Source organism: Bradyrhizobium sp. UFLA05-89 (genome assembly GCF_059803475.1).
The window spans coordinates 1-47,633 of record NZ_JBANBA010000071.1; the positions used below are offsets into that span (position 1 = coordinate 1).

Below are 47,633 nucleotides of genomic sequence, written 5' to 3' on the forward strand. Positions count from 1 at the left end.
GTGCCTTGGCGCTTTTTGGACGCCGGTCAGTTGACCCTGCGGAGCCTCCTTCTTGCCGGCGTCCAAAAACCAGCACAGCTGCTGACTCATGCGCAGTTTATTATGTTACCGTTCGACATGAAGTCGCGTCGTCTCCCGATCGGATCCCCAAGAACCGAAAGACGTTCGCGTGCAGCCTTGCGGGTGGTGCTGAAAGGCGCGATGATATCGGACCGGGCGCAATCGATACTACCGGGGTGAATGTTCAACGACTGTCCTGCTTCGTCCTGCGGTTAAGCAAATGCTGGGAGGAGTCGATGGCGCACGTTGGCAAGCACGCGATCGTGGTGGGCGCGGGAATGGGTGGTCTTTTGGCCGCTCGCGCTTTGGCCGATCATTTCGACGAAGTGACCATACTTGAGCGTGATGCGCTTCCGGATTCCCCTGATCCTCGCAAGGGCGTACCGCAAGGGCGGCATACGCACGGATTGCTTGCCCGCGGGCGCGAGGTGCTTGAGCAGTCGTTTCCCGGCTTCACTGAGGGGCTAATTGCCCAGGGAGCGGTACCTGCAGACATGGTCAACGATGGCCTTTGGTTCAACTACGGCGACTATCTTCACCACGCCCCCAGCAAGATGGTCGCGCTCGGGGTAAGCCGACCGACGTTGGAAAGATTCGTGCGACGGCGGCTCGTTCAACTACCGAATATCCGGCTGCGGGAGCGACGTGACGTTGTGGAGCCGGTGTTTGATCGCCAGTCAGGCCGTGTGACTGGTGTCCGCGTCCGATCGAAAGATGGTTCGGATGACAGGGAAACGATAGAAGCCGATCTCGTGATTGATACCAGCGGTCGCGGCTCATCAAGCCCCACATGGCTGAGTGCGTTTGGTTTCGAAAAACCGCCAGAGGAGCAGGTCACTGTGAATCTTGGCTATGTCACTCGCTTCTATCGTCTCAAACCCGAACATATGGAGAATTATTTGCACGGCAGGAAGTTCGTTCTTATGGGAGCGTGTTTGCCTGATTTTCGCTTCGGTGCCCTTTTGCCACAGGAAGGCGAGCGTTGGACCGTGACATTAGGCGGTTACATGGGCGATCAGGTGCCAGCGGGTGATGCCGGTTTCCTTGAGTTTGCACGTAGCTTGCAAAAGCCGGAATTATTTAACGTGATCCAGAATGCAGAACCGCTCACCCCGCTTGCGCAATACAAGTTTGTTTCGAACTTGCGACGCCACTACGAGAAATTGGCTCGCTTTCCAGAAGGCTATCTGGTGTATGGCGACGCCTTGTGCAGCTTCGATCCAGCCTATGGTCAGGGAATGACGGTCGCCTGCCTGGAATCGCTGGCCTTGCGTGAGTGCTTGGCAAAAGGGACACAAGGACTTGCGCATCGATTCTTCCAGATGGCCGGTCGGTTTATTGAAGCTCCTTGGCAAATTGTCGTGGGCAGTGATTTGCAGAACCCCCACGTTGAGGGCAAGCGGACGGCGCAGGTGCGCTTCGTCAACTGGTACATAGCGAAGTTTTATCAAGCGGCGCATCGCGACGCGACACTGGCGACCAAGTTCTTGGAGGTGGCCAACCTTGCGCAACAGCCAACCGCATTGTTAAGCCCAGCGAATGCACTGAAAGTGTGGAATGGAAGCCGGGACATACAGCAACGCGACGTCGGTCGGGGCCACCAAGCCGCTTAGCCCCGATTGGCCTCAATTAGACACCTTATCCAGTCGTGCGCCAGCAGGTGAGATCGCGATGGGGCGTGCCATTTGGGCGCCGAATTTCTTCTAGCTCCTTAGATCACGCCCAACAGCCGCAGCGCCACGCCCGCCGCGCACGATCCCGCCAGCACCGTCAGCATGCCGAGCTTGAAGCGGAAGATCGCGGTCGCGGCCGCGATCGAGAGCACGAGCGCGGGGATGTCGACGCTTGCCAGCACCGGCATGTCGAAGGACAGCGGAAACGCGTGCACCGGGACGGTCTCGCGGAACAACGTATGCAGCGCGAACCAGATCGAGAGGTTGAGGATCACGCCGACGACGGCCGCGGTGATCGCGCTGAGCGCGCCGGCGAGGCCCTTGTTGCCGCGCAGGAGCTCGACATAGGGAGCCCCTAAGAAGATCCAGAGGAAGCAGGGCGTGAAGGTCACCCAGGTCGCGAGCAGCCCCCCGAGCGTGCCGGCGAGCATCGGCGACACCCCGCCCGGATCACGAAATGCGGCCATGAAGCCCACGAATTGCAGCACCATGATCAGGGGACCTGGCGTCGTCTCGGCCATGCCGAGACCATCAAGCATCTCGCGCGCGCTGAGCCAGTGGTAATGCTCCACTGCCTGCTGGGCGACATAGGCGAGCACCGCATAGGCGCCGCCGAAGGTGACCAGCGCCATCTTGGAGAAGAACAGCGCGATCTGGCTGAACACATTGGCCTCTCCGAAGGCTGCGAGCAGAGCGATCACCGGGACGAGCCAGAGCGCCAGCCACACCGCGCCGACGCGGATCGCGCGCGCCGTGTCAGGGCGGACATGATCGGGCACCGCTTCGCCGAGCATACTGTCGATCACGGCGGCATTGCTGCCATGGCCGTGCGCTGCGGGCGCGAATTCCGGGCGGCCGCTTTTGGCGCCGACGTAGCCGATCACGCCGGCGGCGATGATGATGAACGGGAAGGGGACGGCGAAGAAAAAGATCGCGACGAAGGCACCGGCCGCAAGCGCGATCATGACACGGTTCTTCAGCGCGCGCTTGCCGACGCGCACCACGGCCTCGACGACGATGGCGAGCACGGCGGCCTTCAGGCCGAAGAACAGCGCCTCGACGAAGCTGACATTGCCGAATGCGGCATAGACGTAGCTCAGGCCCATGATGGCGATGATGCCGGGCAGGATGAAGAGCCCGCCGGCCATCAACCCACCGGCCGTCCGGTGCATCAGCCAGCCGATGTAGGTCGCAAGCTGCTGCGCCTCCGGTCCCGGCAGCAGCATGCAATAGTTCAACGCATGCAGGAAACGTCCCTCGGAGATCCAGTTCTTCTCCTCGACCAGGATGCGGTGCATGACAGCGATCTGACCCGCGGGCCCACCGAAGCTCAGGCAGGCGACGCGGAGCCAGACGCGAAAGGCTTCGTTGAAGCTGATGCCGTGACCGGCATCAGCTTCTGCTTGGACATTACGCGTATCCATCATGCCTTCACTTTGTTGGTCGGCCAGTTGTGGGTCTCGTTGGTGGCGTCGCGGCACCAGCGGTAGAAGGCATCGTAGAGCAGCATGCCGGCCTCGAGCTGCTCGAGGTCGTCGTCATACATCCGCGACAGGCCGAGCGAGGCTGCGAGCAGGCCCGGCGCCTCCGGAGCAAGATCGGGCCGCGCGGTGTCGGCCCCACGCACCAGGGTCGCGAGCCGCTGCAAGGGCGGAGTCGACAGGCCGAACTCCTCGACCATGACGTCGAAGGTGCAGAGCTGTCCGCGGTGGCTCCAGAACACATTCTCGATGTCGAAGGGCGCGGCATTGAAGCGCTCGCCGACACCGACGACCTCGGATGGCGCCACGTACAGGAACACCGCATTGGGATCGACGAAGCGGCGGATCAGCCAGGGGCAGGCGATACGATCGACCTTCGGCCGCGCCCGCGTCACCCAGACGGTGCGGCCTCTGGCATCCCGCTTCGGCAGCTTGGTGGTGTCGACGAGCGGCAGCTTAGCCGCTTTCCAGCCCTCGAAACCGCCTTCGAGCGTTTCGGCCTGCACGCCGAGCTGCCGCAGCCAGGCCGCCGTGCCCTGCGCGAGCTTCTCGCCGCGCAGGCAGGAGACGATGACCGAGCGGCCGGCGAATTCGCCGCCCCATTCCGGAACCTTGTCGTGGCTGAGCTTGATGGAGCCGGGGATCAGCCGCCGGTCGGCGGCAAAATCCTCCTCCGTACGAACGTCGATCAAAGCAGGGGAATTGGCCGTGCCGATCAGCCGTGCCAGCTTGTCAGAAGATATCGTCGTGAATGTAGACATGATGCGTCCTCGTAAAGAGTGAACGGGACGCGATACTTGGGCATGTCGCCTCGTGGGGAGATCGCTCAAATCCCCATGAGCCGCATTACACCGAAACCGCGAATGACTGTCAATCGCGGGTTTGGCGGGTAATGAGCCTTACAATGAGCCTTAGAAAGTTCTGCTGCCGGGGCCTATATTCCCGGCAACGGATTCTTTCCCGGAGATATGTCCGATGCACTCACATTCCATCGAGCAATGGACGCATGAGCACGCGTTCCTCGGCGACAAGCATGACGAGAACGAGCGGCGCACCTGGTTCGTGGTGGCGCTGACGCTCATCATGATGGTCGGCGAGATCGTCGCCGGCTCGCTGTTCGGCTCGATGGCGTTGCTCGCCGACGGTTGGCACATGGGAACGCATGCGGCGGCGCTCGGGATCGCGGCGTTCGCCTATCGCTTCGCGCGCCAGCACCTCGGCAATGCGCATTTCACGTTCGGCACCGGCAAATTCGGCGATCTCGCCGCTTTTTCCAGCGCCATCATCCTGGGGCTGATCGCGGTCCAGATCGCCTATGAGAGCGTGCTGCGGCTGGTCTCGCCGGTGCCGATCGTCTATGGCGAGGCGATCGCGGTGGCCGTGCTCGGCCTCTGCGTCAATCTCGTCAGCGCCTTGCTGCTCCGCGACAGCCATGATCATCACCATCACGGCCACGATCATGGCCATGCACATGACGACGACCACGATCATGATCATCACCACCATCATCGCGACCATAATCTCCGCGCGGCCTACGTCCATGTGATGGCGGATGCGGCGACCTCGGTGCTGGCGATCGGCGCGCTCGTCGTCGCCATGTATTCTGGATGGGTCTGGGCCGATCCGGCCGTCGGCCTGATCGGCAGCGTGGTGATCGCGAGCTGGGCGTTCGGCCTGATCAAGGCCTCGGGTGCGGTGCTGCTCGACGTCCGGGCCGACGAGAAGCTGGAAAAGGTCATACGCGCCCGCATGGAGGTGGGCGAGGACCGCGTCACCGATCTGCATCTCTGGCAGGTCGGTCCCGGCCACCGCGCCGTGCTGGTCTCGCTCGTCTCCGACAAGCCCAAGCAGCCGGCCGTCTACAAGAAGCGGCTCGCGGGGCTGAAGGGGCTCAGCCATGTCACCGTCGAGGTGGAAACCTGCCCACATTGACGTGTTTGGGCCCGGGGGGAATTCCCTGGCGTCGCCGGGGTTTCGTCAGCGGTCACGGATGTGTCGCCGGCGCGCCGCTTCCGAAAAATAAGGAACCAGAATGATGCCCCGGATCAGTTTCGCGCTCGCCGCAATCGCGTTCGCCTTGCTTACCCAAACCGCCTCGGCCCAATCGGAAAAGCCGGGTGTCGAAAAACTCTACATCCTCAATTGCGGGGAGGGTGCCACCAGCGACGTGTCGCGCTGGACGCCGGGCATGAACGAGGGCAAGCCGATGGACTTCGTCGATAGCTGCTACCTGATCAAGCACAGCCGGGGCTGGTTCCTGTGGGATACCGGTGTCCCCGATGCGGTTGCATCGATGCCGAATGGCCTCGTTCCCTCCGACCCGAAGGCGACGGTCTGGCACCGGCCGAAGACGCTGGTCGCGCAACTCGAACAGCTTGGCCTCAAGCCGAGCGATATCAAATGGATGGCGGTGTCGCACACGCATCCCGACCACACCGGCAATGTCGAGATGTTTCCGCAGGCAGTCCTGCATGTTCAGAAGGCTGAATATGAGTGGCCCGGTCCCAACAATGAGCCGCGCTTCAAGCCGTCGCATCCCGTCGTGCTGCTCGACGGCGACAAGGACGTGTTCGGCGACGGCAGCCTGACCATTCTCGCAACGCCCGGCCACACGCCGGGACACCAGTCGCTGCTGGTGAAACTGCCGAAGACCGGCGCGGTGGTGCTGTCGGGCGATGCCGTGCACTTCAAAAGCAACTGGGACAACCGCGTGGTGCCCAGCATGAACGCCAGCAAGGACCAGACGGTCGCCTCGATGCAGAAGATCGCCGACGTGCTTGCCAAGGAGAAGGCGCAGCTCTGGATCAACCACGACAAGGCGCAGCGCGACAGCCTGAAGATGGCGCCGGAGTTTTACGACTGACGTCGCCCGGGCAGCGGAAGGGCTGCTGCCACGATGCTGTCAGCAGGGTGGTGCTAGGAGGATGCCCAACTGGCTTCGCGAAGGAGGCAGCCTTTGGGAGCAGGCTTGGGCGAATGGCCGGGCGTTGCGATCGCGCTTTTGTCCAGCAGCATCGGCGGCACCGCGGCGGCGATCACGCGCTATCTTGTCGGTGGTGCCGATCCGATCCTGCTGGCCATCCTGCGCTGGGGAATTGGGTTCGCCTGCCTGCTGCCGGTTGCGCTGTGGCTCGGCGCGCGGTGGCCGTCGCGGCGTGACCTGCCGGCGGTGCTACTGCTCGGCCTCAGCTTCTTCGGCCTGTTCTTCATCCTCTACAATATCGCGATCTCCTACACGACAGCGGCGCGGGCCAGCCTCGCGCTCGCGACGCTGCCGCTTCACACCATGGTGGTCGGCGCGCTGCTTGGCGTCGAGCGTCTGACGGTGCGCAAGGCGGTTGGCGTCGGCGTTGCCGTGCTCGGCGTCCTGGCCGCGCTCGCGACGGGCCTGGCGCAAAGCCCGCCCGGAGCCTGGCGCGGCGAACTGATCATGACTGCGGCAGTCTTCTGCATGGCCTTCTACAACGTGTGGTCCCGCCCGCTGATGCAGCGCTCGAGCACGCTCGGCTTCCTGACCGTCGGGATGGGGGCAGGGGCCATCGCGCTTGTACTGGTCGGCCTGGCGCGCGGCAGCTTTGCGGCGCTCGACCACTTCACGACTGCGCAATGGATCGCCGGCGTCTATCTCGGCATCGGCGGTGGAGCACTCGCTTTCATCCTCTGGGTGAGGGCGCTCGCGCTCGCCACGCCGACCCGTGTCGCCAACACGATGACGGTCAACCCGATCGCCGCGGCCGCGCTCGCGGCGCTCCTGATGGGCGAGCCGATCACACCCAATCTTCTGATTGGCCTCGTGGCGGTGTTCGCCGGCATCTGGATCGCGACCAGTGAGGCGAAGCCTGCCTGATCAGCTCTTGATCAGCTCTTGGGCAGCGTCACGGGTGGCGGTCCGCCCTCTGGCGCCTTCTTCGGCTTCAGGCTGCCCGCGTAGAACGACAGCAGGAACACCAGCACCACGGCGGCGAGATAGACGCCATAGGCCTGCGGCGGCGTGGTCGCCCATCGCGTGAGACGCTTGAATGTGCCTGATAGCTCGCTGTCGTTGGTCATGCCTTGCTTTTTGCGCGAAAGCAGCCGCGAAGGGAAGGGGCCTCAAGAAGGCCCGCGACGCTCCGGATGGATCAGGAACAGCGCCGCTAGCGCTGCGAGGCTCAGCGCCGACGACACGATCAGAACCTTGCTGCCCATGACGTCGATCAACAGGCCGAAGGCGAGGGGAGCGACGGCCTGCGCCATCCGTGCCGGCGCACCGATGATGCCGAGGCGGTAGCCGTAGTTCTTCGGTCCGTAGATCGACAGCGGCAGCGTTCCGCGTGCGATGGTGAGAACGCCGTTACCCGAGCCGTGGAGAATGGCAAAGGCGCTTGCACCGGCAGCGCCGAAGATGGCGATCACGGCGGCCCCGATCGGGTGGGTGATGCAGGCAAGCCGCGTCGACCACAGTGGATGAAAGCGGCTCAGAAAGCTCGCCTCGAGAACCCGCGCGCCGACCTGCGCCGGCCCGATCAGCGCGCCCGCTGCAATCGCCTCGACCGGCGTCGCGCCAGTGGCTTCGAGGATGCGCGGGAAATGCACCGCCATCGCACCGGTCACAGTCCAGGCCGCGGCAAAGACGAAGGCCAAAAGGATCATGGTGCGGTTGAGCGGGATATGCGGCTTGACGGCCGTCGTCGCCGCTTCCTTGGCGCCCTTGACCTTCGGCAGCATCAAGAGGTTGAGCGGCAGGCCGATCAGGATGTGGGCGGCTGCCCAGGCAAAGCAGGTGTCGCGCCATCCGATATGCGAAAGCCCGAGGGCCGTCAGCGGCCAGCCGACGGTCGAGGCAAATCCCGCCATCAGCGTGATGCCGGTGATCGAGCCGCGCGCCTCGGTGCCGTAGATGCGTCCGAGCGCGGCGAAGGCCGCATCGTAGAGCCCGAGCGCCATGCCGATGCCGAGCACGAGCCAGGCGATCGCCATCACCGGGACGGAGGTGGAGAAGCCGAGCAGCACGAGGCCGCCGGCAATCGTCAGGTTCGAGGCCGACAGGACCTGTCGTCCGCCGACGAGATCGATCTGCCGCCCGATGCGCGGGCCGAGCATGGCCGAAATCACCAGCGAGGCTGAGAAGGCGCCAAAGATCCAGTTGGAGGAGACGCCGAGATCGCGTCCGATCGGATCGGCGAGGATGGCCGGCAGGTAATAGCTCGAAGCCCAGGCCAGCGTCTGTGTGGTGCCGAGCGCCAGAATGATCGGAAGTTGTCGCTGGCTCATGCGCGAAATCATTGCCTGACTTTTGCATCCCTGGCGCGGGTGACGTCAACATCGGCCACGGCATATTCGATCTGCGGCATGCGGGACGCCGTGCGAGGCGAGGTCCGCCTTTCGTCCGTCACGAAGGTGCGGCTATAATGGCCCATGGAATTGATCCCCCGCCTTGCGCTGATCAACTGGCTGACCAGCCAGGGGCTCACCGGACTGCCCGAGATCGAGATGCTGCGCGGCTTCTGCGAGCGCTGCCGCGCGGAAGGGATCGCGCTGTCGCGGGGGCTCGTCGTCATCGACACGCTGCACCCGATCTATGAGGGGCGCGCCTTCCGCTGGAGCGATGGGCCGACCAACGAGAGCGACGTCTTCGAGTATGGATCGACGGCTGAGGGCGATCCAGCCAAGAACTGGCGCCGCTCGGTATTCTATCATCTGCTCGAGCACGGCGAGGACGAGATGCAGCTCGATCTCGCGGACGCCGCATCGCTCGACTTCTCGCAGATCGGCGAACTCGCGGAAAAAGGCCATCGGCATATCCTCGCCTTCGTGCATCGCTTCGGCGAGACCGGTGCGCTCGGCCAGATGGACTGCCTCTATTCCTACTGGACGACGCGGCGGCCCGAGGGCTTTGCCGAGAGCGAGCTCGCGGCGCTGCGCGATCTCGTGCCGGTGCTGGGGCTCACGGTCAAGTCCGCCCAGCAGGTCGATATCGTGCGCACGCTCGGGCGTGTCTACCTCGGCCGCGATGCCTCCGAGCAGGTGCTGCGCGGGCGCATCTCACGCGGCGTCACCGAGCGCATCAGCGCCGTGCTCTGGTATTCGGACCTGCGCGGCTCGACCGGGATCAGCGAGAGTATCGGACCGGACGAGATCATCCCGTTCCTCAACGACTATGCGCAGGCTGTGATCGACGCGATCCACGACGCCGGCGGCGACGTCCTGAAGCTGATCGGCGACGGCGTGCTCGCGATGTTCACCGGCGAGGACATGGCGGCGGCGCGTCGCGCGGCTCTGCGGGCCGAGCATCTTTTCCGCAAGAACATCGTGGCGCTGAATGCGAGGCGCGCCGCCGACGGCCGACCGATCACGTCGGCCTATATCGGCTTGCATGTCGGCGAGGTCTTCTACGGCAATATCGGCAGCGAGGACCGGCTCGATTTCACGGTGGTCGGGCCCACGGTCAACGAGGTCAGCCGCATTGCCTCGATGAGCCGCTCGGTCGATCGCGAGCTGCTCGCATCGGCGGAGTTTTACGCGGGGCTCGATGCGGCGGGCCGCCGCTATCTCGTCTCGACCGGCCGCTACGCACTGCGTGGCATCGGCCGCGCGCAGGATCTCTACACGCTCGATCCGGACATCGACACGAACGAGCCGGTGACGGGAAGCTACGAGCGGTATCTGGCGGGTTAGGGGCCGTCCGGCGGGATTGAGGCTTTGGGTGTTTTCGTCCGGTCCCTGGCGGGCCATTGTTCGGAAAGCGGCGGCATTGAAGTCTCCTTGCCGGTCATGCGCTCAATGGCGATCGCATAGACGGTAATGAGATCGAGCCGCGGAAAGAATCCCTTGGGTCGCGTTGTTTCCGGCTTGCCGTATTTGACCATCAAGGCCTCGCAGAACCGCTGCTTGACGGCCCTGTCGTCCACGATCCTGACACGGCCGAACAGGCATATGCTTCGATAGGCGAGACCGGAATCGCATTCAAACCGGCCATAATCGAAGACACCATCGTGCTCGTCGATCTCGAAGCAGACGCGCCGGTCCCGCTCGATGTTCGCGCGCAGATGTCCTCTGGCACCTGTCGTGTGGAGATACACCTCTCCGTCGATCCAGAGATAGAGGAGCGGGATGCAATAGGGGAAACCGTCCTCGCTAACCGTCGCGAGACGGCCACTATAGCCTTGTGCCAGCATCTCCAGCATCCGCTCGTGCGACATGGCCCGGTCTGCGCGACGGATCTGCGGTGAGCTCATGGTTGGGGACGCTCCGTACCGTTGTTCGCTGAGCGGCAATTTCGTCGTTATCCGAAAATTGGATAAGATTTCAGTGGTCTTATAGAAAGGTCCACTTCGTTTCGTTGAGGCATACCACTTGTCCTGACGCGCAGCTCAGTTGTTGGGGAGAACACGTGAAGAGTCGGCAAAGCTGGGCAGAGCTTTATGCGTTCGAGGTGGATCGCGCGGCAGATGCGCCCGTGTTCCGCCAGATTTATCTGCGGCTGCGCTCGGCGATCTTGTCGGGAGCGCTCCGTCCCGCGACCAAGCTGCCCTCGACACGCGAACTCGCAACGCAGCTCGGAGTTTCGCGCTCCGCAGTCGTCTCGGCTTTCGAGCAGCTTCTTGCCGAGGGCTATGCCGTCGGCAGGAGAGGTGCTGGGACCTACGTGGCCTTCGATCTTCCCGAGCCGTTCGCGGCCTTTCAGGACCGAAAGGTGCGGCCTGCATCGGCTGTCACCACCTTCGCTGAACTCGGCGATTTCGTCGACGTGACGGCGCGAGACGATGAACGTCCCTTCAACCTGGGGAGGACCCTGCTGGACGCGCGTAGCGCCGAATTGTGGCGCAAGCTTACCGCGCGCACGCTGCGGTCTTTTGGACGGCATCACCTCGGCTATGGCGATCCCCGCGGCTTGCCAGAGCTGCGCAAATCGCTTTGCGACTATCTTCGGGCCGCACGCGGCGTGCGCTGCGAGCCCGACCAGATCGTGCTCACTGCTGGCACGCAACAGGCCGTCGACATCGTGGCCCGCATCATGCCGGGGCCGGACAAGGAGGCCTGGACTGAAGATCCCGGCTACACCTTGACCCGTCTTGCGCTCATCGCAGCAGGCGCGAAGGTTTTCCCCATCCCGGTGGACCAGCACGGCATTAACGTCGCCGAAGGCATCCGTCGCGCGCCCAAAGCGCGCGCTGTGTTCATAACTGCCTCGCATCAGTTTCCAAAGGGCGTGCCCCTGTCGATGGCGCGCCGCCTCGAACTGCTTGGCTGGGCCCGAGAGTCGGGCGCCTGGATCATCGAGGACGACTACGCCAGCGAATTCAGATATGGCGGCCGGCCACTCGCTTCGCTCCAGGGCCTCGATGAAGCCGGGCGCGTGATTTACGTCGGAACTCTCAACAAGGCGCTCTTCCCGGGACTTCGGCTCGGCTACGCGGTCGTGCCGGATTCACTCGTGCGGAACTTCGTCGCCGCGCGCTATCTGATGGACCGCCAGCCGCCCAGCCTGTGCCAGGCGGTCGTCGCCGCCTTCATGGAGGAGGGGCATTTTGCGGCTCACATCCGCAGAATGCGGGAGGTGTACCGCCTTCAACGAGATACACTCGTCGCGGCCCTCAGGCGCCGGCTGAGCGATCACCTGAGCGTCGAACCGCCGGACCAGGGGATGCACCTGGTCGCCTACACGCGATCGGGACTCTCGGACGTAACTATCGAACGGCGGTCGCGCGAGCACGGCGTCGTCGTTCGCGCGATGAGCCCTCTGTATCTTGAGGCACCGGCGCAATCGGCGCTGATGCTGGGCTTCAGCGGTTTTCCGCGCCAGATCATTGCGCCGGCGATTGCGCGTTTGGCCCGGGCCTTCGATCGCTAAAGCGCGATGAGATTGGGATGAAACGTCATCGCGCTTTAGGTTGTCGTTTGAGCATGATCTTTTCGGAAAACCGCTCCGCACTTTTCCGGATCATGCTCGAGGCGAGTGACCGTCGTCCGCCCGGGCCCGATCAGCAAGCGCGCGCCGCCGCCTCGTCGCCGACCATCTCCGGCTGCCGGTCCAGCGCGACTGCCGGCGAGAGCCAGATCACCAGCGCCTGCACGGCGAAGATCGCGGCTGCGAGATAGAGGCATGCCTCCGCGCTATAAAACCCGCCGACGATCGCGCCCAGCGCCGAGCCGAGCGGGCGTGCGCCGTAGCTCATGATGTTGATGGCGGAGACGCGGCCGAGCAGGCGCGGCGGCGTCACCGATTGGCGCAGCGTGGTGGTCGAGATCACCCAGAGGATCGGGCCGACGCCGAGCAGGAAGAAGCTCAAGCATGCGAGCCATGCCGCAGGCACCAGCACCGTCAGCGCCATCACGAGGGCAGCAACGAACCCGGTCACCGGTCCAAGTCCGACCACCATGCCGAAGGCGAGGCGCCGCATCACCCGCGTCGCGACCAATGCGCCGATCACCATGCCGACGCCATACATCGCAAGCACCACGCCGACGCCGGTCGCCGAGAGGCTGAGATGGCGCACCGCATAGGGCACGAACACCGCAAGCTGAAGGAACCAGCCTGTGTTGAAGATGAACTGGGTGACGAACACCGGCCGCAACAGCGGGTGATGGAAGACGAAGGCAGCGCCCTCGCGGATCTCCTGCAGCGGGTGCCGTCGCGGCGCGGCTGCGCGCGCGGGCTCGTAGAGGCCGGCGAGCAGCACCACCGCGATCGCCGAAAGCGCGGCCGCAAAGCCGAAGGCCGGGCTGGCGCCAAGCCAGCCGACCAGTGCGCCGCCGAGTGCGGGACCGCTCGCAAACGCGATCGTGCGCGCAAGCTCAATTCGCGCATTCGCGGCAGGCAGCAGCTCCGGTCCAACCAGCGAAGGCACCAGCGCCGGCGCTGCCACGCTGTAGACGACCGTGCCGCAGACCGCCGCAAAGCCCAGCGCTGCGAGCAGTGGCAGGTTGAGCGCGCCAAGCGCAATCAGGATCACGATGACCGCAAGCGCCGCAGCCCGCAGCGCCTCGGCGCCGGCCATCAGCGCGCGCCGGGAGATGCGGTCGGCGAGCAGGCCGGCCGGAATCGCAAACAGCACGAAGGGCAGGGTGAGGGCGGTCTGGAGCAGGCCGGTCTGGCCTTCAGCGACGCCCAGCGTCAGCACCGCGACGATGGGGGCGGCGGCCAGCGCGATCTGTTCCGCCGATTGCGCCGCAAGATTGGACCAGGCGAGGCGGTTGAACGTGTCCGGAAGGCAAGGGGTCGTTGACATCGGTCATTCCCTGGAAATCGATCTGAAGGCCAGTATCCGCCCCGAAGGACCACCAAACCCACCCGCTTCCCGACAATCCCGGTCGTGCGCCTCATCACGGGAACCAATGCGGCTAGATGCAGTTGCAAATGAGTTGCAATAAGCACCTAGTTCGGTATTCTTTCTGTCCATGGATGCCCGATCACCCGATCTGACCCCCGACGCAGCTGGCTGGCGCACAGACGTGCCCACCACGAAGAGCTTGGCCGAGGTGAACGGCACGGTCGCGATCCCCGCCGCCGCAGCGTGGTGGCGCCGGCTGCTTGCCTTTGTCGGCCCCGGCTATCTCGTCTCGGTCGGTTACATGGATCCCGGCAACTGGGCGACCGACCTCGCCGGCGGTTCGAAGTTTGGCTACACGCTGCTCTCGGTCATCCTGCTTTCGAATCTGATGGCGATCCTGCTCCAGTCGCTGGCCGCAAGGCTCGGCATCGTCACCGACCGCGATCTTGCGCAGGCCTGCCGCGCGACCTACTCGCCGGCGGTGAACGGGATGCTGTGGCTCGCCTGCGAGGCGGCAATCATCGCCTGCGATCTCGCCGAGGTCATCGGCACGGCGATCGCCCTCAAGCTGCTGTTCGGCATCCCCTTGATCGGCGGCGCGCTGATCGCCGCGCTCGACGCTTTTCTCCTGCTGCTTCTGATGAACCGCGGCTTTCGTTTCCTTGAAGCCTTCGTGATGTCGCTGCTCGTCGTGATCGCTGTCTGCTTTGCGATCCAGATTGCCGCGGCGGCGCCGCCGGTCGCGGAGGTGATCCGTGGATTTGCGCCGCGGACGGAGATCTTCACCAATCCCGAGATGCTCTACATTGCGATCGGCATCATCGGTGCCACCGTGATGCCGCATAATCTCTATCTGCACTCCTCGATCGTGCAGACCCGCGCCTATGAGCGGACCGACGAAGGTCGGCGCGAGGCGATAACATGGGCGACGACCGACTCCACGGTGGCGCTGATGCTGGCGCTCTTCATCAACGCCGCGATCCTGGTGGTCGCGGCCGCGACCTTCCACAAGAGCGGCCATTCCGACGTCGCCGAGATTAGCCAGGCCTTCGAGTTGCTGTCGCCGCTGCTTGGACTTGGCATCGCCTCGACCTTGTTCGCAGTGGCGTTGCTCGCCTCCGGCCTCAACTCCACGGTGACCGCGACGCTGGCCGGCCAGATCGTGATGGAAGGCTTTCTCGACCTGCGCCTGCCGAGCTGGGCGCGCCGGTTGCTCACGCGCGGCATCGCGATCGTTCCCGTGATCGTCGTCACCGCGCTCTACGGCGAGCAGGGTACCGGGCAACTCCTGGTGTTCAGCCAGGTCGTGTTGTCGATGCAGCTTCCGTTCGCGGTCATTCCGCTGGTGCGCTTCGTCTCCGACCGACGCAAGATGGGCAAGTTCGCGATTTCCCGCAGAGTTGCCGCGATTGCCTGGATCGTCGCCGGCGTTATCGTGATCCTCAACCTGAAGTTGTTGTTCGATGCGCTGTTGGGGTGAGGGCGGGGCATTCTTCCCCGAGATCAGCCGGTGCGGAACCCCGGCGACCGTCGAGCCCGCGCGCAAGCGCGCGCAAAAGGCAGGAAAACCACGCGTTCGCCATTGGATGGAATAATCGAGCCTTGTTCGCGGCCTGACTCCCGGACCCCCGGGCTTTTACGGATTCGTCCTTTTCAATTTTGGCTAGGCGCGTATAATGAATTCAATTTTTGATAGGGCATATAATGGCGTTGGTTTTTTCAAGCTGGTTTTCATCCGCCGCGGAATGATGCGCTGAGATGAGCGCGTCAATCGCGCTTTCATCAGACATGTTCGTCGGCAACGCGCGACTTCGATCGGCGCAGGACCTTTGGCTAGATTCGCCTTTGGTCTAGATCCATTGGTTTGATTCAGGCGGCTCCTATTCGGGATCAAGGTTGGCCTCGCGGCCTCGAAGGGCAGGACACAAGTTTATTCGTTTGCATGAGGTGCCGGCATTTCGGAATTGGCACCTGCCTAGCATGGATATGCCGCGCGAAGGGCATATCGACGTCTTGATTGTTACCGGCGGAAAGACCTTCGCCATGTTGGCCAGGCCTTCCCGCCACTCGTTTTGCGCGCAGGTTCACGTCCTTCAGAGACGATGATCATGCGGATGAGCGTCGGTTATTCGTTGAAGCCATTGATGAGTGCGTAGTGCCGTGACCAGGTGTCCTGCTTGCTCAGCCCGAGTCGAACTAGAGCACCGATTCTGCTCGCAATGCGGCGCCGGTCTAAACCGTGCCGCCGACAAGTCTTCCGGGCCCTCAACCTCAGGCGTAACGGAGCGCGAGGCGCGATCCGCTTCGCAACATCCCACCTCGCGGGCGCAGCTGCTGACCGAGAACAAACAGGTCAGCGTGCTGTTCGTCGACGTCTGCGACTCGACCTCATTGTTGCAGCACGCAGACCCCGAGGAATCCCGGAACTATCTCGGCAGGACGCTGAACCTGCTTGCCGATGCAGTCGAAACCTTTGGAGGCACCGTCAGCCAATTGCTGGGAGACGGCCTCGTTGCATTGTTCGGCGCGCCTCTGGCGCAGGAAGATCACGCCTTGCGGGCCTGCATGGCCGCTCTGAAGATGCAGAGGGCAACCATTCCCGGCCACGAAGCGCAAGGCGTCGCCAGCCCGACGCTGCGCATCGGCATCAACTCCGGCGAGGTCCTGGTCGGTATCGTCGGACAGTACCAGTGGTCGCATTACGGTGCGGACGGCCAGACGATCCACATCGCGTCGCGGCTTGAGAAGCTGGCGCGGCCGGGCGGCATCTTGATCAGCGCGGCGACGCAGCGCCTGGTCGCACAGCAGATCGACACACGGCAGGTCGGAATAAAGCCCGTGCGTGGATTGGTTGCCCCGATCGAACTTCATGAAGTCGTGGTCGAGACCGAAAGCTCGGCGGCCGCGCCGTTGACGCGAAAGCAGCGCTGGGCGCCGCTGGTCGGACGCCAGGAGTTGCTGACTGTGCTGGCGAGCGAGCTCGAGATCGCCAGGACGGGCGCCATGCGGACGATTGGGCTGCGCGGCGATGCCGGCGTCGGAAAGTCCCGCCTGATCGGCGATTGGACAGGCGCTCTCGCAGGCCACGGTGTGAACCTGTGCATCGCGCAGGCGAGAGGTTATGCGAGCACGAGAGCGTACAGCACCGCGGCCGATCTGATCGCAAGTCTGTTGGAGCTGCCTCGCACGATCGCGAGCGACGTCAAGCAGACCGCTGTGCAGGTCTTGCTCGCGAAATGGCCGGCAGAAGGCGCCGACCATCTCCCGGCTTTGAGCGATCTGCTCGGGCTCGCCGTGCCGAACGAAGCATGGCTGGCGCTCAATCCGGCGCAAAGGCGGCGCCGTATCGGCGAGGCGCTGCTGTGGCTCGTTCGCCAGCGGGTCCAGGCAGGTCCGTTCGTGCTGGTGCTCGAGGATGTGTTCCTGGCCGATCGCGACAGCCGGCGGCTGTTCGAGGCCTTGTTGCCCCGGCTCCAGGGTCTGCCGGTCATGATCTGTGTCAGCTACCGTCCGGATTTCGAGCATCAATGGGGACAGACGACGTGGTTCGCCGAGCACCTGGTCGAGCCCCTCCGGAACGGGGAGATGCTCGCCCTCGCGCGGGCCTTGCTCGGCGATGATCCCTCCCTGCTGGGAGTGACCAGCGAGCTGGTTCGCCGCGCCGACGGCAATCCCTTCTTCATGGAGCAACTCGTCATCACGCTGATCGATGACGGATCACTCGAGGGGACGCCGGGCGCCTACCGTTTACAGCGGCCCCTTGGGGAGTTGCGAGTCCCGGGGTCGATCGCCGCCGTAATCGGGGCGCGGGTCGACAGGCTGCCTGATGCCGCAAAGTCGGCATTGGAGGCGGCGAGCGTTCTCGGCGATCCCATCACGCGAGAGCTGATCGCCGCGATGCAGGACGAAGACCTCGCGCGCACCGAGGAATTGCTTGGTCTTTGCGTCTCGTCCGGCTTGCTGACGAGCCCCGATCCCACGGGGCGTTCCCTGGAGCAGCACGCTTTCGTGTTCCGTCATGCACTGGTCAGAGACGTCGTGCTGGGGACGCTGACCCGCGCCCGCCTCAAGGCGCTGCATCGGCTCGCTTTCCTGGCCTTGCAGTCGCAACCCGGTGCCGAGGACGCCGATGCGGCGCCGGCCCTGGCCCATCACGCCTTCAAGGGCGAGGAATGGGAGCATGCGGCAAGATATGCAGTGAAGTCGATGGCGCGTGCCATCTCGCGCTCGGCCAATCAGGAAGCTCTGCAACTCTTCGAGATGGGCATTGAAGCGGCTCGCCGCGCCGACCGCGCGCCGACCGCGCAGGCCTTGGAACTCGCGCTCCGGCTGGAAGCCATCGGCGCCATGATGGCCCTCGGACACATCGACGAGATCTTCAACAACATGGAACGCGCGGAAGCAATTGCCGCGCAGCTGAATGACCAGCCTGCACGCGCATCGGTTTCGACGCAGACGGCGGTGTTTCTGTGGATGCGCGGACGCTTCGAGCAAGGCCTGCGGCATGCAACACAGGGCCTGGAAGCCGCCCGCCTTGCGCAGCGTCGTCGTATGGTGATGGCGGCGCATCAGGCGCGCCTGATGCATTTCCATGCTCTCGGTCGGTATGCGGAGGCGGGCGCCGAGGGCGGTGTCCTGCTGGCCGAGTACGGGCCCGAGTTGGCTGGGCACTATGTCCAACCCGGATGGGCTGTCATCCCCATCATCAACCTGTACGCATTCCATGCCAGCACGCTGTGGCGCCTCGGCGATTACGAAGCGGCCCACGAGGTCTGCACCCTGGCCTACGAGATTCTGTCCAAGGCCGATCATCCATATTCGCGTCTGCTGGTCGACACGGTCCAGGCGCAGATCTGGGTCGAGAAGGAGGAACTCGACGATGCAGAGGCCTTGATGCGCAAGTCCGTGCAGCAATGCATCACGCACAACGTGCCGACCACGCTGGCGTGTTGCTGGGGGGTGCTCGGCAACGCACTTGCGCGCAAAGGCAAGGCCTCCGAAGCAGTCGCGGTGCTTGAAAAAGGCTTCGCAGACCGGATTTACGACGCGGCCGGTCCTTACGGCAGGACGTTCATGCGCGTCGGCCTCAGTGTTGCTTATCGCGCTCTCGGAAACCTGAACGATGCGATCAGCACCGGACGCAAGGCAGTCGACCAGGCCGGCGAAGAGTACGGGCACCGGACGGAAGCTCTTTACGAGCTGGCCGTGACACTGCGGCGCGCGGGCGACGAGGCCGCGGCCAGGGCATGCTTCGCACAGACCTCCGACGCGGCGCGTCGTCTCGGCATGGCCTTCTACCAGAAGCGGGCCGCTGCAGCGCTTGCAACGCGACACCAGGATTGGCACCCAGCATGAAAAACACGACCCCCGAGCCCGATGCCTTGCCGCCGGGAGTTCGCAGCATCTCCTACGGGATCTTTTGTTGGGCCAATCGCCATCCGGGCGCCTTGCGCGCGATCGGAAAAGTGCTTCGGCGCTGGCCGTTCGTCGGCGGCTGGTTGGGCATGGCGGCGCGGGCGAGCGCCGTCAAAGCGGTGCTGAAGAGGCCGAACAGCTTCTCGAACACGGCGCATGCTGCCAACCTCTCGGCCGGCGACTATCTGATCGGCATGGATCCCGGTCCGACCTATGTCGCCGACAGGCGTTTGCTGGATGATCGGCTGGCTCAACTGAAACCGACGTTGCCGGCCGCAGCCGACGTGGCAGTCCAACAATACGTTCAAACCCTCCAGGCGCTCGGGACGAACAAATCGTTCGATCTCATTGACGACTACCTGATGTGGATCGTGTTTCTTGCCATGTATCCCTTGTTCGGCGCGGCGACGGACAAGGTGGCTGCGGGCGCCAACGGCAACGTCAGCGACCAGGGACTGCAACGGCAATATCTCCTGGAGATCCGCTATGTGGCGGGGCAGCTCCTGGCCGGAAGTTCGGCGACGCTGAGGGTGCAGCGCAGGGCCGAGCTCAACGCAGACGCGCTGAAGTCGCGCATCGCGGGCGTGAAAACCGACATTCAAAATGCGTGGGGCTTGCCGGGTTCTGCCGACATTGAGCGAAACGCAGTCGGACTTGCTTGGATTTCGCATCCGGTGACGGTGCAGTCGGGGGCCCTTGCCGTGCAAGAGCTTCTGGGTCGCCCCAAGGTTCACAAGGCTCTGCGAGAGGAGGCGCGGCGGCTCCAGCAAATCGGCCCGCCCGAAGTTTGGCAGAATAGGGCCTTCCGCGACTTGGTGCGAAACCATGTGCTCGAGCTCATGCGCTTCCGGCCGATCTTTCCGCTGCTCGCGCGCAATGTGCCGCGCGACACGGAATTCGAAACGGGCGCGCGGCACAATGCAACGTGCTCCGCCGGCGGAAAAATGACGATCTGGTCGATTGCGAGCTTGTTCGATTCCAATGTTGTGAAGGACAGCAACAAGTTCTGTCCCGCGCGCAACTGGGGCAAGGACGAGGATCTGCGGTGGTTGATGTTCGGCTACGGCACTCGCCAGTGTCCCGCCATGGTTTACGCGGTCGAGATCCTGACCAGTGCGCTGATTGGCCTGTTGATCCTGCCCGAGCTGCAACTGGCGCAGCGTGAGGGCAAGGCCATCACCTACGACGGACCGCTGATGTCGCGCATGCGCGTGAGTTTCATTTAGCAGGCGGGAGGGGGACGGGCATGCTCGAGATGGTCCGCCAGCAGATGATCTGCATCGTTGTGCCAGGCTGGGACGGCACGACTGATCTTTCGGAAAACAGCCCTGTTTGCACTGCGCTGAGCGCGCTGTTCGCGAACGTAGAGGTGGTCCAGTTCGCCTCGATCGCGCTACTGCCGGCGAGGGCGGATGCGGACGATCCGAGGCCCTTGCTGATGCTCGAGCTTGCCATCGAAGAGGGTATCGATCCCGACGATATGCTCTACCGGCTCGTCTGTCATCCAAGCGAAGCGATGTGGTCGCTCTACAGCAGGTTCTGGCCCGGCGGTGGTCCAGCGCGGCAGAGCGATCGCAACAGTCAATTGCACGAAAAGCTGATGAAGTGCCTCAGCATCGCCGATGGCGGCTTCATCGGCGCCCGCGACCGAACGGCCCGACAGATCGAGAAGGAGCAGGAGCTGCTTGAATGGACGCGGGACGAAGCGCGGGCCATGAAGGCAACGGAGCAGTACGGCGATGACCGTGCATCGTTCGCGCTCGCGCTCGCACAACGGGCATTCAAGAACCCGCAATTCGATTGGGCGATCGCGCCTGCTCCGCGATCCTGGTGGCGCGGGAAGGGCGCAAGTATCTCCGCAAAGCTCGGCTATGTGCTGACGATCTTCGTGCTGTGGCTGGCCGCGGTCTGGCTGGTGGGCGCGGTGCCGCGTGGCCTGGTTGGCGTCTACACCTGGCTGTTCGGCGCACCATATTCCGGCGTGCAGACCGTGGCGGACGCCGTTTGCGAGGCGAGCAGCTGGGTGATCTGGGTCAGCATCCGTGGTGTACTGGCGCTGGTCGGGGTCGGGTATCTGGCATGGCTGGTCCTGATCGCACTGCCGGCGGTGTCCAAGTCGTGGCGGCGCTGGCTGGAGAGTGTGGGTCGCGAACTCGACCGGCCCACGGAGACGTGGTCGTCATGGTCCACCTATTGGGTCGGCTGGATCGTCGGCGTGCCGATCGTCCTGGCCGTCGTCGCATTCGCGCTGGTCTTCACCTTCTATCCCGCGGCGATCGTGGACGCGTACGATGCATTGACTGCGAGATTCCTCGGATGGCAGATTGTCCTCTTCTTCGTCCTCGCGATCATCGCGTTGTTCTGCGTCGTCGGCGTGCTTTCCCGGATCGATCAGCAGCTTGCGGCGGTCGGCAACTGGTTCTTTCATCCCTACGAAGACGATGTGCCTCGCGCACAACAGGTCCATACGTCGATTGACCAGTGCGAAGGTCTGGTGGTGCGCGAAACCGCGCACATGGTCAGCCTGACGGATATCCGTAGTCGGAATGGCTGGAGTGCCTGGTGGATCCGGGCGTCGCTGCGCATCGTGACACTGTTTGGACGGGTGTTCTTCACCGAAGGCCGTCTGGGTAGTGCCCCGGGCATTCATTTCGGCCACTGGCACATCATCGAGGAGGGGCGCCGCTATCTGTTCTGCTCGAATTATGATGGCAGTTTTGGCGGCTATCTCGACGATTTCATCAATGGCGCGTCGATCGGAACGACCTTGGCGTGGCGGTGGACCACGCTGAAGCGCCGCGGATCGGCGGCGATCGGCCAGCCCGCCGTCGACGAGCCGCGCAGCTTCCCGCCGACGCGATTTATCCTGTTCCGAGGCGTGAAGTGCGAGCTGAGGTTCAAGTCATATGCGCGCGACAGCATGCTTCCGCATATGTTTCGCTTCGACGCGCGCAAGGAAACGATCGACGAGATCAACCTCGCCACCGGGCTTCGCGACGCTCTGTTCGGGGAGCGCAACGACAGCAATGACGACCTGATTATGAGGGCCATCGAATCATGAAAGCGCAGGCGCCGCATCTTTCGAAGCAGTTCGATGACATCCAGGGAATGCTGAGGAGCGGCTACAGTTGGCTGAAGAGCAGCCGCTTCTGGTTGCTGACGATCAAAGACGGTCAAGAGAACGCGGCGCGCGCGTGGCTCGTAAAACTCGTTGCGAGTGGAGTGGTCGCCAGCGCACATGACGTCGGGAAATCGAGAACGCATCCGATTGAGAGGGCTGCGGCGATCGCGTTCAGCTTTTCAGGGCTCACCAAGCTCGGATGCATGGAAACCAAAGAGCATCCATTCCCGACACCATTCCGCAGGGGCATGGGTAGCGACGAGCGTGCGCTACTTCTGAGGGACAATCCCCGGGAATGGCGTTGGTCCGATGTTGACGGTGCCGCCTGCGGCCCCGTGCACGTTCTGATTGCCGAGTGGACGCCGAAAGGTGCCGGGCCCCTCATTCCAGATGTGGACGAGGAGGTGTTCTGCGTCATCAGGGTCGAGAACGACCCTTGCTCATTTCGGAAAGTAGAAGGCGACACGGAAGAGAAATTGCACGAGGCATTTGGGTTCCGCGACGGTCTCGCGCAACCCGTGATCCGGGGACTGAGGCAAGATGACGGCGTCGGACTGAGCACGGCGAAGGCGGAAGCCGGCTCGCTGTATGACGATCGCGTCGTCTCACCTGGAGAGTTTATCCTCGGCTATCGCAACGAATATGACGAACTCACCTACTGCCCAAACGTGGAGGGGTGGACTCAATCGGGCCGCGCCAGGCATCCCGGTGGTCGCTTTGCCTTGAACGGAAGCTACCTGGCCGTGCGCCAGATCGAGCAAGACGTGGAGGCGTTCGATGCCTTTCGGTTGGCGAACGGTCAGGGCATCTGCGAAAAGCTGATGGGCCGCCAGGAGAATGGCTTGCCGCTCGGGTGGAAATACAACCCGAATAACCCAGTGTCGGATTCGAAAGCCGACGCATTCCGCTTTCGTGTCGAGGACGCCAACGGCTTCACGTGTCCGAAGGGAGCTCACATTCGCCGGGTGAATCCGAGAGATACGCTGGGCGTCGATGTGCAATCGAGCATCAAGTCGACCAAGCTGCACAGACTGCTTCGCCGTGGCCGGCCGTATCGCGAGGACAGCGACGGCAAAACGCGCAAGGGCATCTTCTTCATCGCCTGCAACGCGGATCTCGAGCGGCAGTTCGAGTTCATCCAGCAGCGCTGGGTGCGGAACCCGAGTTTCGTGAACCTCCACGCGGATGATCCGTTTGTCGGGTCGTCTGACCCCAAGACCTTCCCCAAGTCTTTCTCCATGCCGGGCTTGGCGAGCGGTGAAGAGATTTCCCTGGCGACTTTCACGACAACGTTGGGAGGAGGTTACTTCTTCCTTCCCGGAATCGCAGCGCTCGGGTTCATCGTCGGGAATGAGAGCATTTCAAAGCCCGCGGCATCGGAGGTGGCTGAAGCCGCCATGTCCTGAAAAGCCGCGGCGCGGCGCTGCACCCCGGCGCGACGCGCGAACACGCGCTTAATCCTGCGGCTCTGACGCCGTGTCGCCTTGTGCGTCGATGCGCAGCCATCCGGAGGGTGCGAGGCGCTGCTGCGGCAGGAAGCGCGCCTTGTAGTCCATCTTCTTCGAGCCCTCGATCCAGTAGCCGAGATAGACATAGGGCAGGCCCTGGCGCCGCGCGCGGGCGATGTGGTCGAGGATCATGAAGGTGCCGAGCGAGCGGCTGACCTGGCTCGGCTCGAAGAAGGAATAGACCATCGACAGCCCGTCGCTGAGCACGTCGGTCAGCGCCACCGCGAGCAGCTCCTCGCCGCGGCCGGTGATGCCGCTGTCGGGGCCGCGCTTGCGGTACTCGATGATGCGGGTCTCGACATGGCTGTCCTCGACCATCATGGCGTAGTCGAGCACGGTCATGTCGGCCATCCCGCCATGGCGGTGGCGGGAGTCGAGATAGGCGCGGAACACCGAATACTGCTCCGAGGTCGGGACCGCGCTGCGCTGCTCGCCGATGACGTCGGCGTTGCGCGCCATCACCTTGCGGAAGTTGCGGGACGGGCGGAACTCGTTGGCGACCACCCGGACCGAGACGCAGGCCCGGCATTGGTCGCAAGCGGGCCTGTAGGCGATCGACTGGCTGCGGCGGAAGCCGCCGTGGGTCAGGAGGTCGTTGAGGTCGCCGGCGCGGTCCCCAACGAGGTGCGTAAACACCTTGCGCTCATGCCGGCCCGGCAGATACGGGCAGGGCGATGGCGCCGTAAGGTAGAATTGGGGGGTGTCGCGCGAGTGCTGGGTCAAGGGACGTCGTGGGCCTCCGAAACGGGTATCAGCATCGCGCTACGGAGGCCCATGGTCAATCGGTCAGCTTACAAGGTGGTTTAAGAGGCGCTCTAGTAGGTTCTGGCGGTCTGCGGAACGGGCGAGCGGACGGAGTTATTGATGACGACAGTTCCCAGCACGATGTCGTGCAACAAGCGCCGGCGGCCGTTGAACAGGCCGACCAGGACCACGAGCGGCGTCAGGAACGAGATCGACACCCAGAACAGCACCGCGTGCATGGCGCCGAGTACGAAATAGCCGGGCGCGCCGTACCAGGTGCGCAACTCCAGGTCCATCACCCGCATGCCGACCGTAGCGGAATGCGGACCGCCGATGCAGGCGCCGTAATAAACCACGGCCCAGATCACCGAGGCCGGCCAGGCGAGCCAGAACAGCGCCCAGCCGAGGCCGAGCGTGACCACGCCGAACACGGCGATGAAGACATAGCCAAGGATGACCGGGACCGAAATCACGATGAGGTCGATCAGGAATGCGAAGACCCGTCGGGTCGACACGCCGCGGAACAGCTCCGGCTGGAGGTAGGGATCGTAGGCATGCGGCGGAACCCCGCCACCATTGCGCCAGGGACTCGAGTTGGGGCCCGAATTGCCCGCGTCCGAATACGACATAATCCGTCCTTCCGATCGGAAACACCCGTGGCAGCACATGGGATCAGGCCATCCCCCTGCCAAGGCCGCGGTGACCAACAAGCGGAAATATTCCGGCGATTCGGGGGCGGTGAACGTGGGCACTGTCATTCCGGGTTCGGTCCTGCGGGACCGCCCCAGAATGACGGGAGTTGTATTAACTCTGCGCTCTGATCTTCTCCGCCGCCTTCGGCGCGAAATACGTCAGCACGCCGTCGGCGCCGGCACGCTTGAAGGCGAGGAGGCTCTCCATCATCGCGCGCTCGCCGTCGAGCCAGCCGTTGCCGGCGGCTGCCGCGATCATCGCGTATTCGCCGGAGACCTGGTAGGCGAAGGTCGGCATTGCAAAAGTGTCCTTCACCCGCCGCACGACGTCGAGATAGGGCATGCCAGGCTTCACCATCACCATGTCGGCGCCTTCGGCGATGTCGAGCTCGACCTCGCGCAGTGCTTCATCGGTGTTGGCGCTGTCCATCTGATAGGTGCGCTTGTCGCCTACAAGCGTCTTGGCCGAGCCGATGGCGTCGCGGAACGGGCCGTAGAAGGCGGAGGCGTATTTCGCCGCATAGGCCATGATCTGCACGTCGAGCAGGCCGGCACGGTCGAGCTCCTCGCGGATCGCGCCGACGCGACCATCCATCATGTCTGACGGAGCGATGATATCGCAGCCAGCCTCCGCCTGCACCAGCGCCTGATGCACGAGCACGGCCACCGTTTCGTCGTTCAGGATCCGGCCGTCGGCGATCAGGCCGTCATGGCCATGGCTGGTGAAGGGATCGAGCGCGACGTCGCAGAGGATGCCGATGTCAGGGAATTCCTTCTTGATCGCGCGCACGGCCTGGCAGACGAGGTTGTCCGGATTGGTAGCTTCCGATCCGTGCTCGTCGCGCAGCGAGGCTTCCGTGTAGGGAAACAGCGCGAGGCAGGGGATCGTCAGCTTCATCGCGCGCTCGGCCTCACGCACCGCCTGGTCGACGCTGAGCCGCTCGACGCCCGGCATCGAGTTGACTGCCTCGCGCTTGTTGCTGCCATCGATCAGGAACAGCGGCCAGATCAGATCGTCGGTGGTCAGCACGTTCTCGCGCACCAGGCGCCGCGCCCATTCTGCCTTGCGGTTGCGGCGCGGGCGGACGATCAGATCCAGGCCTAGATCTTTGGCAGAGGCGGCCGCCGCGCTTCCGCGCGCCACCTCGCGTAATTCGATCGGACGTCCGTACTTGATCGCCATCGTAGGTCTCTCCAGCGCGATGATTTATCATCGCGCTTAGTTGTTGTTTGGGCATGGTCTTTTCGGAAAACCGCTGCACACTTTTCCGGATCATGCCGAACTAGAATTATTCTTATACCAGCTCGCATGGTTCCCGTCACCGCGGCTTGACCTTCCGCAACCCGGTAGCAGACCGATTGATTTTGCCGGGCGAAGCGGCCAGAAGGGGAGCCATGTCCGAGATCTCAACCCGCGATGCCGCCCGCGACAGCGCAAGAGACGGCGCAATGTCGGTAGCTGCTCTGTCGTCCGAGCGGCCAGAGTCCGACGAGAACGTCTGGACGCGGCGGCTCGTGCTGTTCCTGCGCGTGATGGCGCTGCTCTCGATCCTGAAGGGTCTCTATCACTGGGCGCAGGTGACTGGCTTCGTTGGCGGTGAGGACGATGCGTTCGAGAACCAGTCGATGGCCTGGCAAGCCGCGACCGTCTACTTCGCCGTGATCGAGCTCGTCGCTGCCGTCGGCCTGTGGCTCGCCACGCCCTGGGGCGCTGTCGTGTGGCTCACGACTGTGGTGTCGATGGCGGTGATCGAATTGATGTTCCCCGGCATCTATGGCGGCAGTCTCATTGTGGTCGCGGTCGAAGCCTTCATGCTCGCCGCTTATCTCGCGCTCGCCTGGATGGCCGCGCGCGAGCGCCCGCCATAGACGTCGATACACAAGCCCTCGTACCCCGGACGCAGCGCAGCATGCAGTGATGCGCTGCTGAGCCGGCGGCCCACGATCTGCTACGCGGCATCTCGGTCCCGGCTCTGCGCTCCGCTTCGCTGCGCTTGTCCGGCGCACGAGAATATTGCTCTTGGTTGATCGATCGTTGCCTCGAATTTGAGGCAAGTTTTCGAAGATCCCGCGTGATCCGCCACAGCTCTTACGCGCCCGTTTCGAAACAGGGCAGGGCTGTTCTGGAATGCGACAAGTGGTGCGGACGGAGGGTGAACAGGACCTTGCCACCGTCAACAGAGGGTTGCGAAAAGTCCTTGTTGCACAGGCTTAATCCGCGATTCACTGTCTTAAATTCATGATCTCTTTATTCTCTTATTTAAGCTGATCTTCAAACGCCTCCCCTTAAGTTGCAGCTATCAGGCGAGACAAAAGTTTCGTCGAATAAGTGTCGACAAAAACGACAACAGGGGAAGTGTCATGATGAAAGCCGTCGCAACTGCGGCAGATACCGCAGAGCGCGTCGCCGGCCAGCAGGGCTCGGTGCAGTCGCTCTATCTGGAAGCTTTGACTCTGGTGGAGCGGCTGCATCGCCGCTTGCTCGACGTCATCAAGGATGAATTCGATCGTCGCGGCCGCGCCGACATCAACTCGGTGCAGGCGCTCTTGCTCTACAACATCGGCGACAAGGAGCTGACCGCAGGCGAGCTGCGTACGCGCGGCTACTATCTCGGCTCCAACGTCTCCTACAATCTGAAGAAGCTCGTCGAACTCGGCTTCCTCGATCATCAGCGCTCGCGCGTTGATCGCCGCTCGGTGCGCATCCGTCTGACCCCGCAGGGCCAGGAAGTTCGCCGCATCGTCGACGCTCTCTACCAGAAGCACGTCAAGACGGTGGAGCAGGTCGGCGGCATCTCGGGCGAGGAGTTCTCCACGCTGAACAAGTCGCTGCATCGCCTCGAGCGGTTCTGGACCGACCAGATCCTATATCGGCTCTGATTTTTTCGGAAGGATCAAGGCTAAGCCGGCCCCAAACAAGACCGGCGTGCCTTTCCGAACGTGCCTGAACTTCCCCAATCGCGCCGGCCCGGCTTTGCCCGGACCGGCGCGTTTTGTGTTTTTGCACCTGCGAAAAAAGTAACTCGTTTGCGGAACCAGCCGTCAGCTCGCGGCTTATCCCCTCCGGATCGGAGGCGTGCGATGCTGGTCGAGCGCGGACTACAGACGATGAACGTGGAGATCGTGAGCGAGGCTTATGCCATCGCCGCGAATTATCTGCGCAGAGCCGGTGCACTCCCCGATACGCTCGTCACCGATGAGCGGCTGTTGAAGATCATCGTGCAACTGTTCCAGCACGGCGAATTCAACAAGATCAGGCTCGCCAACAAGGCGATCGCCAAATTCGAAGCTGCCTTCGAGGCTGGCGCGTTTGCCTGACAGCGTTCCCCAAAATTCGGACCAAGCAGAGGATGCCATGGAAGCCGCCATCGACCGCATCATGAAGACCTATGACCTCTTGGCCAACCGCACCGCTGCGGCGAGTGAGGAGGCGAGGGCCAAGGTGACGAACTACCTCAATACGCTGGTTGAGGCGGGCGAGAAGGACACGCATCGGTTGACGGTCTGCGGTCTGACCTATCTTCGTGAGCTCGACGGCAGCATCGACCCGGTGAAGGCTGGTTATACCGGTTTGTGAGGAGAGGCGGCCAAGTCCATCTCAAAGCCGGAGGAAGCGGTTGCCGGCGCCGTCTGGGCGCCGGTCGGCGGGCGTGACAGCGGCCGGCCGTTAACGATTGGCCAGCATCCCAGCGCAGGCGAATTCGTCTTTCGGGCCTCCAGATCCCCCGATCCCCACCATATCTGGCATAATTGTCGTCCCCGACCCGCAAAAGCTTGGCCGGGGCGAGCCGATGTGGTAGATCGCGCGTGCTTCCAACCGCCACACAAGACCGACCGTAGCCCGCCAAAAAGGCTGCGGCGTTGGAGATATTCGCCGATGACTTCCGCAAAAACCGCCTCCGCGCCCGATTCGTTTTTCACGGCCTCCGTTGAGCAGGCCGACCCGGAAATCGCCGCCGCCATCAAGGGCGAGCTGGGCCGTCAGCGCCACGAGGTCGAGCTGATCGCCTCCGAGAACATCGTCAGCCGGGCCGTGCTGGAAGCGCAGGGTTCGGTGATGACCAACAAATATGCGGAAGGTTACCCCGGCGCGCGATACTACGGCGGTTGTGAATGGGTCGACGTTGCCGAGAATCTTGCGATCGATCGCGCCAAGCGGCTGTTCGGCGCCAACTTTGCCAACGTGCAGCCGAACTCGGGCAGCCAGATGAATCAGGCCGTGTTCCTGGCGCTGATGCAGCCTGGCGACACCTTCATGGGCCTTGATCTGGCCGCCGGCGGCCATCTCACTCACGGCTCGCCCGTCAACATGAGCGGCAAGTGGTTCAAGGCCTCGCACTACACGGTGCGGCGCGAGGACCAGATCATCGATATGGATGCGGTCGCCAAGCAGGCCGAAACGGTCAAGCCGAAGCTGATCATCGCCGGCGGCTCGGCCTATTCGCGCGCCTGGGACTTCAAGCGTTTTCGTGAGATCGCCGACAGCGTCGGCGCGTACCTCCTGGTCGACATGGCGCATTTCGCGGGCCTCGTGGCCGGTGGCGTGCATGCTTCGCCAGTGCCTCATGCCCACGTCACCACCACCACGACCCACAAGTCGCTGCGCGGTCCGCGCGGCGGCCTGATCCTGTGGAATGACGAGACGCTGACCAAGAAGCTCAACTCGGCGATCTTCCCGGGCCTCCAGGGTGGGCCGCTGATGCATGTGATCGCAGCGAAGGCGGTCGCATTCGGCGAGGCGCTGCGGCCGGACTTCAAGGTCTACGCCAAAAACATCGTCGAGAACGCCAAGGCTCTCGCGGAAACGCTGCGCGGCCACGGGCTCGATATCGTGTCCGGCGGTACCGACAACCATCTGATGCTGGTTGACCTCAGGCCGAAAGGCCTGAAGGGCAACGTCTCGGAGAAGGCGCTGGTCCGCGCGGCCATCACCTGCAACAAGAACGGCATCCCCTTCGATCCCGAGACGCCGTTCGTCACCTCGGGCCTGCGTCTCGGCACGCCGGCGGCGACCACCCGCGGCTTCGGCGTTGCCGAGTTCAAGCAGGTCGGTGGCTTGATCGCTGAAGTTCTGAACGCCATCGCGCAGTCGTCCGACGGCAAGGCGCCGCTGGTGGAAGCCGCGATCAAGGAACGGGTCAAGGCGCTCACCGATCGTTTCCCGATCTACCAGTAAAGCCGGATAACAAGCGGATGCGCTGTCCCAACTGCAACAGTCTCGATACGCAGGTGAAGGACTCGCGTCCGACCGAGGATTCGTCCGTGATCCGCAGGCGCCGCATCTGCGTCGCCTGCAATTTCCGCTTCACCACCTTTGAGCGCGTGCAACTTCGCGAGCTCACCGTGATCAAGCGCAACAGCCGCCGCGTGCCGTTCGATCGCGACAAGCTGATGCGCTCGGTGCAGATCTCCTTGCGCAAGCGGCCGGTCGAGCCCGAGCGGGTGGAGAAGATGGTTTCTGCCATCGTGCGCGAGCTCGAGACTGCCGGCGAAGCCGAGATCTCCTCGGAGGTGATCGGCGAGACGGTGATGGAGCATCTGCGCACGCTCGACGACGTCGCCTATGTGCGCTTCGCCTCCGTCTACCGCAATTTCCGCGAGGCCAAGGATTTTGCCGACGTGCTCGGCGAGCTTTCCGGTGAGGAGGAAGCGCGGCTCGCCGCGATACGCAAATGATCTTCCGCATCCTGGAGGATCAGCTCGCGCAGAAGGCCCGTGAGTCCAAAGACGCCGATCGTCGCTTCATGCAGCTTGCGCTGGCGCTCGGCCGGCGCGGGCAGGGGCGCACCTCGCCGAACCCTGCCGTCGGCGCCGTCATCGTCAAGGACGGCGTGATCGTCGGTCGCGGCTGGACGCAACCGGGCGGCCGTCCGCATGCCGAGCGCGAGGCGCTGCGGCGCACGGGCGAGGCGGCCCGCGGCGCCACACTCTACGTCACGCTCGAACCCTGTTCGCATTTCGGCAAGTCGCCGCCTTGCGCGGACGCCGTGATTGCGGCTGGCGTCAAGCGCGTGGTGGCGGCGATCGAGGATCCCAATCCGGAGGTCGCAGGACAAGGCCACGCGCGCTTGCGCGCCGCTGGCATAGCCGTCGATGTCGGGCTCTGTGCTGTGGAAGCGGCCTACGACCATGCCGGCCATTTCCGCCGCATCCGCGACAAGCGCCCGCATGTAATCCTGAAGCTTGCGGTCTCGCCCGACGACAAGATCGGGGCCGCCGGCGGCAAGCCGGTCGCGATCACGGGGGAGGCTGCGCGCAACCGCGTGCACCTCCTGCGTGCGCAGAGTGATGCCATCCTGGTTGGCATCGGCACGGTGCTTGCGGACGATCCACTCCTGACGTGCCGCCTGCCGGGCATGGAAGCACGTTCTCCGGTGCGCATCGTGCTCGACCGGAATTTTCGCATTCCGGCGTCGAGCCAACTCGTCCATTCCGCACGCGAGGCGCCGCTGTGGGTGATCGGCTCGGAGCTGGCGGAAGCTGCCTCAGCCACGCGGCTCGGCGCGGCCGGCGCCCAGGTCATGCGCATGCCGCCCGGCAGCACGCCGGGGCTCGATCTTCCTGCGATACTGCAGGCACTGGCCGAGAAAGGCATCACACGGCTGATGGTCGAGGGCGGCAGCCACGTGGCCTCGTCCTTCGTCGCGGCCGATCTGGTGGATGAAATCTGGCTGTTCCGTGGGACGGAAGCGATCGGCGCCCATGGCGTCGATGCGCTCGATGCATTGCCCCTGTCGAAAATCACGCAGTCGCCCGCCTTCAGGGTTCATGCTAGCGAAACATTCGACAGGGATACTCTCACCATCTACGAGCGCGCTTAATGTTCACCGGCATTGTCACTGATATCGGCGAGATCGTCAGCCTGACGCCGACGGCGCAGGGCCAGTTGCATCGCTTGCGCATCGCCTGCCGCTACGATCGTGCGACCATCGCCGATGGCGCCTCGATCGCCTGCAACGGCGTCTGCTTGACGGTGGTGGCTTCCGGCGTCGAAGGTGGCAAAACCTGGTTTGACGTTGACGCGGCTGCCGAGACGCTGGCGCTGACGACGGCAAAGCACTGGAAGACGGGTACGAAGCTCAATCTCGAGCGCGCGCTCAAGATCGGCGACGAACTCGGCGGTCACATCGTCGCAGGCCACGCCGACGGGATCGCGACCCTCGTCAGTCGCGAGGATTTGCCCGATATGGCGCGGTTCGAGCTCAAGACCACGCGGGAGCTCGCGCGTTTCATCGCGACCAAGGGCTCGATCACGCTGGACGGCGTGTCCTTGACCATCAATACGGTCAAGGACGTGACCTTTTCGGTCCTGATCATCCCGCACACCCTCAGCATCACAACCATTGGTGCATGGCGCACCGGGGACGAGGTCAATATCGAGGTCGATCTGATGGCCCGCTATGCGGCGCGGCTGACCGAAATGAAGTGACGGCGCCGCCGCCATTCGCGGCGATAGCGTCTTTTGAACTTGGCTTAACCGCTTGCGGCGACTACATAACGCGCCGACCTCAGTAGAACGGATTGAACGATGGCAGACGCGCGGCGCGCACCCCTGAAGGACCGGACCGACATTTCCGGCGCGCGTGCGCTGATTGTCGAAGCGCGCTTCTATGACGACCTCCAGGATGCGCTTCTGGAAGGCGTGGTCGCCGAGCTGATGGCGGCCGGTCTCACCCATGACGTGATCACGGTTCCCGGCGCGCTGGAAATCCCCGCGGCCGTGGCCATCGCGGTCGACGCTGCTGCGAGCAACGGGAAACCCTATGACGCCGTGATCGCGCTCGGTTGCGTGATCCGCGGCGACACCATCCATTTCGAGATCGTCTCGCAGGAATCCTCGCGCGCGCTGATGGATCTTGCCGTGGCGCGCAAGCTGCCGCTCGGCAATGGCATCCTCACCGTCAACACCGAGGAGCAGGCCTGGGCCCGGGCTCGCGCCAGCGAGCTCAACAAGGGTGGCGATGCCGCGCGCGCGGCGCTTGCCATGCTGCGCATCAAGCGCCGCCTGGCGCGGGCCTGAGCCATGGCGGACACCAGCAAGAAACAGCCCGGCGGGGTGGAGAAAAAGGCGAACCGACGCGGCGCCGCTCGGCTCGCCGCCGTGCAGGCGCTCTACCAGATGGACATTGCGGGCGCCGGCATCAATGACATCTTTGCCGAGTTCGAGAGCCATTGGCTCGGCAACGAGGTCGAAGGCGATAAGTATCTGCCGGCGGAAGCTGCCTTCTTTCGTGACGTCGTCTCGGGCGTCGTGCGCGACCAGAAGAAGCTCGATCCCCTGATCGACGAGGCGCTGTCGAAGGGCTGGCCCCTGAAGCGTATCGAGGCGATCCTGCGCGCAGTGCTGCGGGCAGGGGCCTACGAGTTGGAGCATCGCAAGGACGTGCCGGGCCGCGTCGTGGTCTCCGAATATGTCGACGTCGCCAATGCTTTCGTCGATCGCGAGGAGACCGGCATGGTCAACGCGGTGCTCGACCAGATTGGCCGCCACTTCCGCGGCGACGAGTTCGGGCGGTAGTCGTTACACATTCCGCTGTCATCACCCGCGAAAGCGGGTGATCCAGTACGCCGCGGCAGCGGTAATTGATCTCGGGCGTCTCGGCCTACTGGATCGCCCGGTCAAGCCGGGCGATGACAGTGGTGCGTGTGGATAGGCCGATGGCAAACGCTACAAATATCTCCGGCGAAGACTCGCTTATCGCGCGCTATTTCAAGCCGCTGGCGACTGACCCCGGCGCATTCGGGCTGGTCGATGATGCCGCCATCCTGAAATCCTCCGGCGAGGACATCGTCGTCACCACGGACGCCGTGGTCGAAGGCGTGCATTATCTCGCTAGCGACCCGCCCGATACCATCGCCCGCAAGGCGTTGCGGGTGAACCTGTCCGATCTTGCGGCGAAGGGCGCCACGCCGGCAGGCTTCGTGCTGACGCTGGCGCTCCGCAGCAAGGACGATGCCTGGCTGAAGCCGTTTGCCGATGCGCTCGGCGAGGATGCCAAGAACTTCACGTGCCCGCTGCTTGGCGGCGACACGGTCTCCACGCCCGGACCGCAGATGATCTCGATCACGGCCTTCGGCCGCGTGCCCCTGGGGCGGATGGTCGGCCGCACCGGGGCCAAAGCCGGTGACCGCATCATGGTGACCGGCACGATCGGCGATGCCGCACTCGGTCTCGCGGTGCTCAAGGGCGATGCTGCCGCGAAGGCGCTGGCATCCGATCCGGCCGCACGGGACGTCGTGGTCGCGCGCTACCGAATCCCGCAACCGCGCAACGCGCTGGCGCAGGCCGTGCGCGACTGTGCGAGCGCTGCGATGGATGTCTCTGACGGGCTTGCCGGCGATCTCGCCAAGCTCTGCGCAGCCTCAGGCGTATCAGCCACGATCGATACGGCCAGCGTGCCCCTGTCGGCGCCGGCCGCCGGCCTCGTTGCGCGCACCGCCGTCGGGATCGAGGCGCTGCTGTCCGGTGGCGATGACTATGAGCTTCTGTGCACTGTTCCTGAGTCGCGCTGCGCCGACCTGATTGTGGCCGGGCGGGCGCTGGGCGTGGCCGTGACCGCCATCGGAACGATAGTGCCGGGAAATGAGGCCCCGCGCTTCCTGGATGGCGCGGGCCGGGAACTGGTCCTCAAGCGGCTGTCCTACAGCCACTTCTAGCAATTTCCGCGAAACGGACGCCTACGACCTAAGGACCTGTCGAGATCGACGATTTTCGCGCCTGCGGCGTTGCACGGGCATGGCGGATTTGGCAAGGTCCCCGCCCATCGGGGCTGCTCCTTTTGGGGAGGAGCGGTCCCGCGTTAAGGCGCCACTCCGTCACAACGGGAAAGAATCGGCGCTGGGGGTACATCAAGGATCTGAGGCAAAATTCACATGACAGCATTATGGTTGATAGTGCTCTGCGGAGTGCTCTCTGTCGTCTACGCGATCTGGGCTACGTCTTCGGTGTTGGGCGCGGATGCGGGGTCGCCGCGCATGCAGGAAATCGCCGCAGCGGTCCGCGAGGGCGCTCAGGCCTACCTGCGACGCCAGTACACGACGATCGGCATCGTCGGCATTGTCATCTTCGTGCTGCTCGCCTATTTCCTGGGTATCTACGTCGCCGTCGGCTTTGCCATCGGCGCCATCCTGTCGGGAGCCGCTGGCTTCATCGGCATGAACGTCTCGGTTCGCGCCAACGTGCGCACCGCGCAGGCTGCGACGACGTCGCTCGCCGGCGGTCTCGAACTCGCCTTCAAGGCTGGCGCCATTACCGGCCTTCTGGTCGCGGGCCTCGCGCTCCTCGGCGTGACCCTCTATTTCGGCTTCCTGACCTATTCGCTGAAGCTTGCACCTGACAGCCGCACCGTCGTCGACGCCATGGTGGCGCTCGGCTTCGGCGCCTCGCTGATCTCGATCTTCGCCCGTCTCGGCGGCGGCATCTTCACCAAGGGTGCGGACGTCGGCGGCGACCTCGTCGGCAAGGTCGAGGCCGGCATCCCCGAGGACGATCCGCGCAATCCGGCGACGATCGCCGACAACGTCGGTGACAACGTCGGCGACTGCGCCGGCATGGCCGCCGACCTGTTTGAGACCTACGCGGTGACCGCGGTCGCCACCATGGTTCTGGCAGCGATCTTCTTCGCCAAGACGCCGATCCTCGCCAGCATGATGACGCTGCCGCTCGCGATCGGCGGCATCTGCATCATCACCTCGATCATCGGCACATTCTTCGTGAAGCTCGGGCCGAGCCAGTCGATCATGGGCGCGCTCTACAAGGGCCTGATCGCAACCGGCGTCCTGTCGCTGATCGGCATCGCCGGCGTGATCTACTACCTGATCGGCTTCGGCAAGCTCGAGGGTGTCGACTACACCGGTGCGGCGCTGTTCGAGTGCGGCGTGGTCGGCCTCGTCGTGACCGCGCTGATCATCTGGATCACCGAGTACTACACCGGCACCGACTATCGTCCGGTGAAGTCGATCGCCCAGGCCTCGGTGACCGGCCACGGCACCAACGTCATCCAGGGCCTTGCGGTTTCGATGGAGGCGACAGCGCTGCCCGCGATCGTCATCATCGCCGGCATCCTCGTCACCTACAGCCTTGCCGGCCTGTTCGGCATCGCGATCGCGACCGCCACCATGCTGGCGCTCGCCGGCATGGTCGTCGCGCTCGACGCCTTCGGCCCGGTGACCGACAACGCCGGCGGCATCGCCGAGATGGCGGGCCTGCCCAAGGAAGTACGCAAGTCGACCGACGCGCTCGACGCGGTCGGCAACACCACCAAGGCAGTGACCAAGGGCTACGCGATCGGCTCCGCCGGTCTCGGTGCGCTGGTGCTGTTCGCGGCCTACAACCAGGACCTCAAGTTCTTCGTTGCGGACTCCGCGAAGCATACCTACTTCGCAGGGGTCAATCCGGACTTCTCGCTCAACAACCCCTACGTCGTGGTGGGCCTACTGTTCGGTGGTCTGCTGCCGTATCTGTTCGGCGCGATGGGTATGACTGCGGTCGGCCGTGCGGCCGGCGCGATCGTCGAGGAGGTCCGACGTCAGTTCCGCGAGAAGCCGGGAATCATGCAGGGCACCGACAAGCCCGACTACGGCAAGGCGGTCGATCTTTTGACGAAGGCGGCGATCAAGGAGATGATCATCCCCTCGCTCTTGCCGGTGCTCTCGCCGATCGTCGTCTACTTCGTGATCTACGCGATCGCGGGCGGCGGCGCGGCCGGCAAGTCGGCGGCATTCTCGGCCGTCGGCGCCATGCTGCTCGGCGTGATCGTCACGGGTCTCTTCGTCGCGATCTCCATGACCTCGGGCGGTGGCGCCTGGGACAACGCCAAGAAGTACATCGAGGACGGTCATTTCGGCGGCAAGGGCTCCGATGCCCACAAGTCCGCCGTGACCGGCGACACCGTCGGCGATCCCTACAAGGACACGGCCGGCCCCGCGGTGAACCCGATGATCAAGATCACCAACATCGTGGCGCTGCTGTTGCTGGCGATCCTCGCGCACTGAGCAGCAGGGACAGCGCAAAACAAAACCCCCGCGGCGCAGGCCGCGGGGTTTTTGTTTTTTTCCCGTTGTCATTCCGGGGCGATGCGAAGCATCGAACCGGAATCTCGAGATTCCGGGTTCGGTCCTGCGGACCGCCCCGGAATGACTGACACCACCTACTGCACATCCATCTGAAGGCCTTCCTTCTGGATGATGCTCGCGAACTTCTTCGTCTCGGCGTCGACGAAGTCGGAAAACTGCTGCGGCGTGCCGTAGTCGGCGCGTGCGCCCATCGCGGCGATGTTCTTCCTGATGTCCTCGCGCGCGAGCATCGCCTTGACCTGCAGATTCAGCGCCTCGAGCACTGGGGCGGGCACGTTCTTTGGCAGGAACACGCCGAACCAGGATGACACGTCGAAATTGGCAAGCTCCGGCGCGCTCTCGCGCATGGTCGGAAGGTTGGGTGCGAGTTCGCTGCGCTCCGGCGTGGTGACGCAGAGCCCGTTCAGCGTGCCGTTCTGCACCTGCGGCAGGCTCGGATAGAGGTTGTCGAACAGGACCTGGATGTCGCCGGCAAGCGCCGCCTGGAGCGCGGGGCCGGCACCGCGGAACGGGATGTGCGTCATCTTCAGCCCGGTGAGCTGGAGGAACCAGGCGCCGGTGAGGTGAGGGCTCTGGCCGACGCCGGAGGAGGCATAGCTGAACTTGTCCGGATTGGCCTTGAGGAAAGCGATCAGCTCTCCGATCGACTTGATGCCTGTCTTCGGATGCGCCGAGACGATGTTCGGGATCCTGATCATGTTGGAGACCGCCTGGAGCTGCTCCGCATTGTAGCTGAGGTTCTTGAAGATGCTGTAGGCGATCGCGTTGGGGCCGGGGTTGCCGATCAGGATGGTGTGGCCATCCGCTTTGGCGCGCGCGGCTTCCGCGGTGCCGATGGTGCCGCCGCCGCCTGAGCGGTTCTCCACGACCGCCGACTGGCCCCAGACGGTTTGCAGATGCGCCGCGAGCAGTCGTCCCATGACGTCGGTCGAGCCGCCGGCGGCGGCCGGCACGATGATGCGGATGTTCTCGGTGGGCTTCCAGTCTGCCAGGCTCGTGCGCGGCAGAATCGCCGCCGTCGACAGGGCTGCCGCGCCGGTCAGCACGCGCCGGCGGGAAAACGATGTCCTTGTCACGAATCCACTCCCTGCCTCTTGTTTTGCAGGGAGCGTAGGGAAGGCGCCGTGCAACCGCAAGCAGCGCGGGGCGGCACGACGCCGCAGCCTGGCCTCAGTTGAAGCTGAGCAGCTTGAACAGCGGCGCGAGGTAGCTGAGCTCCTGGCCCGAGGTCGGCGTGGTGCGGCTGATGAAGTCGAAGATCTTGCCGTCCTGCAGGCCGTAATTCGCGAGCCGGCGGACGCGCCGATTCTTGTCGAAGTAGATCGCGATCACGCGCTGGTCGACCACACTCTGGTTCATGAAGGCGACCGGACGCTGGGAGCGCTGGGAGATGTAATAGAACACCTCGCCGTCGAGCGTTGCGACGGTGGAGGGCGTGCCCATCACGATCAGCACCTGGTCCTGGCTCGCCCCGAGCGGAATCTGCTCGAGCGCACCGGGCGGCAGGATGTAACCCTTCTGGAATTGTTCGCCGGTGCAGGCGGCAAGCGCCACGCTGACGAGCGCCGCGGCGGCGACGGCGCGCCAGCGCGCGTAACGGCCGCGCACCTTGGCGCTGCGGTGGCTGGTCTGGCTCGAATTGGTCATTCTCGGAACTATCCCGTCCCCTTGCGTCGCGCGAGGCGCTGAAGTACCGGGCAGACGCGGCGAGCGCAACCCGCGCGCACACGCATGCGGAACCCACAATGCTCTGGCCGTTCAAACACTTCAGGAAACCCCGGCTAGCCCCGCGCGGCACCATTGAGGCCATCTATGGCATGATCGTGACGCAGGCACGAGAACCCATGTTTTACCGGGACTTGGCCGTCCCGGACACAGTTAACGGCCGATTCGACATGCTTCTCTTGCATTTGTGGCTCCTGCTGCGCCGGCTGCGGGCGGCTTCCGACGGCACCGAGCTCTCGCAGGCGCTGTTCGACCGCTTCTGCGAGGACATGGACGACAATCTGCGGGAGATGGGCGTCGGGGATCAGACCGTCCCCAAGCGGATGCGGGCCTTTGGCGAGGCCTTTTATGGCCGGGCCCGGGCCTATGACCAGGCCATGGACGAGGGCGACGAGGCGCTGGCGTCGGCGTTCTGCAAGAATATCTTGAATGGGACGGACAGCGCGCAGGCGCGGCGGCTTGCGGCCTATGCCAAGGCCACCGAGGCCGATCTCGCCAGGGCCGACCAGGGCGCGCTGCTGCGCGGTTCATTTGCGTTTCCACCGCCACCAGGGGAGCATGTGGCGCCATGACCAGACCCAACGCCGGACCCGAGACCGATCCGTGGCGCGCGCCAGTGATCGTGGCGCAGATCCCGGACACCGGCCTGCATCGGGACATCGAGGCATCGAGCCGCGAGCGCGAGGCCATGGCCGAGGTCGCGGGTGTTCGAGAGATCCTCTCCGCCCAGGCCTCTTTCGACGTATCCCCGAAGAGCGGCGGGCGGGTTCATGTCACCGGCAAGGTTCGGGCGCGAATCGGCCAGACCTGCGTGGTGACTCTCGACCCGATCGAGAGCGAGATCGACGAGGAGATCGACCTGGTGTTCGCCCCCGAGGCGGAGGCACGGCGACTGGCCGATCTCATCGAGGAGGGGCAGGACAGCGACGACGCGGAGGCCGTCCCCGAGCCGCCGGAGGCGATCATTGCCGGCGTCATCGACCTCGGGTGGCTGGCGACGGACGCCCTGTTTTTGGGCATCGACCCCTATCCGCGCAAGCCGGGGGTGGTGTTCGAGGCGCAGGTGACGGCGCCCGATCCCGGGGATCACCCCTTTGCCGTGTTGAAGGCGCTTCAGGACAAGCCCAAACGCAAATGAGGGCAAATCCCAGTGGGTCTGTGGCGGGCTTGCTTTGCGTTGTGCATGAATGGTTTGCCTCGTCAGGTCCAAAGATTGTTTCATCCGTTTGATTTCACGATGTTTTTCTCGCCGGGATGGGCCCGATTCGTGATCGTCCGGAATCCAAAAGACTGGGGGCAAGAGGTTGTTTCGGGGTGACAAAACGCTATTGTCGCGGCCCGGTCCGGGTGCGGTGTGGCGCCTGGCCGATCGCTGTTGATGATGGCGAACCCATTTCGCGGCCCCTCGAGTTCTTAGACCGCACGAGATCAGGTTTCCGGGACGTTCATGCCAAGCAAGGTTCGAATCGCGCTTGACGCCATGGGAGGCGATGTCGGCGCGCCCGTCGTCATTCCCGGCGCGGCCATCTCGCTTGCCCGGCATTCGGATATCGAATTCCTGCTGGTCGGCGACCGCGCCAAGATCGAGCCGGAGCTTCAGAAGCACGCCTCGCTGAAGGCCGCCGCGAAGGTGATCCATACCGACGTCGCCGTCAGCATGGAGGACAAGCCGAGCCAGGCGCTGCGGCGCGGCCGCAAGACCTCCTCGATGTGGCTCGCCATCGATGCGGTCAAGAAAGGCGAGGCGGATGTTGCGGTCTCCGCCGGCAATACCGGTGCACTGATGGCGATGTCGCGCTTCCACCTGCGCACGCTGCCCGGCATCGACCGCCCGGCCATCGCCGGGATGTGGCCGACCAAGCATGGCGAGTCTGTCGTGCTCGACCTCGGCGCCACCATTGGCGGCGATGCGCACCACCTGGTGTCGCTGGCCGTCATGGGCGCAGCGATGGCGAGCGTGCTGTTCGACAAGCCGCGCCCCTCGGTTGGTCTGCTCAATATCGGAACCGAGGAGATCAAGGGCCACGAGGAGATCCGCGAGGCCGGCGAAACACTGCGCGCGATGAATCTGCCGGAGCTCGACTATCTCGGCTTCGTCGAGGGCGACGGCATCGGCAAGGGGCTGGCCGACGTGATCGTCACCGAGGGCTTCAGCGGTAACATCGCGCTAAAGGCAGCCGAGGGAACCGCGCGGCAGATGGCGGAACTGCTCCGCAATGAGATGCAGCGGAGCTGGATGTCCAAGCTCGGCTACCTCTTCGCGCGCGGCGCTTTCCAGGCCCTGCGCGACAAGATGGACCCGAACAAGTCCAATGGCGGTGTGTTCCTCGGATTGAGGGGACTCGTGGTCAAGAGCCATGGCGGAATCAGCGCCGAAGGCTTTGCCTATGCGATCGATGTTGGCTATGAGATGGTCCACTACGATCTCCTGACCAAGATCAATCAGATGCTCAACCGCGACGGTGGCGCGTTTAGTTCCGTGCCGACCGCGCAGGAGGCTGTTTCGTGACTCAAATTCGATCGGTCGTGCTCGGCTGCGGCAGCTATTTGCCGGAGCGTGTCGTGACCAATGCCGAGTTGGCAGCCCGCATCGACACGTCGGACGAGTGGATCGTGCAACGAACGGGCATTCGTGAGCGTCACATCGCGGCCGACGACGAGTTTACCTCGCACCTTGCGATCAGGGCGGCGCGCGCCGCGCTCGCGCATGCCCGGCTCGACCCGCAGGCGATCGACCTGATCGTGCTCGCGACCTCAACGCCCGACAACACGTTTCCGGCGACCGCAGTCGCCGTTCAGCACGGACTCGGCATCAACCATGGCGCGGCGTTCGACCTGCAGGCGGTCTGCTCCGGCTTCGTGTTCGCGCTCGCCACTGCCGACAACTTCCTGCGCACGGGCGCCTACAAGCGCGCGCTGGTGATCGGCGCGGAAACCTTCTCGCGTATCCTCGACTGGAACGACCGCGGCACCTGCGTGCTGTTCGGCGACGGCGCGGGCGCGATCGTGCTGGAAGCGCAGACGCAGGCCGGCAAGACCTCCGACAGCGGCGTGCTGACCACGCATCTGCGTTCGGACGGTCGCCACAAGGCCAAGCTGTTCGTCGATGGGGGCCCCGGCTCGACCAGGACGGTCGGCCATTTGCGCATGGAAGGCAAGGAGGTGTTCAAGCACGCCGTCGGCATGATCACCGACGTGATCGTCGATGCCTTCAACGCCACCGGCATGACCGCCGAGGACATCAACTGGTTCATCCCGCACCAGGCCAACAAGCGAATCATCGATGCGTCCGCCCACAAGCTGCATATTGCGCCGCAGAAGGTGGTGCTGACCGTCGACAAGCACGGCAACACCTCGGCGGCCTCCATTCCGCTGGCGCTCTCGGTCGCAGTGAAGGACGGTCGGGTGAAGAAGGGCGACCTGCTGCTGTTCGAAGCCATGGGCGGCGGTTTCACCTGGGGTTCCGCACTCGTCCGCTGGTAGTAGAGCGCGTTCGATAAAATTTTGCCGAGATTGCGGGCCACTTTGGCGACTCAAAGCAGGGATGAGCGGGTTGACCGTCGTCTCGTAACCTCATAATTTTAGACGACAATTGTTCGCCGTGATGTGGGGCAGGGCGATGACCGAGACTAGTAAAACCGTAACGCGTGTTGATCTCTGCGAGGCCGTCTACCAAAAGGTCGGCCTGTCGCGGACGGAATCGTCTGCCTTCGTGGAACTCGTGTTGAAGGAGATCACCGATTGCCTCGAGCGGGGCGAGACGGTGAAGCTGTCCTCGTTCGGTTCCTTCATGGTGCGTAAGAAGGGCCAGCGTATCGGCCGCAATCCGAAGACCGGTACCGAGGTGCCGATTTCGCCGCGCCGGGTGATGGTGTTCAAGCCGTCCGCCATCCTGAAGCAGCGGATCAATTCGCAACACAAGGCCAATGGCGACGGCAGCAAGACTCAAGCCGAGGCATAATCGCCTCCCATAGGAGAGCCGCATTTGGACAAGGCGCCGGATGCGTTCCGCACCATCAGCGAAGTAGCGCAGGACCTCGACATCCCGCAGCACGTCCTGCGGTTCTGGGAGACCCGCTTCTCCCAGATCAAGCCGATGAAGCGCAGCGGCGGCCGCCGCTACTACCGCCCCGACGACGTCGACCTGCTCAAGGGCATCCGCCGGCTGCTCTATGGCGAGGGCTATACCATCCGCGGCGTGCAGCGGATCCTCAAGGAGCACGGCATCAAGTCGGTCCAGGGGCTCGCCGATTCGTCGGCCGCGGTCTCGTTCGGCGCGATCGAGGACGCGATCGGCCAGAGCCTGATGGAGCCCGAGGAGGAGCCCGAGATCCGCGGCGTCGCCGATACCGACGATGACGACTACCAGGGCGAGGAGGAGGAAGGCATCGATTTCCGCTTCGCCGAGATCGACGACGAGGAAATCCTCACCACCTTCCGCAAGGGCGCAAGCGAACGCGCTGGCCCGAGCCCGGCCGACCGGGAGCGGCTGGAGCGGGTGCTCCAGGACCTCGTCGCCTGCCGCGAACTGCTCGACGAGGCGCTCAAGGTCGGCTGAGCAGGGGCATCCTGCGACTTCAAGGGGATGTTCCCGGTTTTCCGGGCGGTTCAGGCGCCTTGCGCAAAGCCGCGATCCTAGCTATGGGAACGGCATTCGGAGCGTGGCGCAGCCCGGTTAGCGCACTAGTCTGGGAGACTAGGGGTCGGAGGTTCAAATCCTCTCGCTCCGACCAAAATTCTCAACAATGTCAGATCAGGTTTCGGGCGGTCGGCGCCAGCGGATCGCCCCGTTGGCGGTCGTCCCGGCAAAACGGCGAAAACAACCCCATGCATAGTAGCCGCCGACGGGTGGCGCCAGGCGCAGCGGATTTTGCGAAATCATTGAGACGTCGAGGTAAATCGGCGGACTGACGCCATCCTGGCGCGGGGCCCCCTGTAAGACCCGGGACCCGGCGCTGGCGCGCACGATCTGACCCATGGTCGTCGTCCTCACGTCGGGCAAGCCGAACAGGCTCCGGCGTCGAGCTTCTATCTGGTTCGCGGCGCATAAGGGACATTGGCGCACGCGGCGTGGATAGCTTCTGAAGCCGAACCATCTCACTACCTTGACCCAAAACCATTTTGTATCTACAAAATAATCCGGTGAAAATCATATGGGACGAACCGAAGCGCCTCGCGAATCTTGACAAGCACGGGATGAATTTCGCCGATCTCAATGAGAGATTCTTCGATCGGGCATTCGTGTTGCCGGCGCGAGGAAAGCGCTATCGTGCAATCGGCGTGAATATTCGCGGAGTGATTTGTGTCGTCTTTGCCGTTTACGGCAAGGAGGCCATCAGCATCATCAGCATGCGCCCTGCAAGCAAGGATGAGAGGAAGGCATATGAAGAAAACCGCCGCTAAGAAAAAGACGTCAAAGAAGCGCTACACAGCGAGCGATATGCGCGCAGTGAGTGACAATCCGGAATGGACGAAGGACGACTTCGCAAAGGCCCGCCCGTTCGACGAAGTTTTCCCGGGCATGCGCAAGGGGCGCGGCCCCAACAAGGCGCCGACAAAGAAAGCCGTTTCTCTCCGATTGAGTCCTGAAGTCGTTGAGCACTTCAAGCGCGGAGGGCCACGGTGGCAAAGCCGAATTGATGAAACCCTCGTGAAAATCGTGAGGCGTGACACGAAGGCGCGCGTCTAACCAAACCACTGCCTCCGCTCCTCACCCGATCGCAATCCGGCTGCCAATCGTGCGGCGTCTGCGTCGTGCGCTCGGGCCATTTTGCGCGAGGCTGGTCGCCGCCCGAACCGTCAGACCTTCCGATAGGTGACATGCCCCGTCGCGAACGGGATGCCGGCTCGCCCGGCGCTACCTCGCACGATGCAGGCTCGCTCGTCGATCGCGTAGAACCAATCGTCGAAATTCAGCTTGAAGGATTTGCCGCCGGCTTGCGGCGTGTCGCGGGTGTACTTCCAATGGAATGCGCAGCCGGCTTGCTCGCCTATGGCCTCGCCTTCAAGGCGATTTTCCAACCCGGTGTACTTGCCTCCGTCGCCTTTTCGTATCGTCCAATGCAGCGTGTCCGTGTGTCCATCATCGAACGTATAGGTCTCGATGAACACCACAGTATCAGTGTCCGCATCCAGTTCGCCGTGGCCTTCTATCGTTGCGCGCTTCAGTAATCCGCCAACCAGGCTCTCCAATACGGCCCAGCCTTCGAGCCGTCCGACGAAAAATCGCTCGGGAAGAAACAGCGGCGTTGTGGATCTGAAAGCCTCGATCGCCATCGGTAAGCCCATTCGGAAAGCGTCTAACCAAGTCGCTTGCACCGACGAGGTTCCTGATCAGTGCGGAAACATGCTCGGCTCGGTGCGCTCGACGATCCGCAGCACGCTCTTGCAGGCCGGACATTCATACGATCGAATTTCGTACCGCCCGGCGGCCGGTTCGCTTCGGACGAATGTGCGCGGCTGGTCGCACGGGGTGCAGCGTGGCCTTTCGAAGTATTGATTGCGGTTCATGGCAGAACCCAAATCGCAGCGTCAGGAAAAGAAAAGGAAACGTCCACCCGCAAAATATCGGGCGGCCACCGAGTCCAATATCAAGCGGCTGATCTCAGCCTCGGTGCAAGTATCGTATTCGCGACGCGAGCCTACAAACGGTTCGGTATCCGACGCTTCCTGTCGGAACACAGTGCGAGTGGCAGCTTGGCCACAGCATCGCGGTCATTTTCGGGCGGACGAACGTGTCTGATCTCAATCGCCGGATGATAGTTCAATTTTCAAAAAATCTACAATAATCAAATGCTTGCCTCCGCTTCGGAAGGCTGGGGCCGAGGTTTAGATCCTCTCGCTCCGACTGTTTTCAGCACGTTTTGCAAGAGGTCGGCAGAAACCGGTCCTCCGGGCGTTTCCTCCCCTTTCGGGGTAGGGCCTTAGGCGTGGCCCTTGATCTCGTAGTGACCTGGCACACACTTGTAGCGTTCGATGCGCCAGTTGACGTGATAAATCGGGTGCTCACCCATCCATTTTGCGAGTTCGGCCTGCGCGCCGACCGCACACTGCATGAGCGAGATTTCGGGCGTCATGTTGCTGTCGGTGACGATTTCCTCGACGCAACCGCCTGAGGCTGCTGCGCCAAGCCGGCAGAGCACGGCCACGACGGTAATAAACATGCATTTCACCTCTTTGGTTGTTACTCGCCATGAGGAGATGCAAGTGGAGTGCCACGCCCTGTGTCGATCGCGACACGATGGCTTGAAGACTCACCTCAGCTTTTCGCCCCATTTGATGATTCGGATTGTAAAAAAAATCCCCTCAATCCGAAGCCGGACAAATACGGGGAACCGGCTGCTATGAACCATCGTAAAGGCGGCGTCGCCGCTCGCCCGCTTCATCGCTGTGGTTGCAGCCGGTAGGTTTGAACGCGGTGAAGGCCGCAATCGTGGTCGTGCGCTCGAGCTGCGGGAGAAGCTGCTCACGCTGTGGAATGCGATCACCGCCGACAATCTTCCCGCCTGCAATGCGCCATGCGATGTCCATGCGGCGGAATAATTCGTCCGCCGACTTTTGCCGTCGTCGTGCCGCAGCGCCGGCCTGCTTTACCGCAGGCGCGGCGCTGCTACACTTTGCAGCGGCCCATGCATTGCCCGCGAAGGCCACCAAGACCAACAACCAGACCAATAGCGAGGGGCCGAGCCCATGAAGGACTTTTCCGGAAAGATCGCCGTCATCACCGGCGGGGGAACGGGGATGGGGCGCGAGCTCGCGCGCCAGCTCGTCGCCGAGGGCTGCAACGTCGCGATGTGCGATGTCTCGGAAGCCGCGATGGCCGAGACCAGGCGGCTGTGCGAGGTCGAGAAGCTGCCGCAGGGCCTGCGCGTCACAACCCATGTCGCCGACGTCGCGATCGAGGATCATCTCAAGCGCTTTCGTGACGAGCTTGCCGAGCAGCAGAAGACCGACAGGATCCATCTGTTGTTCAACAATGCCGGCATCGGCGGCGGTGGCAGCCTGTTCACCAACACGCGCGAGCAGTGGGAGCGCACCTTCAACATCTGCTGGGGCGGCGTCTATCTCGGCGTGCGCACCTTCCTGCCGATGCTGGTTGCGGCCGACGAGGCGCACATCATCAACACCGCGAGCGTCAACGGCTTCTGGGCCTCGATCGGCATGGGGCAGGCGCACACCGCCTACAGCTCGGCCAAATTCGCGGTGAAGGGGTTTACGGAGGCGCTGATCAACGATCTCCGCCTGCACGCGCCGCACGTCAAATGCTCGGTGGTGATGCCCGGTCACATCGGCACATCGATCGTCTCCAACTCGCGCAAGGTGCAGAGCGGCGACGGCTCAGAGCGCCTCAATGCCGACGAGGTCGCGCTGACCCGAAAGCGCATGGTCGCGGCCGGCGTGCCGGATGCCGACAAGATGTCGGACGAGGACGTCCAGGCGGCGTTCGCCGAGCGTGCTCGCAGCTTTCGCGAGGATGCACCGACCACGGCCGCGCAGGCCGCGAAGATCATCCTCGACGGCGTCAAGGCCGAGCGGTGGCGCATCCTGGTCGGCGAGGACGCCGTGCGCCTCGATCAGCGCGTGCGCGCCACGCCCGAAGAGGCCTATGAGCGCGCCTTCTACGAGGGCTTTGCCCGGGAGGTCGGTTGGCGGCTGGGGTGAGGCGAGGGGCGGTATTGCCAATTCGATGTCGTCCCTGCGAAGCCATGCCATTTTTGCAGGAGTGTCGTGTGTCCACGTTGTAGCCGTCATGCCCCGCGAAAGGCGAAAGCGGGCACCCAGTACGCCGCGGCCTCTCCATATACGTCACTGTCTCTGGAATACTTGTATGGGCTTGGTCAAGGATGAGTGGTTGTTAGATCATTTCAGATCATCTCCTTGTTCGAA

49 protein-coding genes and 1 tRNA gene are annotated in these 47,633 nt (G+C 63.7%); 34 read left to right on the forward strand and 16 right to left on the reverse strand.

Features of this window, described 5'->3' with window-relative positions:
* A partial coding sequence (locus SO139_RS29625; RefSeq protein ID WP_498541066.1) for a hypothetical protein occupies nucleotides 1–240 on the forward strand: 240 nt, incomplete at its 5' end.
* Between the two features lie 56 nt (nucleotides 241–296).
* Nucleotides 297–1,673: an FAD-dependent oxidoreductase gene (locus tag SO139_RS29630; RefSeq protein ID WP_449380706.1), complete on the forward strand. Its 1,377-nt coding sequence runs from the start codon at nucleotides 297–299 to the stop codon at nucleotides 1,671–1,673.
* Between the two features lie 98 nt (nucleotides 1,674–1,771).
* On the opposite strand, the gene chrA is transcribed toward SO139_RS29630, so the two are convergent.
* Nucleotides 1,772–3,157, reverse strand: a complete 1,386-nt coding sequence (chrA, locus tag SO139_RS29635) for a chromate efflux transporter (RefSeq protein ID WP_449380712.1) — start codon at nucleotides 3,155–3,157, stop codon at nucleotides 1,772–1,774.
* Entirely contained in the window at nucleotides 3,157–3,975 is an 819-nt protein-coding gene (locus SO139_RS29640; RefSeq protein ID WP_449380705.1) for a chromate resistance protein ChrB domain-containing protein, read from the reverse strand. Before SO139_RS29640 ends, chrA begins: the two co-directional genes overlap by 1 nt.
* A 214-nt stretch (nucleotides 3,976–4,189) precedes the next feature.
* Between SO139_RS29640 and dmeF the strand changes: the two genes are divergently transcribed.
* The 3 genes from dmeF (at nucleotide 4,190) to SO139_RS29655 (ending at nucleotide 7,061) form a co-directional block, all read left to right on the forward strand.
* Nucleotides 4,190–5,146, forward strand: coding sequence for a CDF family Co(II)/Ni(II) efflux transporter DmeF (dmeF, locus tag SO139_RS29645; protein WP_449380704.1), 957 nt, complete (start codon nucleotides 4,190–4,192; stop codon nucleotides 5,144–5,146).
* A gap of 100 nt (nucleotides 5,147–5,246) precedes the next feature.
* On the forward strand, nucleotides 5,247–6,077 hold the full coding sequence (locus SO139_RS29650; RefSeq protein WP_449380703.1) for an N-acyl homoserine lactonase family protein: 831 nt from the start codon (nucleotides 5,247–5,249) through the stop codon (nucleotides 6,075–6,077).
* A 105-nt stretch (nucleotides 6,078–6,182) separates the two neighbouring features.
* Nucleotides 6,183–7,061, forward strand: coding sequence for a DMT family transporter (locus SO139_RS29655; RefSeq protein WP_449380711.1), 879 nt, complete (start codon nucleotides 6,183–6,185; stop codon nucleotides 7,059–7,061).
* 11 nt (nucleotides 7,062–7,072) lie between these two features.
* On the opposite strand, the gene SO139_RS29660 is transcribed toward SO139_RS29655, so the two are convergent.
* From SO139_RS29660 to SO139_RS29670, 3 genes are read right to left on the reverse strand one after another with little or no spacing between them, the layout of a single operon-like run.
* Nucleotides 7,073–7,264, reverse strand: a complete 192-nt coding sequence (locus SO139_RS29660; RefSeq protein WP_449380702.1) for a hypothetical protein — start codon at nucleotides 7,262–7,264, stop codon at nucleotides 7,073–7,075.
* A gap of 42 nt (nucleotides 7,265–7,306) precedes the next feature.
* Nucleotides 7,307–8,467, reverse strand: coding sequence for an MFS transporter (locus SO139_RS29665; protein ID WP_474800161.1), 1,161 nt, complete (start codon nucleotides 8,465–8,467; stop codon nucleotides 7,307–7,309).
* Between the two features lie 8 nt (nucleotides 8,468–8,475).
* The gene (locus SO139_RS29670) at nucleotides 8,476–8,613 is read right to left on the reverse strand and encodes a hypothetical protein (RefSeq protein ID WP_449380700.1); all 138 of its coding nucleotides are present in this window, start codon (nucleotides 8,611–8,613) and stop codon (nucleotides 8,476–8,478) included.
* On the opposite strand from SO139_RS29670, the gene SO139_RS29675 reads away from it, so the two are divergent.
* Complete coding sequence (locus SO139_RS29675; RefSeq protein WP_449380699.1) at nucleotides 8,612–9,871, forward strand: adenylate/guanylate cyclase domain-containing protein; 1,260 nt, start codon at nucleotides 8,612–8,614, stop codon at nucleotides 9,869–9,871. The two genes, SO139_RS29670 and SO139_RS29675, sit on opposite strands and share 2 nt — an antisense overlap.
* Here the strand turns inward: SO139_RS29675 and SO139_RS29680 are convergent.
* Complete coding sequence (locus tag SO139_RS29680) at nucleotides 9,868–10,431, reverse strand: pyridoxamine 5'-phosphate oxidase family protein (RefSeq protein ID WP_449380698.1); 564 nt, start codon at nucleotides 10,429–10,431, stop codon at nucleotides 9,868–9,870. The two genes, SO139_RS29675 and SO139_RS29680, sit on opposite strands and share 4 nt — an antisense overlap.
* Nucleotides 10,432–10,586: 155 nt before the next feature.
* Here SO139_RS29680 and pdxR point away from each other — a divergent pair, with 155 nt between their 5' ends.
* Nucleotides 10,587–12,047: a MocR-like pyridoxine biosynthesis transcription factor PdxR gene (gene pdxR, locus SO139_RS29685; protein WP_498541067.1), complete on the forward strand. Its 1,461-nt coding sequence runs from the start codon at nucleotides 10,587–10,589 to the stop codon at nucleotides 12,045–12,047.
* Nucleotides 12,048–12,177: 130 nt separating this feature from the next.
* Here the strand turns inward: pdxR and SO139_RS29690 are convergent, their stop codons facing one another.
* Nucleotides 12,178–13,425, reverse strand: a complete 1,248-nt coding sequence (locus SO139_RS29690; RefSeq protein ID WP_449380696.1) for an MFS transporter — start codon at nucleotides 13,423–13,425, stop codon at nucleotides 12,178–12,180.
* Nucleotides 13,426–13,594: 169 nt separating this feature from the next.
* Between SO139_RS29690 and SO139_RS29695 the strand changes: the two genes are divergently transcribed.
* The 5 genes from SO139_RS29695 to SO139_RS29715 all read left to right on the forward strand — a co-directional run bounded on the left by SO139_RS29695 (nucleotide 13,595) and on the right by SO139_RS29715 (nucleotide 23,409).
* Nucleotides 13,595–14,947, forward strand: coding sequence for an Nramp family divalent metal transporter (locus SO139_RS29695; protein WP_449380695.1), 1,353 nt, complete (start codon nucleotides 13,595–13,597; stop codon nucleotides 14,945–14,947).
* 854 nt (nucleotides 14,948–15,801) lie between these two features.
* On the forward strand, nucleotides 15,802–18,822 hold the full coding sequence (locus SO139_RS29700; RefSeq protein ID WP_498541073.1) for an ATP-binding protein: 3,021 nt from the start codon (nucleotides 15,802–15,804) through the stop codon (nucleotides 18,820–18,822).
* Nucleotides 18,819–20,108, forward strand: a complete 1,290-nt coding sequence (locus tag SO139_RS29705; protein ID WP_449380693.1) for a cytochrome P450 — start codon at nucleotides 18,819–18,821, stop codon at nucleotides 20,106–20,108. The genes SO139_RS29700 and SO139_RS29705 overlap by 4 nt, the downstream gene beginning before the upstream one ends.
* 20 nt (nucleotides 20,109–20,128) lie before the next feature.
* The gene (locus tag SO139_RS29710) at nucleotides 20,129–21,943 is read left to right on the forward strand and encodes a hypothetical protein (RefSeq protein WP_474800156.1); all 1,815 of its coding nucleotides are present in this window, start codon (nucleotides 20,129–20,131) and stop codon (nucleotides 21,941–21,943) included.
* Entirely contained in the window at nucleotides 21,940–23,409 is a 1,470-nt protein-coding gene (locus SO139_RS29715) for a Dyp-type peroxidase (RefSeq protein ID WP_498541068.1), read from the forward strand. Before SO139_RS29710 ends, SO139_RS29715 begins: the two co-directional genes overlap by 4 nt.
* 48 nt (nucleotides 23,410–23,457) lie before the next feature.
* Here SO139_RS29715 and SO139_RS29720 read toward each other — a convergent pair whose 3' ends face one another.
* From SO139_RS29720 to hemB, 3 genes are all read right to left on the reverse strand, one after another.
* Complete coding sequence (locus tag SO139_RS29720; protein WP_498541069.1) at nucleotides 23,458–24,234, reverse strand: arginyltransferase; 777 nt, start codon at nucleotides 24,232–24,234, stop codon at nucleotides 23,458–23,460.
* 92 nt (nucleotides 24,235–24,326) lie between these two features.
* Complete coding sequence (locus tag SO139_RS29725; protein WP_449380689.1) at nucleotides 24,327–24,884, reverse strand: RDD family protein; 558 nt, start codon at nucleotides 24,882–24,884, stop codon at nucleotides 24,327–24,329.
* Between the two features lie 175 nt (nucleotides 24,885–25,059).
* Nucleotides 25,060–26,130, reverse strand: coding sequence for a porphobilinogen synthase (gene hemB / locus SO139_RS29730; protein WP_449380688.1), 1,071 nt, complete (start codon nucleotides 26,128–26,130; stop codon nucleotides 25,060–25,062).
* Between the two features lie 212 nt (nucleotides 26,131–26,342).
* Between hemB and SO139_RS29735 the strand changes: the two genes are divergently transcribed.
* The 12 genes from SO139_RS29735 (at nucleotide 26,343) to SO139_RS29790 (ending at nucleotide 36,941) form a co-directional block, all read left to right on the forward strand.
* Nucleotides 26,343–26,816 (forward strand): DUF6163 family protein, encoded by a 474-nt coding sequence (locus tag SO139_RS29735; protein ID WP_449380687.1) that lies wholly within the window; start codon nucleotides 26,343–26,345, stop codon nucleotides 26,814–26,816.
* A gap of 492 nt (nucleotides 26,817–27,308) precedes the next feature.
* The gene (gene ldtR / locus SO139_RS29740; RefSeq protein ID WP_027522899.1) at nucleotides 27,309–27,827 is read left to right on the forward strand and encodes a transcriptional regulator LdtR; all 519 of its coding nucleotides are present in this window, start codon (nucleotides 27,309–27,311) and stop codon (nucleotides 27,825–27,827) included.
* A 201-nt stretch (nucleotides 27,828–28,028) separates the two neighbouring features.
* Nucleotides 28,029–28,265, forward strand: a complete 237-nt coding sequence (locus tag SO139_RS29745; protein WP_449380686.1) for a hypothetical protein — start codon at nucleotides 28,029–28,031, stop codon at nucleotides 28,263–28,265.
* A gap of 37 nt (nucleotides 28,266–28,302) precedes the next feature.
* On the forward strand, nucleotides 28,303–28,524 hold the full coding sequence (locus SO139_RS29750) for a hypothetical protein (RefSeq protein ID WP_449380685.1): 222 nt from the start codon (nucleotides 28,303–28,305) through the stop codon (nucleotides 28,522–28,524).
* A gap of 300 nt (nucleotides 28,525–28,824) precedes the next feature.
* On the forward strand, nucleotides 28,825–30,123 hold the full coding sequence (gene glyA / locus SO139_RS29755) for a serine hydroxymethyltransferase (RefSeq protein ID WP_449380684.1): 1,299 nt from the start codon (nucleotides 28,825–28,827) through the stop codon (nucleotides 30,121–30,123).
* A 17-nt stretch (nucleotides 30,124–30,140) separates the two neighbouring features.
* Entirely contained in the window at nucleotides 30,141–30,623 is a 483-nt protein-coding gene (gene nrdR, locus SO139_RS29760; protein ID WP_449380683.1) for a transcriptional regulator NrdR, read from the forward strand.
* Nucleotides 30,620–31,768 (forward strand): bifunctional diaminohydroxyphosphoribosylaminopyrimidine deaminase/5-amino-6-(5-phosphoribosylamino)uracil reductase RibD, encoded by a 1,149-nt coding sequence (gene ribD / locus SO139_RS29765; RefSeq protein ID WP_449380682.1) that lies wholly within the window; start codon nucleotides 30,620–30,622, stop codon nucleotides 31,766–31,768. The genes nrdR and ribD overlap by 4 nt, the downstream gene beginning before the upstream one ends.
* Nucleotides 31,768–32,376, forward strand: a complete 609-nt coding sequence (locus SO139_RS29770; RefSeq protein WP_449380681.1) for a riboflavin synthase — start codon at nucleotides 31,768–31,770, stop codon at nucleotides 32,374–32,376. The genes ribD and SO139_RS29770 overlap by 1 nt, the downstream gene beginning before the upstream one ends.
* Before the next feature lie 99 nt (nucleotides 32,377–32,475).
* A complete protein-coding gene (gene ribH / locus SO139_RS29775) occupies nucleotides 32,476–32,967 on the forward strand; it encodes a 6,7-dimethyl-8-ribityllumazine synthase (RefSeq protein WP_498541070.1) in 492 nt (163 codons plus the stop codon).
* Between the two features lie 3 nt (nucleotides 32,968–32,970).
* Entirely contained in the window at nucleotides 32,971–33,465 is a 495-nt protein-coding gene (nusB, locus tag SO139_RS29780; RefSeq protein WP_284263106.1) for a transcription antitermination factor NusB, read from the forward strand.
* Between the two features lie 140 nt (nucleotides 33,466–33,605).
* The gene (thiL, locus tag SO139_RS29785; protein ID WP_449380679.1) at nucleotides 33,606–34,604 is read left to right on the forward strand and encodes a thiamine-phosphate kinase; all 999 of its coding nucleotides are present in this window, start codon (nucleotides 33,606–33,608) and stop codon (nucleotides 34,602–34,604) included.
* 216 nt (nucleotides 34,605–34,820) lie between these two features.
* Nucleotides 34,821–36,941 carry a sodium-translocating pyrophosphatase gene (locus SO139_RS29790; protein ID WP_449380678.1) on the forward strand — a complete coding sequence of 707 codons (2,121 nt, stop codon included), beginning with the start codon at nucleotides 34,821–34,823 and terminating at the stop codon, nucleotides 36,939–36,941.
* A gap of 155 nt (nucleotides 36,942–37,096) precedes the next feature.
* Here the strand turns inward: SO139_RS29790 and SO139_RS29795 are convergent, their stop codons facing one another.
* Together SO139_RS29795 and SO139_RS29800 are read right to left on the reverse strand one after the other, a co-directional pair.
* Nucleotides 37,097–38,098 (reverse strand): Bug family tripartite tricarboxylate transporter substrate binding protein, encoded by a 1,002-nt coding sequence (locus SO139_RS29795; protein WP_449380677.1) that lies wholly within the window; start codon nucleotides 38,096–38,098, stop codon nucleotides 37,097–37,099.
* Between the two features lie 94 nt (nucleotides 38,099–38,192).
* Nucleotides 38,193–38,669 carry an outer membrane protein assembly factor BamE gene (locus SO139_RS29800; protein WP_449380676.1) on the reverse strand — a complete coding sequence of 159 codons (477 nt, stop codon included), beginning with the start codon at nucleotides 38,667–38,669 and terminating at the stop codon, nucleotides 38,193–38,195.
* Nucleotides 38,670–38,767: 98 nt separating this feature from the next.
* On the opposite strand from SO139_RS29800, the gene SO139_RS29805 reads away from it, so the two are divergent.
* From SO139_RS29805 to SO139_RS29835, 7 genes are all read left to right on the forward strand, one after another.
* Entirely contained in the window at nucleotides 38,768–39,319 is a 552-nt protein-coding gene (locus SO139_RS29805; protein WP_498541071.1) for a ubiquinol-cytochrome C chaperone family protein, read from the forward strand.
* Nucleotides 39,316–39,885 (forward strand): YceD family protein, encoded by a 570-nt coding sequence (locus tag SO139_RS29810; RefSeq protein ID WP_449380674.1) that lies wholly within the window; start codon nucleotides 39,316–39,318, stop codon nucleotides 39,883–39,885. Before SO139_RS29805 ends, SO139_RS29810 begins: the two co-directional genes overlap by 4 nt.
* A 309-nt stretch (nucleotides 39,886–40,194) precedes the next feature.
* Complete coding sequence (plsX, locus tag SO139_RS29815; protein WP_498541072.1) at nucleotides 40,195–41,256, forward strand: phosphate acyltransferase PlsX; 1,062 nt, start codon at nucleotides 40,195–40,197, stop codon at nucleotides 41,254–41,256.
* Entirely contained in the window at nucleotides 41,253–42,230 is a 978-nt protein-coding gene (locus tag SO139_RS29820; protein ID WP_449380672.1) for a beta-ketoacyl-ACP synthase III, read from the forward strand. The genes plsX and SO139_RS29820 overlap by 4 nt, the downstream gene beginning before the upstream one ends.
* A gap of 136 nt (nucleotides 42,231–42,366) precedes the next feature.
* Nucleotides 42,367–42,708, forward strand: coding sequence for an integration host factor subunit alpha (locus SO139_RS29825; RefSeq protein ID WP_254095658.1), 342 nt, complete (start codon nucleotides 42,367–42,369; stop codon nucleotides 42,706–42,708).
* A 24-nt stretch (nucleotides 42,709–42,732) separates the two neighbouring features.
* The gene (locus SO139_RS29830; RefSeq protein WP_449380671.1) at nucleotides 42,733–43,305 is read left to right on the forward strand and encodes a MerR family transcriptional regulator; all 573 of its coding nucleotides are present in this window, start codon (nucleotides 42,733–42,735) and stop codon (nucleotides 43,303–43,305) included.
* A 97-nt stretch (nucleotides 43,306–43,402) separates the two neighbouring features.
* Nucleotides 43,403–43,480, forward strand: a tRNA-Pro gene (locus SO139_RS29835).
* 20 nt (nucleotides 43,481–43,500) lie between these two features.
* On the opposite strand, the gene SO139_RS29840 is transcribed toward SO139_RS29835, so the two are convergent.
* Nucleotides 43,501–43,725, reverse strand: coding sequence for a hypothetical protein (locus tag SO139_RS29840; RefSeq protein ID WP_449380670.1), 225 nt, complete (start codon nucleotides 43,723–43,725; stop codon nucleotides 43,501–43,503).
* 164 nt (nucleotides 43,726–43,889) lie between these two features.
* Between SO139_RS29840 and SO139_RS29845 the strand changes: the two genes are divergently transcribed.
* Nucleotides 43,890–44,150, forward strand: a complete 261-nt coding sequence (locus SO139_RS29845) for a BrnT family toxin (RefSeq protein WP_449380669.1) — start codon at nucleotides 43,890–43,892, stop codon at nucleotides 44,148–44,150.
* Complete coding sequence (locus SO139_RS29850; protein WP_449380668.1) at nucleotides 44,131–44,436, forward strand: BrnA antitoxin family protein; 306 nt, start codon at nucleotides 44,131–44,133, stop codon at nucleotides 44,434–44,436. The genes SO139_RS29845 and SO139_RS29850 overlap by 20 nt, the downstream gene beginning before the upstream one ends.
* 110 nt (nucleotides 44,437–44,546) lie before the next feature.
* Here the strand turns inward: SO139_RS29850 and SO139_RS29855 are convergent, their stop codons facing one another.
* The 3 genes from SO139_RS29855 to SO139_RS29865 form a co-directional block, all read right to left on the reverse strand.
* Nucleotides 44,547–45,023, reverse strand: coding sequence for a DUF3833 family protein (locus SO139_RS29855; protein WP_449380667.1), 477 nt, complete (start codon nucleotides 45,021–45,023; stop codon nucleotides 44,547–44,549).
* 647 nt (nucleotides 45,024–45,670) lie between these two features.
* A complete protein-coding gene (locus tag SO139_RS29860) occupies nucleotides 45,671–45,910 on the reverse strand; it encodes a hypothetical protein (protein WP_449380665.1) in 240 nt (79 codons plus the stop codon).
* 178 nt (nucleotides 45,911–46,088) lie between these two features.
* Nucleotides 46,089–46,277, reverse strand: coding sequence for a hypothetical protein (locus SO139_RS29865; protein ID WP_474800144.1), 189 nt, complete (start codon nucleotides 46,275–46,277; stop codon nucleotides 46,089–46,091).
* 159 nt (nucleotides 46,278–46,436) lie between these two features.
* On the opposite strand from SO139_RS29865, the gene SO139_RS29870 reads away from it, so the two are divergent.
* A complete protein-coding gene (locus SO139_RS29870) occupies nucleotides 46,437–47,408 on the forward strand; it encodes an SDR family NAD(P)-dependent oxidoreductase (protein WP_449380663.1) in 972 nt (323 codons plus the stop codon).
* Nucleotides 47,409–47,633: the final 225 nt, after the last annotated feature.

Excerpts from the sequence above, each read along its gene's own strand:
- SO139_RS29630 (WP_449380706.1), top strand. The coding sequence starts at position 297 with ATGGCGCACGTTGGCAAGCACGCGATCGTGGTGGGCGCGGGAATGGGT.
- chrA (WP_449380712.1), bottom strand. The coding sequence starts at position 3,157 with ATGGATACGCGTAATGTCCAAGCAGAAGCTGATGCCGGTCACGGCATC.
- SO139_RS29640 (WP_449380705.1), bottom strand. The coding sequence starts at position 3,975 with ATGTCTACATTCACGACGATATCTTCTGACAAGCTGGCACGGCTGATC.
- dmeF (WP_449380704.1), top strand. The coding sequence starts at position 4,190 with ATGCACTCACATTCCATCGAGCAATGGACGCATGAGCACGCGTTCCTC.
- SO139_RS29650 (WP_449380703.1), top strand. The coding sequence starts at position 5,247 with ATGATGCCCCGGATCAGTTTCGCGCTCGCCGCAATCGCGTTCGCCTTG.
- SO139_RS29660 (WP_449380702.1), bottom strand. The coding sequence starts at position 7,264 with ATGACCAACGACAGCGAGCTATCAGGCACATTCAAGCGTCTCACGCGA.
- SO139_RS29665 (WP_474800161.1), bottom strand. The coding sequence starts at position 8,467 with ATGAGCCAGCGACAACTTCCGATCATTCTGGCGCTCGGCACCACACAG.
- SO139_RS29675 (WP_449380699.1), top strand. The coding sequence starts at position 8,612 with ATGGAATTGATCCCCCGCCTTGCGCTGATCAACTGGCTGACCAGCCAG.
- SO139_RS29670 (WP_449380700.1), bottom strand. The coding sequence starts at position 8,613 with ATGGGCCATTATAGCCGCACCTTCGTGACGGACGAAAGGCGGACCTCG.
- SO139_RS29680 (WP_449380698.1), bottom strand. The coding sequence starts at position 10,431 with ATGAGCTCACCGCAGATCCGTCGCGCAGACCGGGCCATGTCGCACGAG.
- SO139_RS29690 (WP_449380696.1), bottom strand. The coding sequence starts at position 13,425 with ATGTCAACGACCCCTTGCCTTCCGGACACGTTCAACCGCCTCGCCTGG.
- SO139_RS29695 (WP_449380695.1), top strand. The coding sequence starts at position 13,595 with ATGGATGCCCGATCACCCGATCTGACCCCCGACGCAGCTGGCTGGCGC.
- SO139_RS29705 (WP_449380693.1), top strand. The coding sequence starts at position 18,819 with ATGAAAAACACGACCCCCGAGCCCGATGCCTTGCCGCCGGGAGTTCGC.
- SO139_RS29710 (WP_474800156.1), top strand. The coding sequence starts at position 20,129 with ATGCTCGAGATGGTCCGCCAGCAGATGATCTGCATCGTTGTGCCAGGC.
- SO139_RS29715 (WP_498541068.1), top strand. The coding sequence starts at position 21,940 with ATGAAAGCGCAGGCGCCGCATCTTTCGAAGCAGTTCGATGACATCCAG.
- SO139_RS29725 (WP_449380689.1), bottom strand. The coding sequence starts at position 24,884 with ATGTCGTATTCGGACGCGGGCAATTCGGGCCCCAACTCGAGTCCCTGG.
- hemB (WP_449380688.1), bottom strand. The coding sequence starts at position 26,130 with ATGGCGATCAAGTACGGACGTCCGATCGAATTACGCGAGGTGGCGCGC.
- SO139_RS29735 (WP_449380687.1), top strand. The coding sequence starts at position 26,343 with ATGTCCGAGATCTCAACCCGCGATGCCGCCCGCGACAGCGCAAGAGAC.
- ldtR (WP_027522899.1), top strand. The coding sequence starts at position 27,309 with ATGATGAAAGCCGTCGCAACTGCGGCAGATACCGCAGAGCGCGTCGCC.
- SO139_RS29745 (WP_449380686.1), top strand. The coding sequence starts at position 28,029 with ATGCTGGTCGAGCGCGGACTACAGACGATGAACGTGGAGATCGTGAGC.
- SO139_RS29750 (WP_449380685.1), top strand. The coding sequence starts at position 28,303 with ATGGAAGCCGCCATCGACCGCATCATGAAGACCTATGACCTCTTGGCC.
- glyA (WP_449380684.1), top strand. The coding sequence starts at position 28,825 with ATGACTTCCGCAAAAACCGCCTCCGCGCCCGATTCGTTTTTCACGGCC.
- nrdR (WP_449380683.1), top strand. The coding sequence starts at position 30,141 with ATGCGCTGTCCCAACTGCAACAGTCTCGATACGCAGGTGAAGGACTCG.
- ribD (WP_449380682.1), top strand. The coding sequence starts at position 30,620 with ATGATCTTCCGCATCCTGGAGGATCAGCTCGCGCAGAAGGCCCGTGAG.
- SO139_RS29770 (WP_449380681.1), top strand. The coding sequence starts at position 31,768 with ATGTTCACCGGCATTGTCACTGATATCGGCGAGATCGTCAGCCTGACG.
- ribH (WP_498541070.1), top strand. The coding sequence starts at position 32,476 with ATGGCAGACGCGCGGCGCGCACCCCTGAAGGACCGGACCGACATTTCC.
- nusB (WP_284263106.1), top strand. The coding sequence starts at position 32,971 with ATGGCGGACACCAGCAAGAAACAGCCCGGCGGGGTGGAGAAAAAGGCG.
- thiL (WP_449380679.1), top strand. The coding sequence starts at position 33,606 with ATGGCAAACGCTACAAATATCTCCGGCGAAGACTCGCTTATCGCGCGC.
- SO139_RS29790 (WP_449380678.1), top strand. The coding sequence starts at position 34,821 with ATGACAGCATTATGGTTGATAGTGCTCTGCGGAGTGCTCTCTGTCGTC.
- SO139_RS29800 (WP_449380676.1), bottom strand. The coding sequence starts at position 38,669 with ATGACCAATTCGAGCCAGACCAGCCACCGCAGCGCCAAGGTGCGCGGC.
- SO139_RS29805 (WP_498541071.1), top strand. The coding sequence starts at position 38,768 with ATGCTCTGGCCGTTCAAACACTTCAGGAAACCCCGGCTAGCCCCGCGC.
- SO139_RS29810 (WP_449380674.1), top strand. The coding sequence starts at position 39,316 with ATGACCAGACCCAACGCCGGACCCGAGACCGATCCGTGGCGCGCGCCA.
- plsX (WP_498541072.1), top strand. The coding sequence starts at position 40,195 with ATGCCAAGCAAGGTTCGAATCGCGCTTGACGCCATGGGAGGCGATGTC.
- SO139_RS29825 (WP_254095658.1), top strand. The coding sequence starts at position 42,367 with ATGACCGAGACTAGTAAAACCGTAACGCGTGTTGATCTCTGCGAGGCC.
- SO139_RS29840 (WP_449380670.1), bottom strand. The coding sequence starts at position 43,725 with ATGGGTCAGATCGTGCGCGCCAGCGCCGGGTCCCGGGTCTTACAGGGG.
- SO139_RS29850 (WP_449380668.1), top strand. The coding sequence starts at position 44,131 with ATGAAGAAAACCGCCGCTAAGAAAAAGACGTCAAAGAAGCGCTACACA.
- SO139_RS29855 (WP_449380667.1), bottom strand. The coding sequence starts at position 45,023 with ATGGCGATCGAGGCTTTCAGATCCACAACGCCGCTGTTTCTTCCCGAG.
- SO139_RS29860 (WP_449380665.1), bottom strand. The coding sequence starts at position 45,910 with ATGTTTATTACCGTCGTGGCCGTGCTCTGCCGGCTTGGCGCAGCAGCC.
- SO139_RS29865 (WP_474800144.1), bottom strand. The coding sequence starts at position 46,277 with ATGGACATCGCATGGCGCATTGCAGGCGGGAAGATTGTCGGCGGTGAT.
- SO139_RS29870 (WP_449380663.1), top strand. The coding sequence starts at position 46,437 with ATGAAGGACTTTTCCGGAAAGATCGCCGTCATCACCGGCGGGGGAACG.